The organism is Agathobaculum sp. TL06, from assembly GCF_054658635.1.
In genome coordinates this window covers 1-57671 of sequence record NZ_BAAGGY010000006.1, presented here as the reverse complement: position 1 = coordinate 57671, position 57671 = coordinate 1, and the positions used below count along the sequence as shown (strand labels likewise).

The 57671-nt window shown below is 59.8% G+C and carries 52 protein-coding genes and 1 rRNA gene (1 of these 53 running past the window's edge); 41 read left to right on the top strand and 12 right to left on the bottom strand.

Features of this window, described 5'->3' with window-relative positions; genetic code table 11:
• The 14 genes from ACYQ3S_RS04925 to rpoD all read left to right on the top strand — a co-directional run.
• Positions 1 to 637: the final stretch of a PD-(D/E)XK nuclease family protein gene (locus ACYQ3S_RS04925; RefSeq protein WP_459687600.1), read on the top strand. It extends 2729 nt beyond the left edge of the window; 637 of the gene's 3366 nt are visible here — the last part of the coding sequence; its start codon lies off the left edge, out of view; it ends in the stop codon at positions 635 to 637.
• A 1-nt stretch (position 638) separates the two neighbouring features.
• Positions 639 to 4205, top strand: coding sequence for a helicase-exonuclease AddAB subunit AddA (gene addA / locus ACYQ3S_RS04920; RefSeq protein ID WP_459687599.1), 3567 nt, complete (start codon positions 639 to 641; stop codon positions 4203 to 4205).
• 341 nt (positions 4206 to 4546) lie between these two features.
• On the top strand, positions 4547 to 6052 hold the full coding sequence (locus tag ACYQ3S_RS04915) for an IMP dehydrogenase (protein WP_459687598.1): 1506 nt from the start codon (positions 4547 to 4549) through the stop codon (positions 6050 to 6052).
• Positions 6053 to 6121: 69 nt separating this feature from the next.
• Positions 6122 to 6775, top strand: coding sequence for a nucleotidyltransferase domain-containing protein (locus ACYQ3S_RS04910; protein ID WP_459687597.1), 654 nt, complete (start codon positions 6122 to 6124; stop codon positions 6773 to 6775).
• Positions 6776 to 6806: 31 nt separating this feature from the next.
• On the top strand, positions 6807 to 8060 hold the full coding sequence (locus tag ACYQ3S_RS04905; RefSeq protein ID WP_459687596.1) for a chloride channel protein: 1254 nt from the start codon (positions 6807 to 6809) through the stop codon (positions 8058 to 8060).
• 41 nt (positions 8061 to 8101) lie between these two features.
• A complete protein-coding gene (locus tag ACYQ3S_RS04900; RefSeq protein WP_459687595.1) occupies positions 8102 to 8758 on the top strand; it encodes an HAD family hydrolase in 657 nt (218 codons plus the stop codon).
• 102 nt (positions 8759 to 8860) lie between these two features.
• Entirely contained in the window at positions 8861 to 10255 is a 1395-nt protein-coding gene (locus tag ACYQ3S_RS04895; RefSeq protein WP_459687594.1) for an MATE family efflux transporter, read from the top strand.
• Positions 10252 to 10710 carry an S-ribosylhomocysteine lyase gene (locus ACYQ3S_RS04890; RefSeq protein WP_459687593.1) on the top strand — a complete coding sequence of 153 codons (459 nt, stop codon included), beginning with the start codon at positions 10252 to 10254 and terminating at the stop codon, positions 10708 to 10710. The genes ACYQ3S_RS04895 and ACYQ3S_RS04890 overlap by 4 nt, the downstream gene beginning before the upstream one ends.
• An 88-nt stretch (positions 10711 to 10798) precedes the next feature.
• Positions 10799 to 11002 (top strand): 50S ribosomal protein L31, encoded by a 204-nt coding sequence (gene rpmE / locus ACYQ3S_RS04885; RefSeq protein ID WP_031475830.1) that lies wholly within the window; start codon positions 10799 to 10801, stop codon positions 11000 to 11002.
• A gap of 69 nt (positions 11003 to 11071) precedes the next feature.
• Positions 11072 to 12358 (top strand): GTPase HflX, encoded by a 1287-nt coding sequence (gene hflX, locus ACYQ3S_RS04880; RefSeq protein WP_459687592.1) that lies wholly within the window; start codon positions 11072 to 11074, stop codon positions 12356 to 12358.
• A 42-nt stretch (positions 12359 to 12400) separates the two neighbouring features.
• Positions 12401 to 13036, top strand: coding sequence for a YigZ family protein (locus ACYQ3S_RS04875; protein ID WP_459687591.1), 636 nt, complete (start codon positions 12401 to 12403; stop codon positions 13034 to 13036).
• Between the two features lie 110 nt (positions 13037 to 13146).
• The gene (locus tag ACYQ3S_RS04870) at positions 13147 to 14148 is read left to right on the top strand and encodes a deoxyguanosinetriphosphate triphosphohydrolase (RefSeq protein WP_459687590.1); all 1002 of its coding nucleotides are present in this window, start codon (positions 13147 to 13149) and stop codon (positions 14146 to 14148) included.
• 36 nt (positions 14149 to 14184) lie between these two features.
• Positions 14185 to 15951, top strand: coding sequence for a DNA primase (gene dnaG, locus ACYQ3S_RS04865; RefSeq protein ID WP_459687589.1), 1767 nt, complete (start codon positions 14185 to 14187; stop codon positions 15949 to 15951).
• On the top strand, positions 15948 to 17180 hold the full coding sequence (gene rpoD, locus ACYQ3S_RS04860; protein ID WP_054327588.1) for an RNA polymerase sigma factor RpoD: 1233 nt from the start codon (positions 15948 to 15950) through the stop codon (positions 17178 to 17180). Before dnaG ends, rpoD begins: the two co-directional genes overlap by 4 nt.
• A gap of 148 nt (positions 17181 to 17328) precedes the next feature.
• On the opposite strand, the gene ACYQ3S_RS04855 is transcribed toward rpoD, so the two are convergent.
• Positions 17329 to 17991: a gamma-glutamyl-gamma-aminobutyrate hydrolase family protein gene (locus ACYQ3S_RS04855; RefSeq protein ID WP_459687588.1), complete on the bottom strand. Its 663-nt coding sequence runs from the start codon at positions 17989 to 17991 to the stop codon at positions 17329 to 17331.
• A gap of 113 nt (positions 17992 to 18104) precedes the next feature.
• Between ACYQ3S_RS04855 and ACYQ3S_RS04850 the strand changes: the two genes are divergently transcribed.
• Positions 18105 to 19892 carry a Na/Pi cotransporter family protein gene (locus ACYQ3S_RS04850; RefSeq protein WP_459687587.1) on the top strand — a complete coding sequence of 596 codons (1788 nt, stop codon included), beginning with the start codon at positions 18105 to 18107 and terminating at the stop codon, positions 19890 to 19892.
• Between the two features lie 45 nt (positions 19893 to 19937).
• Here the strand turns inward: ACYQ3S_RS04850 and ACYQ3S_RS04845 are convergent, their stop codons facing one another.
• Together ACYQ3S_RS04845 and ACYQ3S_RS04840 are read right to left on the bottom strand one after the other, a co-directional pair.
• Positions 19938 to 22076, bottom strand: a complete 2139-nt coding sequence (locus tag ACYQ3S_RS04845) for a hypothetical protein (protein WP_459687586.1) — start codon at positions 22074 to 22076, stop codon at positions 19938 to 19940.
• On the bottom strand, positions 22063 to 24360 hold the full coding sequence (locus tag ACYQ3S_RS04840; RefSeq protein ID WP_459687585.1) for an efflux RND transporter permease subunit: 2298 nt from the start codon (positions 24358 to 24360) through the stop codon (positions 22063 to 22065). The genes ACYQ3S_RS04845 and ACYQ3S_RS04840 overlap by 14 nt, the downstream gene beginning before the upstream one ends.
• Positions 24361 to 24537: 177 nt before the next feature.
• Between ACYQ3S_RS04840 and ACYQ3S_RS04835 the strand changes: the two genes are divergently transcribed.
• On the top strand, positions 24538 to 25095 hold the full coding sequence (locus tag ACYQ3S_RS04835; RefSeq protein ID WP_459687584.1) for a TetR/AcrR family transcriptional regulator: 558 nt from the start codon (positions 24538 to 24540) through the stop codon (positions 25093 to 25095).
• Positions 25096 to 25110: 15 nt separating this feature from the next.
• On the opposite strand, the gene ACYQ3S_RS04830 is transcribed toward ACYQ3S_RS04835, so the two are convergent.
• Positions 25111 to 26259, bottom strand: coding sequence for an MGDG synthase family glycosyltransferase (locus tag ACYQ3S_RS04830; protein ID WP_459687583.1), 1149 nt, complete (start codon positions 26257 to 26259; stop codon positions 25111 to 25113).
• A 57-nt stretch (positions 26260 to 26316) separates the two neighbouring features.
• Entirely contained in the window at positions 26317 to 26577 is a 261-nt protein-coding gene (gene spoVG / locus ACYQ3S_RS04825) for a septation regulator SpoVG (protein ID WP_054327578.1), read from the bottom strand.
• Between the two features lie 180 nt (positions 26578 to 26757).
• On the opposite strand from spoVG, the gene murC reads away from it, so the two are divergent.
• Complete coding sequence (gene murC / locus ACYQ3S_RS04820) at positions 26758 to 28128, top strand: UDP-N-acetylmuramate--L-alanine ligase (protein WP_459687582.1); 1371 nt, start codon at positions 26758 to 26760, stop codon at positions 28126 to 28128.
• Positions 28129 to 28170: 42 nt separating this feature from the next.
• Here the strand turns inward: murC and ACYQ3S_RS04815 are convergent, their stop codons facing one another.
• The gene (locus ACYQ3S_RS04815; protein WP_459687581.1) at positions 28171 to 29022 is read right to left on the bottom strand and encodes a sugar phosphate isomerase/epimerase family protein; all 852 of its coding nucleotides are present in this window, start codon (positions 29020 to 29022) and stop codon (positions 28171 to 28173) included.
• A 210-nt stretch (positions 29023 to 29232) separates the two neighbouring features.
• Between ACYQ3S_RS04815 and ACYQ3S_RS04810 the strand changes: the two genes are divergently transcribed.
• Together ACYQ3S_RS04810 and ACYQ3S_RS04805 are read left to right on the top strand one after the other, a co-directional pair.
• Positions 29233 to 29844: a cytidylate kinase-like family protein gene (locus tag ACYQ3S_RS04810; protein ID WP_459687580.1), complete on the top strand. Its 612-nt coding sequence runs from the start codon at positions 29233 to 29235 to the stop codon at positions 29842 to 29844.
• Between the two features lie 131 nt (positions 29845 to 29975).
• Positions 29976 to 30590, top strand: a complete 615-nt coding sequence (locus ACYQ3S_RS04805) for a hypothetical protein (RefSeq protein ID WP_459687579.1) — start codon at positions 29976 to 29978, stop codon at positions 30588 to 30590.
• Between the two features lie 41 nt (positions 30591 to 30631).
• On the opposite strand, the gene ACYQ3S_RS04800 is transcribed toward ACYQ3S_RS04805, so the two are convergent.
• Positions 30632 to 31198, bottom strand: a complete 567-nt coding sequence (locus tag ACYQ3S_RS04800; protein ID WP_459687578.1) for a hypothetical protein — start codon at positions 31196 to 31198, stop codon at positions 30632 to 30634.
• 144 nt (positions 31199 to 31342) lie between these two features.
• Between ACYQ3S_RS04800 and ACYQ3S_RS04795 the strand changes: the two genes are divergently transcribed.
• On the top strand, positions 31343 to 31741 hold the full coding sequence (locus tag ACYQ3S_RS04795; protein WP_459687577.1) for a metallopeptidase family protein: 399 nt from the start codon (positions 31343 to 31345) through the stop codon (positions 31739 to 31741).
• A gap of 48 nt (positions 31742 to 31789) precedes the next feature.
• Here ACYQ3S_RS04795 and ACYQ3S_RS04790 read toward each other — a convergent pair whose 3' ends face one another.
• A complete protein-coding gene (locus ACYQ3S_RS04790) occupies positions 31790 to 32314 on the bottom strand; it encodes a 3H domain-containing protein (RefSeq protein WP_459687576.1) in 525 nt (174 codons plus the stop codon).
• 78 nt (positions 32315 to 32392) lie between these two features.
• The gene (locus ACYQ3S_RS04785; RefSeq protein ID WP_459687575.1) at positions 32393 to 33046 is read right to left on the bottom strand and encodes a 3D domain-containing protein; all 654 of its coding nucleotides are present in this window, start codon (positions 33044 to 33046) and stop codon (positions 32393 to 32395) included.
• Positions 33047 to 33764: 718 nt separating this feature from the next.
• Between ACYQ3S_RS04785 and ACYQ3S_RS04780 the strand changes: the two genes are divergently transcribed.
• From ACYQ3S_RS04780 to ACYQ3S_RS04770, 3 genes are all read left to right on the top strand, one after another.
• Positions 33765 to 35423, top strand: a complete 1659-nt coding sequence (locus ACYQ3S_RS04780; protein ID WP_459687574.1) for a ribonuclease J — start codon at positions 33765 to 33767, stop codon at positions 35421 to 35423.
• 197 nt (positions 35424 to 35620) lie between these two features.
• On the top strand, positions 35621 to 35968 hold the full coding sequence (locus ACYQ3S_RS04775; RefSeq protein ID WP_459687573.1) for a TIGR04076 family protein: 348 nt from the start codon (positions 35621 to 35623) through the stop codon (positions 35966 to 35968).
• A 45-nt stretch (positions 35969 to 36013) separates the two neighbouring features.
• On the top strand, positions 36014 to 36835 hold the full coding sequence (locus tag ACYQ3S_RS04770) for an EFR1 family ferrodoxin (protein ID WP_459687572.1): 822 nt from the start codon (positions 36014 to 36016) through the stop codon (positions 36833 to 36835).
• 33 nt (positions 36836 to 36868) lie between these two features.
• Here the strand turns inward: ACYQ3S_RS04770 and ACYQ3S_RS04765 are convergent, their stop codons facing one another.
• Positions 36869 to 37405 carry a hypothetical protein gene (locus tag ACYQ3S_RS04765; RefSeq protein WP_459687571.1) on the bottom strand — a complete coding sequence of 179 codons (537 nt, stop codon included), beginning with the start codon at positions 37403 to 37405 and terminating at the stop codon, positions 36869 to 36871.
• Positions 37406 to 37442: 37 nt separating this feature from the next.
• On the bottom strand, positions 37443 to 38426 hold the full coding sequence (locus ACYQ3S_RS04760) for a biotin--[acetyl-CoA-carboxylase] ligase (RefSeq protein WP_459687570.1): 984 nt from the start codon (positions 38424 to 38426) through the stop codon (positions 37443 to 37445).
• A gap of 137 nt (positions 38427 to 38563) precedes the next feature.
• Here ACYQ3S_RS04760 and ACYQ3S_RS04755 point away from each other — a divergent pair, with 137 nt between their 5' ends.
• Positions 38564 to 39361: a YlmH family RNA-binding protein gene (locus ACYQ3S_RS04755; RefSeq protein ID WP_459687569.1), complete on the top strand. Its 798-nt coding sequence runs from the start codon at positions 38564 to 38566 to the stop codon at positions 39359 to 39361.
• Between the two features lie 70 nt (positions 39362 to 39431).
• The gene (locus ACYQ3S_RS04750) at positions 39432 to 41516 is read left to right on the top strand and encodes an S-layer homology domain-containing protein (RefSeq protein ID WP_459687568.1); all 2085 of its coding nucleotides are present in this window, start codon (positions 39432 to 39434) and stop codon (positions 41514 to 41516) included.
• 53 nt (positions 41517 to 41569) lie between these two features.
• Here the strand turns inward: ACYQ3S_RS04750 and ACYQ3S_RS04745 are convergent, their stop codons facing one another.
• Positions 41570 to 42880 (bottom strand): alpha-amylase family glycosyl hydrolase, encoded by a 1311-nt coding sequence (locus ACYQ3S_RS04745; RefSeq protein WP_459687567.1) that lies wholly within the window; start codon positions 42878 to 42880, stop codon positions 41570 to 41572.
• A gap of 237 nt (positions 42881 to 43117) precedes the next feature.
• Between ACYQ3S_RS04745 and rplS the strand changes: the two genes are divergently transcribed.
• From rplS to ACYQ3S_RS04665, 16 genes are all read left to right on the top strand, one after another.
• A complete protein-coding gene (gene rplS / locus ACYQ3S_RS04740; RefSeq protein ID WP_054327561.1) occupies positions 43118 to 43459 on the top strand; it encodes a 50S ribosomal protein L19 in 342 nt (113 codons plus the stop codon).
• A gap of 186 nt (positions 43460 to 43645) precedes the next feature.
• Entirely contained in the window at positions 43646 to 44221 is a 576-nt protein-coding gene (lepB, locus tag ACYQ3S_RS04735) for a signal peptidase I (RefSeq protein WP_054327560.1), read from the top strand.
• A 4-nt stretch (positions 44222 to 44225) separates the two neighbouring features.
• Positions 44226 to 45077 carry a ribosome biogenesis GTPase YlqF gene (gene ylqF / locus ACYQ3S_RS04730; RefSeq protein WP_459687566.1) on the top strand — a complete coding sequence of 284 codons (852 nt, stop codon included), beginning with the start codon at positions 44226 to 44228 and terminating at the stop codon, positions 45075 to 45077.
• Positions 45078 to 45209: 132 nt separating this feature from the next.
• A complete protein-coding gene (locus tag ACYQ3S_RS04725; protein WP_459687565.1) occupies positions 45210 to 45902 on the top strand; it encodes a ribonuclease HII in 693 nt (230 codons plus the stop codon).
• Positions 45899 to 46249 carry a YraN family protein gene (locus ACYQ3S_RS04720; RefSeq protein WP_459687564.1) on the top strand — a complete coding sequence of 117 codons (351 nt, stop codon included), beginning with the start codon at positions 45899 to 45901 and terminating at the stop codon, positions 46247 to 46249. The genes ACYQ3S_RS04725 and ACYQ3S_RS04720 overlap by 4 nt, the downstream gene beginning before the upstream one ends.
• 2 nt (positions 46250 to 46251) lie before the next feature.
• Entirely contained in the window at positions 46252 to 47220 is a 969-nt protein-coding gene (locus ACYQ3S_RS04715; RefSeq protein WP_459687563.1) for a dipeptidase, read from the top strand.
• A 21-nt stretch (positions 47221 to 47241) separates the two neighbouring features.
• Positions 47242 to 48735 carry a threonine synthase gene (gene thrC, locus ACYQ3S_RS04710; RefSeq protein WP_459687562.1) on the top strand — a complete coding sequence of 498 codons (1494 nt, stop codon included), beginning with the start codon at positions 47242 to 47244 and terminating at the stop codon, positions 48733 to 48735.
• 2 nt (positions 48736 to 48737) lie between these two features.
• Positions 48738 to 49439, top strand: coding sequence for a metallophosphoesterase (locus tag ACYQ3S_RS04705; protein WP_459687561.1), 702 nt, complete (start codon positions 48738 to 48740; stop codon positions 49437 to 49439).
• Positions 49440 to 49519: 80 nt separating this feature from the next.
• Positions 49520 to 50860: a trigger factor gene (tig, locus tag ACYQ3S_RS04700; RefSeq protein ID WP_459687560.1), complete on the top strand. Its 1341-nt coding sequence runs from the start codon at positions 49520 to 49522 to the stop codon at positions 50858 to 50860.
• Positions 50861 to 51085: 225 nt separating this feature from the next.
• Positions 51086 to 51667 carry an ATP-dependent Clp endopeptidase proteolytic subunit ClpP gene (gene clpP / locus ACYQ3S_RS04695; protein WP_054327555.1) on the top strand — a complete coding sequence of 194 codons (582 nt, stop codon included), beginning with the start codon at positions 51086 to 51088 and terminating at the stop codon, positions 51665 to 51667.
• 39 nt (positions 51668 to 51706) lie between these two features.
• Entirely contained in the window at positions 51707 to 53023 is a 1317-nt protein-coding gene (gene clpX, locus ACYQ3S_RS04690) for an ATP-dependent Clp protease ATP-binding subunit ClpX (protein ID WP_459687559.1), read from the top strand.
• 133 nt (positions 53024 to 53156) lie between these two features.
• A complete protein-coding gene (lon, locus tag ACYQ3S_RS04685) occupies positions 53157 to 55574 on the top strand; it encodes an endopeptidase La (RefSeq protein ID WP_459687558.1) in 2418 nt (805 codons plus the stop codon).
• 15 nt (positions 55575 to 55589) lie between these two features.
• Positions 55590 to 56192 (top strand): ribosome biogenesis GTP-binding protein YihA/YsxC, encoded by a 603-nt coding sequence (gene yihA, locus ACYQ3S_RS04680; RefSeq protein ID WP_459687557.1) that lies wholly within the window; start codon positions 55590 to 55592, stop codon positions 56190 to 56192.
• On the top strand, positions 56189 to 56581 hold the full coding sequence (locus tag ACYQ3S_RS04675) for a hypothetical protein (RefSeq protein WP_459687556.1): 393 nt from the start codon (positions 56189 to 56191) through the stop codon (positions 56579 to 56581). Before yihA ends, ACYQ3S_RS04675 begins: the two co-directional genes overlap by 4 nt.
• Positions 56582 to 56679: 98 nt before the next feature.
• Entirely contained in the window at positions 56680 to 57000 is a 321-nt protein-coding gene (locus ACYQ3S_RS04670; RefSeq protein WP_054327552.1) for an SCP2 sterol-binding domain-containing protein, read from the top strand.
• A 607-nt stretch (positions 57001 to 57607) separates the two neighbouring features.
• Positions 57608 to 57671: ribosomal RNA gene (locus ACYQ3S_RS04665) — 16S ribosomal RNA — on the top strand; the annotation flags it as partial.

Sequence of the window (57671 nt, the reverse complement as noted above, 5' to 3'; positions counted from 1 at the left end):
GATGGACTACAAAAGCGGCAAAAAGTCGTTTTCCCTGTCGGATATCTGGTATGGGCTGAACATGCAGCTTGTTATCTACCTGTATGCGCTTCAGCAGGAGGGCTTGGAGCGCTACCGCAAGCGCCTGACCCAAACGCTCAACGAAATCGTACCCGCGGGCGTTTTATACGTCCCCGTGCGGGACGAGCTGCCCGATGCGGCGCGCGATATCGACGAGGACGCGCTCCGCGCCCTGCGCGACAAGGCGCTGCGCCGCAGCGGCCTGTTGAGCGACGACATGGAGCTGCTCGAGGCGATGGAGCACGGGCTGGAAGGCGACGGACGGTTTATTCCGGTCACGATCAAGGTGAAAAAGGGGGAGGACGCGCCCTCGCTCGCGGCGAAATCCGCAGTGGCCGACCTGGCGCGGTTTGGAAAGCTGGCCAGGTATACGCATGAAAAGCTGCTCGAAATGGGGCGCGAGCTGCGCGCGGGCAGCGTGGCCGCGGACCCGTGCAAAAAGGATAAAGCATCGAGCTTTTGCGACTGGTGCGACTTCCGCGCCGCCTGCCGCTTCGATGAAACGGCGGGGGACAGGGCGCGGTGGCTCCGGCACCTGTCGGACGAGGAGTTTTGGCAGCAGGTAGGGGGTGAATGACATGCCGCAATGGACCAAAGAGCAGGAAACCGCCATCCATGACAGGGGCGGCGCGCTGCTGGTGTCGGCGGCGGCAGGCTCGGGCAAGACCGCGGTGCTGGTTGAGCGCGTGCTCGCGCGGCTGACCGACCCGAACGATCCGGTGGATATCGACCGTCTGCTGCTCGTGACCTTTACTAACGCGGCGGCAGCCGAGATGCGCGAGCGCATCGGCGCCGCGCTGGGCGAGGCGGCGGCGAAAGCGCCGCACGATACGCGCCTGCGCCGCCAGATGTTTCTGGTACACCGCGCGAAGATCACGACCGTACACGCGCTGTGCCTGTCGCTCGCGCGCGAGCAGGCGGCGGCGCTCGGCATCGCGCCGGATTTTCGGCTGATGGATGAGAACGAGGGCAAGATCCTGCGCGCCGAGGTGCTTGAGGAGGTGCTCGACGCGGCATACGAGCGCGGGGACGCGGGCTTTTTCGCGCTCTGCGACCTGCTCGCCGCAGGGCGGGACGACAAGAAGCTGGGCGAGGTCATCCTTGGCACCTACGAAAAAATACAGGCGCATCCCGACCCGCGCGCCTTCCTGGAGGAGGTGCGGCGAGGGCTGTACGCGCGCGGGATGGATACCCCGCACGGGCGCGTCCTGCTTGCGCAGGCGCGCGCGGCGGCGGAGCACGGCGCGGCGTTTCTGCGCATGGCAGCGGCCGCGGTGACCGGTGTCGACGGCCTGGCCGACGCTTACCTGCCCGCGCTGACGAGCGACCTGAACCGCGCCGAGCGCCTGCTGGAAGCCCTGCGCGGCGGGGACTGGGACGACTGTGTGGAGGCCGCGCGGTCGATCACGTTCGACCGGCTGGGAGCCGCGCGTAAATTTGAGGACAAGGCGTTCCTTGAGGAAGTCAAGGCGATGCGCGAGGAGTGGAAGGACGCCGCCAAAGCCATCCGCGGCAAATGGCTGACCGTTACGGCGGCCGAGGCTGAATACGACCGCGCCCTGACCGCGCGCGCGCTGTTTGCGCTGATCGACATGGTAAATGCGTTCGACGACGCCTTTTCCGCGGCCAAGCGCGCGCGGAACGCGGCGGACTTTAACGATTTGGAGCATTTTGCGGTGCGCCTGCTGTACGAGGAGGGACGGCCCTCTGCGCTGGCCGCAGCGCTGTCCGAAGGCTATGCGGAGATCGCGGTGGATGAATACCAGGACACCAACGCCGTGCAGGACGCGATCTTCCGCGCGCTGTCCCGCGATGGGACCAACCTGTTCATGGTGGGCGACGTCAAGCAGAGCATCTACGGCTTCCGGCTGGCCGACCCCTCCATCTTCCTGTCCAAATACCGGACCTTTGCCGAGGCGGGGGAAGCGGGCGCGGGACAGCCGCGCCGCGTGGTGCTGGGGCGGAACTTCCGCTCGCGCGCGGCGGTGCTGGATGCGTGCAACTACCTGTTTGCCGCCGTGATGGGCGAAACGGTGGGCGGCCAGGCGTATACCGAACGGGAAGCGCTGCATCTGGGCGCAGACTATTATCCGGATGCGGACGACCCGCGCTACCGGACCGAGGTGCTGCTGGTGGACGCGGCAGGGCTTGGCGAGGACGACGACGCGCCCGACAAGACCGCGCTCGAGGCGCGGCTTGCTGCGCAGCGCATCCGCGCGCTGCTGGACGAGGGCTTTCCCGTGCTGGATAAGGAAACGGGCGCCCTGCGTCCGGTCACGCCGGGGGATATTGTGATCCTGCTGCGCTCGCCCAAAACCAAGGCGCGCACGTTCATCGCCGCGCTTGAGCAGACGGGCGTTTCCGCGAGCGCGGAGGAGCGCGGCGGCCTGCTGGAAACCGCCGAGGTGGGCGCGGTGGTTTCGCTCCTGAACGTGATCGATAACCCGAGGCAGGACGTGGACCTGATCGGCGCGCTGCGTTCGCCGCTGTTCGGCTTCACCGAGCAGGAACTGGCGGATATCCGTCTGACAGACCGCAAGGCAAGCTATTACGACGCGCTGGTGCAGTCGCGCGGCGATTTTCCGAAGGTTGAGGCGTTCCTGCAGCGGCTGGATTTCCTGCGCGGCTTCGCGTGCGACCAGCCGGTGTACCGCCTGCTGTGGGAGATCTATGACCAGACGGGCGCGCTCGGCCTGTACGGCGCGCTGCCGGGCGGCGCGCAGCGGCAGGCCAACCTGCTCGCCTTTTTCGAGCGGGCGCGGGCGTTCGAGGGGCAGGGCTTCCGCGGCCTGTTCGCGTTCGTGCGCCTGCTGCGCGGCATGCAGGAAACGGGCGAGGACTTCCAGACGGTCGGCGCGGAGGTATCGGGCGGCGCGGTGCGCATCATGAGCATCCACAAGTCCAAGGGGCTGGAATTTCCGGTGGTGCTGGTGGCGGACTGCGCGAAGCAGTTTAACGAAGCGGACCTGCGCGAGCCGGTGCTGGTGCATCAGTCCCTGGGGTTTGGCGGCAAGTGCCGCGACCGGAGCCGCGGCGTACAGTACGACACAGCCGAGCGCACAGCGGTCGCGGTGCTGCAGCGCCGCGAGATGGTAAGCGAGGAGCTGCGCGTACTGTATGTTGCGCTTACGCGCGCGAAAGAGAAGCTCATCCTCACCTGCGCAAGCGGAACGCTGCAGCGGTCGCTGGAAAAATGGGCGCGGCTGGCCGCGCTGGACGAGCTGCCGCAGTATGCGATGGGCGCGGTGCGCGCGCCGCTGGCCTGGATTCTCGCGCCGCTGCTGCGGCACCCCTGCGCGCGCGCGCTGAAGGAGCAGTATGGCCTGTCGGTGCCGGAGCACGGTACGGATAACGATGCGTTCCTCCTGCGCGTGTACCAGCCGGACGAGCTGGCGCCGCCGGAACAGGAGGTGCTGCGCTATGTGGAGACGGATACGGCGGGGTACGAGGTCAAGCCCTACCTGAGCTATCCGCGCGCGTATCTTTCCGAGCTGCCCAGCAAGCTGACCGCGACCGGCGTGGGCCGCGGCTACCGTGCGGACGAGGCCGCGGAGGAGACGGCGCCCCCGCGCCGCGAGCCGAAGCTGCGCGCGCCGCTGTTCGAGCAGGAGGCGCGGCGCCTCACGCCCGCTGAGATTGGCACGGCGCACCATCTGTTTATGCAGTTCTGCGATTTCGCGGCGGCCGCCGCGCCGGACGGCGTGGAGCGTGAGCGCGACCGGCTGGAGGAAAAGCGCATCCTGTCGCCGCAGCAGGCGGCGGCGATTGAGCCGGAAAAGATTCGGGCGTTTTTTACCTCGGCGCTGTACCACGGGCTGATGGCGGAGCATCCAGTGCGGCGGGAGTTCAAGTTTTCCGTGCTGGTGCCGGCCGCGCGGTATTTTCCGGTCGCGGCCGACGCGCCGGAGGAAAAGGTGCTGCTGCAGGGCGTGATCGACTGCCTGATCGACACGCCGGAGGGCTTTGTGATCGTGGATTTCAAAACAGACCGCGTATCAAAGGACGGGCTTGCCGCCCGCGCGGCGCGGTACCGCCCGCAGCTTGACGCGTATGCGGACGCGGTGGAGGCGGTTTTCGGCAGGCCGGTGAAACAGCGTGTTTTGTACTTTTTTGATACGGGAAATACCTGGGAAATGGGGAAATAGCGGTTAAGGTTGCGTTAAGAAAACGCCGATCGGGTTGACAAGGCCGCGGATAGATGGTAGCCTGTTATCAGCAAAAGAGAGCAACCCCGCCGGCGGAAAACGCCGCAAGTTTTTAAGTAGACCACAACATTCATTCCTCATTTCTAATAGAAAGAACCGCAGCAGATCTGCTGCGGTTCTTTCTATTGCCCGCATCGCTATTGCGCGCTTTGTATAAGCGGGCCGCGCCAAAAACCTGCAAAATCTGCTATATGCCCGCTTTACTTTACCTGGTAAAAAGGATATAATAAAAAGCAATATACAATCTGGAAAAACAGGAATGAAAAAGGAGAGGAAAACGCATGGCGTATTATTTCAGCGAGCCTTCGCACACGTTCAACGAATACCTGCTCGTACCCGGTTATTCGTCCGCGGAATGTATTCCGGCGAACGTCAGCCTCCGCACCCCGATCGTCAAGTTCAGAAAAGGACAGGAGTCCTCCCTGTATGCGAACATCCCGATGGTTTCGGCCATCATGCAGGCGGTTTCGGACGACCGCATGGCGATCGCGCTCGCGCAGGAGGGCGGCATTTCCTTTATTTACGGCTCGCAGACCATCGAGAGCGAGGCCGCGATGGTGTCCCGCGTCAAGAGCTACAAGGCCGGCTTCATCGTATCCGATTCCAACGTCAAGCCGGATCAGACGCTGGCGGATATCCTCGAGTTGAAGGCACGGACCGGTCACTCCACCGTTGCGGTCACGGACGACGGCACGGCTACCGGTAGACTGCTCGGCATCGTCACCAGCCGCGACTACCGCGTTTCCCGCATGGAGACCAACGTGAAGGTGTCCGAGTTCATGACCCCGTTTGAAAAGCTGATTACCGCGCCGGCGGACACCACGCTCAAGATCGCCAACGATATCATCTGGGATCATAAGCTCAATTCGCTCCCGCTGGTGGATGAGGAGCAGCATCTTGTTTATCTGGTGTTCCGCAAGGACTATGACAGCCACAAGGCAAATTCGCTTGAGCTGCTTGACGAGCATAAGCGCTATGTGGTGGGCGCGGGCATCAATACCCGCGATTATGCCGAGCGCGTACCCGCTCTGGTCGAGGCCGGCGCGGATGTGCTGTGCATCGATTCCTCCGAGGGCTTTTCCGAGTGGCAGAGCCGCACGCTCGCGTGGGTGCGCGAGAATTACGGCGACACAGTTAAGGTCGGCGCGGGCAACGTCGTCGATCGGGAAGGCTTCCGCTTCCTCGCGGACGCGGGCGCGGACTTTGTCAAGGTCGGCATCGGCGGCGGTTCGATCTGCATCACTCGCGAGCAGAAGGGCATCGGCCGCGGCCAGGCGACCGCGCTGATCGAGGTTGCCGCGGCGCGCGATGAATATTACCTGGAAACCGGCGTATATGTGCCGATCTGCTCGGACGGCGGCATCGTACACGATTACCACTGCACGCTGGCGCTGGCCATGGGCGCGGACTTCCTGATGCTGGGGCGCTACTTCTCCCGCTTTGACGAATCCCCGACCAACAAGGTCAACATCAACGGCAGCTACATGAAGGAATATTGGGGCGAAGGATCGGCCCGCGCGCGCAACTGGCAGCGCTACGATATGGGCGGCGACAAGAAGCTGTCTTTTGAGGAGGGCGTGGATTCCTATGTGCCGTACGCCGGCTCGCTCAAGGATAACCTGGGGCTGACGCTGAGCAAGGTGCGCTCGACCATGTGCAACTGCGGCGCGCTCTCCATTCCGGAATTCCAGAAGAAGGCGAAGATCACGCTCGTATCCGCCACCTCGATTGTCGAGGGCGGCGCGCATGACGTTGTGCTGAAAGAAACCTCGACAACGTCCAAGTAATACGGTTTTTGACCCGAAGATTGCCCCGTAGAAGACTGCGGGGCAATTCTTATCGGAAAGGAGGCAGGCATGGATACGGAAAAATGGATGGACGCGTTCACACAGGCAGTGCTGGAAGCGTTCGGTGAAAGGGTGTGCTGCGTTGGCCTGCAGGGCAGCCGAGCCCGCGGGGAAGCGGGGCCGGACAGCGACATCGATGTGGTCGTGATCCTGGACGCATGGCACATGGAGGACTGGCCGCGTTATGAGGCGGTGCTGGAAAGCCTGCCCGCACGGGACAAGGTGTGCGGCTTTGTATCCGGCAGGGAAGAGCTGCTGCACTGGGAGCCGTCCGAGCTGTTCGGGTTCTACTATGATACCAGGGTGTGGTACGGCAGCCTTGCGGCGCTGCGGGAGCGCTTCGGCCCGTCCGACGCCCGCCGCGCCGTGCGGATCGGCGCCTGCGGGCTCTACCACATGTGCGTACATAACCGCCTGCACGAAAAAAGCGGGCAGCTCCTGCGGGAACTGTATAAATCCGCCTTTTTCGTCCTGCGCGCAGCGCATTTCTGTCGGACGGGCGCGTTTGTCGCCCGCCGGTCGGAGCTTTTGCCGCTGTTGCAGGGAGAGGAGCGGCTGATCCTGGCGGCGGGCATGCCGCATCAGGAGGGGACGGAACCGTTTGAAATCCAATCCGAGCGGCTTTTGCAGTGGGCAGGCAGCCTGATCCGGTCTTACACTTGAGGGTTTTTGAGGAATGAAGGAGAGTGTGGGAATGGAATGGGAGTATTGGAAGAAGCAGGCGAAAAACGCGCTTATCTTTGCGAGATGGTGCGTGTTCGCGGTTGTGATCGGCGTTGTGGTCGGGGTGACCGGCACGGCGTTCCACCATGCGCTCGACTGGGCGGGGAGGATGCGGGAGCAGCATGGCTGGCTGCTGTATCTCCTGCCGCTCGCGGGCGTGTTCATCGCGTTCTGGTATAAGAAGAGCGAAATGCCGCTGGAACGCGGTACGAATTTTATTTTAACATCGGTGCGGGAGAACCATCCGGTCCGCCTGCGGCTGGCGCCGAGCATTTTCGTCACCTCGGTGCTGACCCACCTGTGCGGCGGCTCCGCGGGACGTGAGGGCGCGGCGCTTCAGCTCGGCGGTTCGATCTCGGGCAACATCGGACACTGGATGCGGCTGGACGACCGCGATTCGCGCACGATTACCATGTGCGGCATGGCGGCGGGCTTTGCGGCGCTGTTCGGCACGCCGCTGGCGGCGACCGTATTCGCGATGGAGGTCATCAGCGTGGGCGTGATGTATTATGCGGCGCTGTTCCCGTGCGTACTGGCGTCGCTGATTGCGCACGGCGTCGCGGTCGCGCTGGGGGGAGAAACCACGCGCTTCGCCCTCCATGCCGTGCCGGACCGGCTCGACGCGGCTTTGGTTGCGCGCCTGGTGCTGTTTGGCGTGGTATGCGCGGTGCTGAGCGCGGTGGTCTGCATCCTGTTCCACCAGATCGGGCGCTTTTTGAAAAGGCGGATCCCCAACCAGTATATCTGCATTGCCGCCGGCGGCGCGGCTGTCGCGGCGGTGTCGCTGCTGCTCGGCACGCGGGACTACAACGGCGCGGGCATGGCGGTGATCGAGCGGGCCATTGCGGGGGAGGCGCACTACACGGCGTTTTTTATCAAGCTTGTGCTGACCGCCATCACGATTGGCGTGGGGTATAAGGGCGGCGAGATCGTGCCGGTGCTGTTCATCGGGGCGACGTTCGGCGCTGCTTACGGCGGGCTTTTTGGTCTCGCCCCTTCCTTCGCCGCCGGACTTGGCATGACGGCGGTGTTCTGCGGCGTGACCAATTCCCCGCTGACCTCGATCCTGCTGGCCTATGAGCTGTTCGGCGGGCAGTCGCTCGGCCTGTTTGCGCTTGTGATTTCCATTGCCTATATGCTCAGCGGCTATTACGGCCTGTACAGCGAACAGAAGATCCTGTACTCCAAGATGCGGCCGCAATTTATCGACAGAAAAACCAAGTAAGGCGGCGCATCCGCCGGTGTTCCCTGGGAGGAAGAGAACCAATGCACGATTTCAAAGGCGCAATTTTCGATATGGATGGCACGCTGCTCGACTCCATGCCGGTGTGGAAACGGCTGACGCAGGGGTATCTGAGCCAGTTCGGCCTGCACATCACGGATCAGGACTACGCGGTGACCGAGGGCTTTTCCCAGCCGCAGGTGGCGCAGTATTTCATCGAGCGCTATCCGGAGCTGCCGATCGACGCGCAGGGCATGATGGACGGGATGGACCGCCTGATCACCGCGCGCTATGAAACGATAGCCAGACCGAAGGACGGGGTGTTCCCATTTTTGGAGGAGCTGCGCCGCCGCGGCGTAAAAATGGCGATCGCCACGCTGACCGCGCGGCGGCATGCGGAAAAGGCGCTGCGCGACCGCGGGATGCTGGATTATTTCGCATTCATGCTGACGATCGAGGATGTCGGCATCTCCAAGCACGAGCCGGATATCTATCTGCGCGCGGCGGAGCGGCTGGGGCTGCGCCCTGCGGACTGCATCGTGTTCGAGGACGCACCCTACGCGGGCGTGACCGCAAAGCGGGCGGGCTTTCGGGTGTGCGGCATGGCCGAGCCGGCCTATGCGGCGGGGGAGGCCGAGCTGCGGGCCGCCAGCGACTTTTTTGTGGAGGCCTCCTTTGACGAACTGGCAGGGAAACTGTAAAAAAAGCTTGCAATATCAACGATTATCCCGTAAACTATAATTGAGGATAAATTTGAGCTGCGCCGGACAAGCTTCGGGGCGGCTTCGTTGTCGTTAGGGGGAATGAAATTGGAACAGGAAAACAAAATGGGTTCGGCGCGCATGGGGCCGCTGATTTTTTCCATGGCGCTGCCCGCGATGATCTCCATGCTGATCAACGCGCTGTACAATATTGTTGACAGCATCTTTGTCGCGCAGTATTCGCAGAGCGCGCTGGCCGCGGTCTCGCTGGTTTTTCCCTTGCAGCAATTGGTGATTGCGATCGGTGTGGGAACGGGCGTGGGCGTCAACTCGCTGATCTCGCGCCGTTTGGGTGAAAAGCGGCAGCTGCACGCAGATTCCGCCGCGGAGCATGGCATCGCGCTGGCGGTTATCGGCGGCCTGGCGTTTGTTGTCGTCGGCTTTGTGCTGGCGCCGCCGTTCCTTGGCGCGTTCGGCTCCGCGCCCGATGTGTATGAGCAGGCGGTGCAGTATTCGCAGGTCGCGGTCGGGATGAGCTTTTTCGTCATGATCTCCATGATGTGCGAGAAAATACAGCAGTCCACCGGCAACATGATTATCCCGATGTGCCAGGGATTGACCGGCGCGATCATCAACATCATTCTTGACCCGCTGATGATCTTCGGCATCGGCCCGTTTCCGGAAATGGGCGTATATGGCGCGGCCGCCGCGACTGTGATCGGACAGGTGTTCGGCATGCTGATCGGGCTGTGGGGCGTCTTTATCCACCAAAAGGTGCTCAGGATAAAGATGCGGGAATTCAAGTGGCGCCTGCAGACCGTGAAGGATATTTACCGTGTCGGCCTGCCGGGCATCGTCATGCAGAGCGTGGTTTCGGTGATGACAGCCGGCATGAACGCTATCCTGATCAGCTTTTCGCAGACCGCGGTCAACGTTCTGGCGGTTTACTTCAAGCTGCAGACCTTTGTATTCATGCCGGTTTTCGGGCTGAACCAGGGCGCGCTGCCCGTTATGGGCTACAACTACGGCGCGCGGAATAAGGGACGCCTGTTCGGCGCCTATAAGATCGCGCTGACCGCGGCGGTGGTTATTATGGGCCTGGGGCTGGTGGTGTTCCAGGCGATTCCGGAAACCATGCTGATGATGTTCGTCGACCGCACGGACGCGGCCGCGGCGCGGGAGATGCTCGAGGTCGGCGTTCCGGCGCTCAGGATTATCAGCCTGTCGTTTATCGGCGCGGCGTTCGGCATCATTAACTCGACGCTGTTCCAGGCGACCGCGCGCGGCCTCAACAGCCTTGTCGTGTCGGTGTGCCGCCAGCTCGTTATCATCCTTCCCGCGGCCTGGCTGCTGGGCAGATGGTTCGGACTGGGCGCGATCTGGTATTCGTTCCCGATCGCGGAGATCGCGGCGTTCTTTATCTCCTACGCGCTGCTGTGGAAGGAATACCGCACCGAGCTGCGCTTTTTAGGGATGGAAAAGGAGGGCAAGGCTTGAAACGGATCGCAAGCTTCGAGGTGAACCATAATAAGCTCAAGCCGGGGATGTATACCTCGCGCATTGATGGCGACGTGACGACCTACGACATCCGCATGGTGTATCCCAATGCGGGAATCTATATCGAGCCTGCAGCCGGTCACACGTTCGAGCATCTCTTTGCAACGTTCGCCCGCAATTCGGATTTTTCAGAAAAAATTATTTACTGCGGTCCCATGGGCTGCCAAACCGGATTTTATTTTCTGGTGCGGGATATGGAAGCAGCCGACGCGATCGCGCTGGTGCAGCGGACGATGGCGTTCATCGCCGGCTATGAAGGCGGGATCCCGGGCGCGAGTCGCGTTGAGTGCGGCAACTACCGGCTGCACGATCTGGCGGGCGCAAAAAGGCTCGCCGCGTCCATGATTCCCGTGCTTGCGGGCTGGACCGAAGAAAAACTGGTATATGAAAAATAATGCTTGCATTTTGGCGCTTGCTGTGGTATCATAATTTTACGACTGTAAGAGGTTTAATGCGACTTACCGTGGAAAGAGGTGAAACAACATGAAACAGGGCATCCATCCCGAGTACAAGCAGACCACGATCCGCTGTGCCTGCGGCAATGTCATTGAGACCGGCTCCACCAAGGAGAACATCGTCGTTGACGTTTGCTCCAAGTGCCACCCCTTCTTCACGGGCAAGCAGAAGCTGGTAGACACCGGCGGACGTGTTGATCGCTTCAAGAAGCGTTTCAATCTGGATAAGTAAAACGGGAAACCATCGAAACCTTTGTGTTCGATGGTTTTTTGTTTCGTTATGCGGAGAGGAGGAAACCGTATGACCGAAAACCAAATCGAAAGCAGGGCGGAGCGCGCGGTGCTGGTCGGCCTGTCCTGCCCGGGCTTTACCGCTGAGCAGGACGCGGACGAACGCACGATGGCGGAGCTGAAGGCGCTGGCCGAAACCGCCGGAGCCGAGGCGGCAGCCATGACGCTGCAGCGCAGGCCGGCGCCGGACGCGCGCACGTTCATCGGGGAGGGCAAGGCCGAGGAGGTGCGCCAGCTTGCCGAAGTGAACGAGGCTTCGCTCATCCTGTTTGATAACGAGCTGTCGCCCTCCCAGATGCGGAACCTGGAGGAGCTGACCAAATGCACGGTGCTCGACCGCTCGGCGCTGATCCTGGACATCTTCGCGCAGCGCGCCCGCACGGGCGAGGGCAAGCTGCAGGTCGAACTGGCGCAGTACCAGTATATCCTGCCGCGGCTGGCCGGCATGTGGACGCATCTGGTGCGGCAGACGGCCGGCGGCGGCAAAAGCCCGATCGGTACGCGCGGCCCCGGTGAAACCCAGCTGGAAACCGACCGCCGCCATATCCGCCGCCGCATCGACAAGCTGAAAGAGGATTTGGAGCAGGTGCGTCAGGTGCGTGCCGTGCAGCGGCGCCAACGTAAAAAGACCGAGATGCCGCTGGTCGCGATCGTGGGTTATACAAACGCGGGGAAATCCACGCTGCTCAACGCCCTGACCGGAGCGGGCATTCCGGCAAACGACAGGCTGTTTGACACGCTTGACCCGACCACGCGCAAAAAGCGGATATCGGACACACAGGAGATCCTGTTGTCCGATACAGTCGGCTTTATCCGCAAGCTGCCGCACCATCTGGTTTCCGCATTCAAGGCGACGCTCGAGGAGCTGGCCTATGCCGACCTGCTGCTGCATGTGGTCGACGTTTCGGACGAGGACTGGGAACAGCAGGCGGAAACCGTGGAAAAGGTGGTCACCCAGCTCGGCGCGCAGGATATTCCGCGCGTGATGGTGTATAACAAGGCCGACAAATGCGCGCCGGATACGCTTCCGTTTTACCGGCCGGACGAGGGCGTCGCGATCTCCGCGAAAACCGGAGAGGGGCTGGATGCGCTGCTCGCGGCGATCGAGCGCGCGCTCGGCCGCGGCAAGCACAGGGTGTGCCTGCGCATCCCGTACAGCGATGGGGCGGTGCTGGATATGCTGCACCGCGAGGCGCAGGTCGAAGCGGTCGAATACGCAGCGGACGGCACGGTGGTCCGCGCGGTCGTGGATGACAAGACCTACGGCAGGGTAGCGGAATATCTGGCAGAGGAATGATGCGGGTGACGGGGATACCCAACCGCGCACGGGGATAAAAGCATGGGAAAAGACTACTTTGTGCCGTTTTCCGAATACGGCGAGGACAAGTTTGAAGAAAAGCATTCCAAATTCACCGGCCGTCTGTGGCGCGTGGAAAGCGCGGAACAGGCGGTGGCACGGGTCAAGCAGATGCGTGATACGTACTGGGATGCCACGCACAACTGCTGGGCCTATATCATACGGGAAGGCAACCTGATGCGCTACTCGGACGACGGGGAGCCGCAGGGTACGGCGGGGATGCCCATTTTGGACGTGCTGCGGCACGAAAAGCTGGAAAACGTCTGCTGTGTGGTCACGCGGTATTTCGGCGGGATACTGCTCGGCACCGGCGGGCTGGTGCGCGCCTACACCAAAGGGGCGCAGCTTGCGGTCGCGGCGGCGGGCGTCCAGCGGATGAGCCTGTACAGCGTGCTGCTGATTGCCTGCCCGTATCACCTGTATGAGATTGTGACGCACCTGCTGCCGGACTATGACTGTTCGATTGAGGAGACGGATTATGGCGCGGACGTCACGCTGACCTGCACGGTGCCGGCGGGCGGGGAGCAGGCGCTGAACGGGGCGCTGGCCGAGGCTACTGCCGGTTCGGTCTACGCCGAGGTGGTGGAAACCAAATTCATGGGCCGGCGGGTGCGATAGGACGCCGGCGGTTTGGATGTTCTGAAAAAATTTTTGAAAATAAAGAGGAAATCGCAGTTCCATCTGGTATTTCTATTATGCAGGCAATTCAGGCAGGGAGAGTGGCGCGTATGACTGTGCGGGAACAGCAGCAGGAAAGGGAACGGCTGACCTTGGCCGATTGGGCGACAAAGTCCTACGCCTCCAGGGGCCGGCAGCAGCCGATGGAGGAATGCCCGTACCGCACCTGCTTCCAGCGCGACAGGGACCGCATCATCCACTCCAAAGCGTTCCGGCGGCTGTCCAACAAGACGCAGGTATTCATTTCGCCGGAGGGCGACCACTATCGGGCGCGGCTGACGCATACGCTGGAGGTGGCGCAGATCGCGCGGACGGTCGCGCGGGCGCTGCGGCTGAACGAGGATCTGACGGAAGCGATCGCGCTGGGGCATGACCTGGGGCATACGCCGTTCGGGCATGCCGGCGAGCGCGCGCTGGACGAGGTCTGCCCGTTCGGGTTCCGGCATAATGAGCAGAGCCTGCGTATGATCGACCGGATCGAGGACCTGAACCTCACCTGGGAGGTGCGCGACGGTATCGTGTGCCATACGGGCGGCAGGAAGGCGGACACGCCGGAGGGCCGCATCATCCATTTCGCGGACCGGATCGCCTACATCAACCACGACATCGACGACGCGATCCGCGGGGGGCTGATCCGCGCGGCGGATATCCCGCGCCGTTTGCTCGACAGCCTGGGCGATACCCACGGGCGGCGCATTGACACGATGGTGACCGCCATGATCTCCTATGGGCAGCAGCATCAGGAGATCGGCATGGACGAAAAGACGCACCACGAAATGCTCGAGCTGCGCCAGTTTATGTTTGACTATGTATACCAGGGGACGGAGGCGCAGAGCGAGGAGCAGCGCGCGAAAAATATGCTGCGCAGCCTGTATGAATATTTTGTCGAGCATCCGGACGAGCTGCCGAGCGATTATTTTGTCCTGATGACGCAGGGCGATCCGCTCGAGCGCGTGGTATGCGATTATATCGCCTGCATGACCGACCGGTACTCGATTTCCACCTATAAAAAATTATTTATTCCGAAAAGCTGGAATAAGATTGAAGATTGACGAAAACGGTTAAGATAAAGGGAAGGAGGGGGCGCAATGCCGTTTGACCGCGTGTTTTTGGACGAGCTTTCCGCGCGGAATGACATCGTGGATATTGTTTCGCAGTATGTGCAGCTGAAAAAAAGCGGCGCGAATTATTTCGGTCTCTGCCCTTTCCACAATGAAAAGACCGCTTCGTTTTCCGTTTCTCCGGACAAGCAGATTTTCCACTGCTTTGGCTGCGGCGCGGGCGGGGGCGTGATCACGTTCGTGATGAAAGCCGAGGGGCTGGAATTCCCCGATGCAGTGCGCTTTCTGGCCGACCGCGCGGGCATGCAGGTACCCGAGCAGGGGGAGGCGGAACGGAAAGCGGCGCGCCACCGCGAGCGGCTGTATGCGCTCTGCAAGGACGCGGCGCGGTTCTACTACCAGACGTTGTGGCAGCCGGAGCATCGGGCGGCGCAGCAGTATTTCATCGGCCGCGGCCTGCACCGGCGCGTTATGAATCAGTTCGGGCTGGGCTATGCGCCCGACTCCTTCCACGCGCTGATCGACGCAATGACCGCCAAGGGCTATACGCGGGAAGAACTGATGGATGCCGGACTGGTCAGCCGCAGCGAAAAAGGGCGGATTTACGACCGCTTCCGGAACCGCGTCATGTTCCCGATCATTGATGTGCGCGGCAATGTGATCGCGTTCGGCGGGCGGGTGATGGATGATTCCAAGCCCAAATACCTCAATTCCCCCGAAACGCCGATTTTTCATAAAAGCCGCAACCTGTTTGCGCTGAACCTGGCCAAGACGACGAAGAACGGGTACTTTATCCTCGCGGAAGGGTATATGGATGTGATCGCGCTGCATCAGGCTGGCTTCGACTCCGCCGTGGCCTCGCTCGGCACATCGCTGACCGAGGAGCAGGCGCGTATTATCGCGCGCCACACGGACCAAATCGTGATTTCCTATGACGCGGACGGCGCGGGACAGGCCGCTGCACAGCGCGCGATCGATATTCTGAAAAAATGCGACCTGCAGGTCAAGGTGCTGAAAATACCGGGCGCCAAGGATCCGGATGAATTTATCAAAGCCAAGGGGGCGGACGCGTTCCGCGCGATCATCGAGCGGAGCGAAAACCACAACGCCTACCGGCTGGAGCAGATCGCGGCCAAATACGATCTGGAGGACGACGAGGCGCGCGTACTGTTCCTGCGGGATGCGGCGCGCATGCTCGCGGGCATTGAAAGCTCGATCGAGCGCGAGGTATACGCGGGACGCGCCGCCAAAATGGCGGGCGTAACGGCGGAGGCCATGAATATCGAGGTGCGGCAGGAGCTTGGCATCCGGCGTAAGCGGCGGCAGGCCGCGGAGCGCCGCGAGATCCGCTCGCCGGTCGGCATGGCGCAGCCAAAGGACCGGACGCTGGCCTATACGGACGTAAAATCCGCGAAAGCGGAGGAAAATGTGCTGCGGCTCCTGTTCTCCGATCAAAAGCTGATCGCGGGGCTGGAAAAGGAGCTGCCGCCGGCATGGTTTTCCGCGCCGGTGCTGCGTAAGATATATGAGCGCGTGCTGGCGCTCGATCAGGAAGGGCAGATTGTCGACGTACTGCCGTTCGAAGGCTGGCTGGAGCCGAATGAAATGAGCCTTTTATCTTCGATTCTGGAGCAGAGCCTGCCGGCTGGCGAGCAGAGGCAGGCGCTGCGCGAGTACATAGATACCATAAGAATGCAGCGTGTCAGGGATGGTACCATTCAGGAAGCGGGCGAGGACCCGCTGCTTACCTTTGGACGCATCAAAAAACAAAACGCGGGAGGACAAACGATATGACGACAATGGGCAATGGCAATGCGCCGGAGCAGGCGGTGGACCAGCAGCAGGTGGTGAAGGACCTGCTGGCGCTCGGCAAAAAGAACGGGCGGCTGACGCTCAAGGAGATCGCGGATGCGCTCGGCCAGCTGGATATGGAAAGCGACGACATCGATAAGCTGTATGAAACGCTGGAGTCGATGGGGATCGAGATCGAAACCGAGGGCGTGCTGGAAAAGGCGCTGGGCGACGACGATGACGAGGTGTTCGAGCCTGAGGACGTCGAGGAGGTGCCGGAGGAAGAGCTGGTCGATACCTCCGCGATGGCGGAGGCCTTTGCGATTGACGATCCGGTGCGCATGTACCTGAAGGAGATCGGCAAGGTGGACCTGCTCAGTCCGGAGGAGGAGATCACGCTCGCCGAACAGATGCAGAGGGGCAATGAGGCGATCGAGCGCGTCCGCAATGAGGGGGACGCGATCCCGCCGGAGGAGCGCGCCGGACTGGATAAGGACATCAAGGCCGGCGAACGGGCGAAAAAGCGCCTGGCCGAAGCGAACCTCCGTCTGGTCGTTTCGATCGCAAAGCGCTATGTCGGCCGCGGGATGCTGTTTTTGGATTTGATCCAGGAGGGTAACCTGGGCCTGATTAAGGCGGTGGAAAAGTTTGATTCGACCAAGGGCTTCAAATTTTCTACCTATGCGACCTGGTGGATTCGGCAGGCCATCACCCGCGCGATCGCAGACCAGGCGCGGACGATCCGCATTCCGGTACACATGGTAGAGACGATCAACAAGGTCATCCGTGTTTCCCGCCAACTCCTGCAGGAGCTGGGACACGACCCGAGTCCGGAGGAAATTGCCAAGGAAATGAATATGCCGGTCGACCGTGTGCGCGATATCCTCAAGATCGCGCAGGAGCCGGTTTCGCTGGAAACGCCGATCGGCGAGGAGGAGGATTCCCATCTGGGCGATTTCATTCCGGATGATGACGCGCCCGAACCGGCTGAGGCGGCTTCGTTCATGCTGCTCAAGGAGCAGCTGGTCGAGGTGCTCAAAACCCTGACGCCGCGCGAGGAAAAGGTGCTGCGGCTGCGGTTCGGCATCGAGGACGGCCATACCCGCACGCTCGAGGAGGTCGGCAAGGAGTTCAACGTCACCCGTGAGCGTATCCGCCAGATCGAGGCCAAGGCGCTGCGCAAGCTGCGCCATCCGTCGCGTTCCAAAAAGCTGAAAGATTTCCTGAACTGACGCGGGCTTTTGCCCGGCGTTCAGGGATAACGCGCACTGCGGTTACATCAAAAAAGCACCGGAAACGCTTGTTTCCGGTGCTTTTTGCCTGTCGGTGCAGAGAGGGAACGGGATGGGCGCGCGCGGAACGGCGGGAAGTCCCAAGTCGTCAGCAGCGCTCAATCAGCCAATGGAACAGGGAAAGGTGGTTCGCGCCCGCCACATCCTCGCAGAAGGGCGGCACCATTCGTTCGGGATGCCACTGCACGCCAAGGATAGGGGCGGTGGCGTGCATAAGCGCCTCGATGACGCCGTCGTCGGCGCGCGCGGCGGTTTGGAGGCCGGGCGCGGGCTGATCGACCGCCTGGTGATGATAGCTGTTGACCGTGGGGGCCGGCCCTACGAGTACGGAAAGCGCGCCGGTACAGCGGATGCCGTGGCAGCCGCCGCTGTGCGCGGGGATGTCCTGATGCAGCGTGCCGCCGAGAAAGACGTTGATTACCTGAACGCCGCGGCAGATGCCGAGGATGGGCTTGCGGCGGCGGTAAAAGTCATCGAAGAGCGCCCGCTCCTCCTTGTCGCGCACCGGATCAACCGAAAGCGCGGCGCTTTGGACGTTTTGCCCGAAACAGGAGGGATGGATGTCGCCGCCGCCGGCGAGCAGCAGCCCGTCGCAGCGGGCGGCAAGGCAGGCGGACGGCCCGCCCGTATACAATACGCCCGCCGCGCCGGCGCCGCCCAGACAGGCGCCGTACAGCTCGGATTGCTGTCGTGATATGGATAAATTGCCCATTACGCGGCCGCTGGAAATTAAAATCAGTGGATGTTGCACAGCTTTCTCCTCCTATGCCTTTTTTCGTTGACAGGGCAATATAGAATCATTATACTTAGATTGTATGGGAAAAATAAAAATGAAGTTAAGGGTATGTGAAACGGAGGAAGCGCATGGAGTTCAATGTGCTGTCGGTCGTACAGTTGGTAGGCGGCTTGGCGCTGTTTATCTACGGTATGACCACAATGGGAAAGGGTTTGGAGCGCGCGGCTGGCTCCAAACTTGAAAAAACGCTGGAAAAAATGACCGGCAATGTGTTTAAGGCGCTGTTGATGGGCTTGGTGGTCACCATGGTCATCCAGTCCTCTTCGGCAACGACGGTCATGGTGGTTGGCTTTGTAAACGCTGGCATAATGTCCTTGCGGCAGTCTGTCGGCGTTATTTTGGGCGCGAATATCGGCACCACGATCACCGCGCAGATCCTGCGGCTGGACAGCGGCGGCGAGATGGGCGGCAATCTGTTCATGGAGATGCTCAAGCCGAAAAACCTCGCCTTTCTGATTGTTCTGGCCGGTGTTATCATTATGATGCTCGCCAAAAAGCGCAGGACGCGCGATATCGCGGATATCTTTTCCGGATTCGGCATCCTGTTTATCGGTATGTCCACGATGGAAAGCGCGGTCGCGCCGCTGGCCGACCTGCCCCAGTTCGCGCAGTTGTTCGCGACGATTGCCAACCCCGTGCTCGGCGTTCTGGTCGGCGCGGGCGTAACGGCGGTCATCCAGTCCTCGTCCGCATCGGTCGGCATTCTGCAGGCGCTGTCCACAACGGGCGCGATCACCTATGCCGCCGCGATACCGATTATCCTGGGTCAGAACATCGGCACCTGCATCACGGCGTTCCTGTCGTCGATTGGCGGCTCCAAAAACGCCCGCCGAACCGCGATGGTGCATTTTTACTTCAACCTGATCGGCTCAATCGTGTTTTTGGTCGTCATTTATTCGATCCAGTACACGGCCGGCTTCTCGTTCTGGAATTCGGCGATCGATAAGGGCGGCATCGCCAATTTCCACACGCTGTTCAATGTCACCTGTACGATTCTGTTCCTGCCGTTTACCAAACTGCTGGTGCATCTGGCGGAATGGAGCGTTCCGTCGGGCGAGCAGCAGGAGGACCCGCTGGCGCGTTTGGAGCCCCGCTTCTTGACGACGCCGTCGCTGGCCCTGGAGCAGGCGCAGCGCTGCATCGCGGATATGGGCGATGCGGCCAAGCAGAACCTGCGGCTGGCCACCGAGCCGCTGTTTGACAAAAGCGCGCCGAACGAAAGCCTGTTCAGGGAGCATGAGAGCTTTTTGGACCGTGCCGAGGTAGAAGTCGCGCGGTATCTGACCAATATCCACAATATCCGTTCGGTCGACCAGCGGCGCCAGTCGGCGGAGATGATGCACTCGCTGTCCGACTTTGAAAAGATTGGGGACTACGCGCAGAATATCTTTGACCGCGCGGAGGAATTCCGGCAAAGCGATCTGTCGTTCTCAGAGACCGCGGCGCAGGAGCTGCATACCATGTGCCAGGCGGTCGGCGAGGCGCTTGACCTGACCGTTGAGGGGTATGTGACGCGGTCGGTTTCCATCGCGCGCACGGTCGAGCCGGTGGAAGAGGTCGTGGATACGCTCAAGGAGCGGCTGAAAAGCAACCATATTCAGCGCCTGGGGAATAATGAATGCACGATGCAGATCGGCATCCATTTCCTTGATATCGTGCATGATCTGGAAAAAATCAGCGACCACTGCTCGAATATCGCGATTTATACGATCCAGCTTGGCGAGGGTGCCGAGGAATTCGATACGCATGAATACGCCAAGGAAGGCTACCGGTCCACGCCGCAGTTCGCGGAAAAGCTGCGCTATTATCAGCAGAAATACCTGACGCAGATTCAGCCGGCACAGGAAAAGGCCTAAAGCAGTATATGAAAGCGCCGCGTTCGTTAGAACGCGGCGCTTTTGTCATTCCTCAGAGGCGAATACCCCGTATATGGCGGAAAAAAGCTTTCTGAAAATGTTCCCGATGCGGGCGAGCACACCCTCGTCGGCCTGCCCCTGATCCGCGGCGGCGGTTCCTTCATCATCGTCGATCGTTATCTCATGGGTGCGCAGGATGAACTGCAGGCTGGCCGGCGTCGGGTTCTGGCTGCTGGTCACGGACTGCAGCTCGGCCTGCGCGTCGATGTTGAGGACATTGGTATCCTCTTCCAGATCCTTTTCCGCGTCGTCTACCGCGCTGTGGATCGAATCGGTTGCTTTCTGCAGGCTGTTGGCGCTGTTGGAGCGCGCGGCCTTATCCAGAACGTCCAGCAGGCCGTCGATCGATGTCTGCAGGCTGGCGTCCGTCTGGTCGCGGACCGAGCGCAGGATGCCGTTGGTGGAGTCGAGCATGTCGCAGGAAGCGGACAGCGCTTTGGTGAGCGCAACCATCAGTTCCTCGCTTTTGTCTGCGGCGGAGACCGCCTCGGTCGTGATCTGCTGCAGGCAGGTGGACAGGGCGGGGATATCGGCCACAAGCTGATTGACACGCTCGAGCGAGGTATTCATCAGATCGGCGAGCTTTTTTCCCTCCGCGGTGAAATCCTGCGGCAACCCCTCGTAATCCTCCAGCACATCCGCGATATCCGCAAGGTTTTCCAGGATGCCGTCCGAGGTGGACAGCATGCTCTCCAAGCTGTCCGTGGCGTCCGACAGCGTGCTCAGCGTTTTCTTGGACGCTGCAATCGTTCCGGACAGGCCGGAGGGGAGGGCGGACAGCATATCGCCCAGCGCGGCCGCTTCTTCGGGGCTGATGATGCCGGCGTAAACCAGATGCTCCAAATCGAACTGGATCAGTGTGATGAGCGCGTCCTGGATATCCTCCAATGCGGAAAGGGAATTCCTGAGGGAACTCAGGTTGGAGGACAGACGGCCCATATCGTTTTTCAGGTCGTCCACATCGCCCCGCAGCTGGTCAATATAAAATCCGTCGATATCGGCGGCGTCGTCCAGATCGTTGAACATATCCTCCAGGTTATCCAGGGATATCTTGACCTTGCGGAGCAATTCCTGATATTCAATGACATCGGCGCCGGATTCCTCAAGCGTGCCGAGCATGCTGTTGACAGTGGCGTTGAGCGTGACCAGTATGGTTTTCATGGCGTTCAGCTCGGGAATCAGGGAGTCGGATTTGCCGGCAAGCTCTTCCAGCGCGTCGAGGGCCGCGTCGGTTTTGGGATCGAGGGTGCCGCGGTCCTCGACAAGCTGCTTGCGCACCTCGTTGATGCCGGATACGCCGTGTGACAGCGTGTTAAAGCCGCTCTGCATGCTTTGCAGCGTTTCCAGCATGCTGCTGAGGCCCTCATACAGGTTGTCGCCCGAGTCCCCGAGGCGGTCCTTGATATCCTTCATATCCGCGAGGATATCGAGCGAGGAAAGCGTGGCGGGCGCCAGGAAAAGCAGCAGCCCCATACTTTCAAAGCTGTTTGAGCCGATCCGCACGGTAAAGGTGCTTTCCTCGCCTGGCAGGCCCATGAAAAAGACGATCTTGTAGGTACCCATCGACTGTACCTGCGCGCCGGGCGCTTCGATCGAGAGCGCTTCGCTCATGTCGATGCCGGTGCCGCAAATGAGCGTTATATTGTTTTTGTAATACTCGCTTGCGGCTTCGTTCGGTACGGCGTGAATGGTCATTTCGATCAAACCGGACGCGCCCGCGCACGTTTCCGCTTCGACGGGTACGCCGTTAAGCTGATAGGACACATCGAAATTCCACGGAAGCTGTATAGGCTCCTCCCCGTTGGGGATGCATTCATAATAGAAGCGCTGCTGTCCGTCGTCTGCCAGCTCCCAGGTGACCGAACCGTCGCTGAGCGCAGGCTCGTCATAGGTGGACATGTTATATACAGCGCTGTAATCGCCATAGTCGGTAAACGAGGTATGGCCGTTCAGGTTCACGCCCTTGACGATACGGGTATCTTCGGGCATGCCGTAGTAATCCAGGTTGATATAAACCGCCTCGTCGGTCTCCACGACAGGCGCGGCGGCGACCGCCGCCTGGGGCAGCAGGAGCACTGCCAGGAGCGCGCAGGCGGTCAGGCGGCGCAGCTTATTTGCGAACATGGTTGTTTTCCTCCTCTTGGTCGGCCTTATCCGGCGTATCCGCCGGCTTTTGCGGATGGAGCAGGCGCATGAGCCGGTTCCGGATGGCCTTATGTCGGGCGCGGCGGTTTTCGCGGATCTGCTCCTGCAGGCGCAGACGCTGCTCGCGCAGCGCGCTGAGCGTGGGCAGCGCCAGCTTTTTGCCGCGGATGCGGTTCATTTTGGCGTGCTTTTTCTGCGCGTAATCCGGCTTTATGATCCAGCGGTCGAACAGCATCAGGCACATCGGCAGCAGGAACAGCGCAAGGATCATGGAGATCAGCGCGCCGCGGCCGATCAGCTGCCCCAGGCCGGACACCGCCTCGACCGAGGTGAGGAAGAACAGGCCATAGGCGACCGTCATGATAATCAGGCCGGAGGTCAGGATGGATTCCGCGCTGACCGTGACCGCGCGGATGGCAGCCTCCCGTTTATCGCCCTGCGAACGGGCGTCCAGATAGTTGCCGGTCAGCAGGATGGAATAATCGATTGTCGCGCCGAGCTGGATACAGCCGACGATAATAAAGCCAAGGTACATGGTGCGCTGTCCGTAGATGTAGGGCAGCGCGGTGTTGATGTAAATGGCGCATTCAATCGGGATCAGCACGACCAGCGGCAGCAGCAGCGCCTTATAGGTGATCGCCACCACCAGCGCGACGCCCAGCAGCGAGACGATGTTGACGCGGTTGTTATCCGGCACGATGATCTCCTTGATATCCTGTGTGGAGGGGGTTACGCCGACCAGATAGGTCTGCTCATCCGGATAATACCGGTCGATGATGGCGCGGATCTCATCCGCATACCGGAACGCCGCGTCGCTTTCGCCGGCGGAACGGACGTTGATGATTACGCGCGCCCAATGCTCGGAGTGCAGGATGCCGGTGATGCTCTCCGGCAAAAAATCCTCCGGTATGCCGGAGGGCAGGACCGAGGCCAGGCCGAGGGAGTATTTGACATAGGGCAGGCCGTCCAGTTCCTCGCTCATGGCCTTTTCTGTGACGTTGCTGTCCAGCGGGACCAGGGCGAGCATCATATTGCTCTGGCCGAATTCCGCGTTCATCCGCTGCTCGGCCTCATAGACCGGCGTGCCGGGGGAGTTGGCGACCGCCTCGTTGCCATAGGTGAAGTCGGCCATGCCCTGCGCGACATAGCAGGGGGCGATCAGCACCATCACCACGATCAGGACCGGCTTGCGGACTTTGTACACAAACTCCCCGAAGCCGCGCCACTGCTTGGGGACGAACGGCCGGTGCTGGGTCTTCGCCACGATATTCTGGCTGCGCAGGATCAGCGCGGGCATCAGCAGCAGCACGGTGACAAGGCTCAGCGCGATGCCTTTTGCCAGCACCAGCCCCATATCCGGACCGATGCCGAAATTCATCAGCACCATGGCGGCAAAGCCGACGATAGTGGTCGCGCCGGAGGCGCCGATCGAGGAAAAGGCCGCGCGCAGCGCGTTGGCCATGGCCTGCTCGGGTTCGGCGCCGTTGGCCCGTTCCTCGGTGAACGCGTGCAGCAGGAAAATGGAGTAGTCCATCGAACAGGCGAGCTGCAGGACCGCGCCCACCGCGTTGGACAGGAACGAGATCTCGCCGAATATGATGTTGGAGCCCATGTTGATGATAATGGCGATGCCAAGCACCGAAAGGAACAGCACAGGCTCGAACCAGGAGGTTGTGGTGAGCGTCAGAATCAGGTAGATGATGATGACCGCAAGCACCATCACGCGCGCGACCTCCGCGTTGATTGTGGGGCCGAGGTTGGTGTCCGACACCGCCGAACCGGCCACCAGGCCGCGGTCCCCGACGATCTGCTCGATCTCCCGAACCGCCCTGTGCGTTCGGCTGGACGAATCCTTCTCCAGAAAGATGACGTCCATATAGGCCTTTCCGTCCTTGTAATAATCCTCGATGTCCGTGTAGTCGATAAATGCGCTGGAACCGTAGATGTTGGTCTCCAGATCGCACCACATGACCATATCGACGCCCTCGACATCGGCGATGCGGTCCTTGATGTTCTTCGCCTCGTACAGCGTGACGTCCTCCAGCATGACGCGCCCCATGCCGGGATAGGTGAATTCGTCCTCCATGATATCAAGCGCCTGCGCGGACGGACTGGAATCCGGCAGGTATTTTGTCAGGTCGTAGTTAACGCCGACCATTGGAATACAGATCAAACTGAAAATGATAAGTACGGTAAACACTTTTTCGATCAGCCTGCGGCTGTGAATGATCAGGTCAACAGGACTATGTCCCTTTCGTTTCACAAAGAAAAACACCATCTTTCTTGAAAATAGACATTGCGTGCGATTTCTTTTCGTGTTATAGTATAGTACACAAGGATAACATACACAATAATCAAATCTATTCATAATGAACGATAATATACAAAATAAATTTTAATGCATGTTATCTTTGAATTAACGGACGGGGAGGGAGTCCCGATGGAGGAGCGGGAGGACAAACGCATCAGGCGCACGAAAAAGCTGCTGCGGCAGGCATTGACAAGGCTGATGCAGCAAAAGGATTTTCAGAGCATCACCGTGACCGATGTGGTGCGGGAAGCGGATATCAACCGCGGAACATTTTATGCGCATTATCGGGATGTTTACGATCTGCGCGAAAAAATAGAAAGCGAAATGATCGCGGACTTTCGCGGAATGATCGACGATATCCATTTGAACGGCGGCGGCTCCCTGCATCCGGTGCTCATGCGCGCGGTGGATTATCTGGAGGAGAATCGGGAGATTGTGACCACGCTGCTCCGCGTGAGCGGGGCGGAGGGGTTCAGCAAAAAGCTGATCCATGTGATTGAGGAATGCCGCATGGAGTCCGTGCCGTGCAGGGGCGTGGAGGATGTTTACGTCGCGCGCTTTATCGCGACCGGCGTGGTAGGCATGCTCGAGCGGTGGGTCGCGGAATCGCAGCCGCTGCCGAAAAATGAGCTGATCGCGCTGATGGAACATATCCTTTCCCCCATGCTGCAGCCGGTCAGGGGATAAAAAAACGCATGCTTTTCAGCATGCGTTTGATGGTTCGTTCCATTGTAATACAAAATCCGCGAGCCGCTCGGTTGCATCCGGATGGGCGACCGCCTGCATGGTCTGGCGCACGGTCGCCAGGCGGGCGGGGTTGCGGAACAGCTCGTACACGGCCTCGTCGATCGGGAAATGCTTGGTGATCTGCGCCGCCATCCCGTTGTTGACCAGGAACTCCACGTTGCGCTCCTCATGGCCGGGGATCGGGTCGACAAGCAGCATGGGCAGGTTTTTGGCAAGCGCCTCGGATACCGTCAGGCCGCCGGGCTTGGAAACGATGCAGTCCGCGGCGCTCATCATCACCTCTACGTTGTGGACAAAGCCGTATGGCTTGATTACGCAGTCGCCCTGATAGCGGGAGGCGAACTGTTCGACCTGCAGGAACTGCTTTTTGTTATTGCCGCAGACCACGAGAAGCTGCAGCGGGAAGCCGAGTGCGGTCAGCTTTTCCAGCGTTTTCACATGGTCGGCATAGCCCATGCTGCCGCCCATGAGCAGGAGCGTGCGCTGCTGCGGGTCAATGCCGAGCTGCGCCGCGGCGTCCGCCCGCGCCAGCTTTTGGTTGAATTTCGGATGCACCGGTATGCCGAACGGCAGGATGCGGCGCTCGGGTATGCCGCGCTTAACGCAGCGGAAGGTGAGCAGTTCGCTTGCCGTTACAATATACTGTACATGCGGCACATCTTCCCAGTAGGGATGCAGGGTGTAGTCGGTCACGATGCCGATGGTTTTGATATCGTCAAGCTTTTTCCGCTTTTTCAGTTCATCCACCATCTGCGCGGCGAAAACGTGCGTGCAGAGGATTACATCGGGCGCGTAGCCCGCGATCACCCTGGCGAACTTGGACGCCCCGAGGGCGTTGATGATGTTGATGATGCTGGGGCCGGCGGTGAAATAGCCCGCGCCGCCGTTTTCCGCAAGCTGATAGACCAGACGGTACAGCGTCTGCATGTGCTTGGAGGAAAACAGGTAGCCCTTGTCAATGGTTGCCTTAATCAGGTTGCTGATATAGGCGTAAACGTCCAGCGTATGCACCTCGGCGCCCTTGCTGGTCAGCATGTCGCCCACGGCCTTTGCGGTCGCATGGTGTCCAAAGCCTGCTGTGACAGATAAAATCAATACTCTCATACCGGTACCTCTCCTTGTATAAGAGTTATTGTACATCAAAACAGGAAAAAAAGCAAATTACTGTATAAACGCAGCCTTATAGGCGTCCAGCACCCTGTGCTCCAGCTCGTCGCGCAGCGCATTGCCGACCGGATGCGCGATATCGCGGAAGCGCCCGTCCGGCATCCGGCGGGACGGCATGGCGAGGAACAGCCGGTCATGGCCGTCGATGATCTTGATGTCATGCACGGCGAACATATCGTCGAAGGTGACGGATACCAGCGCCTTCAGGCGGCCGTATTCTTCCACATGGCGGAATTTGATGTCTGTGATTTCCATAGTGTACTCCTTTTTTCCGATTGGTCGTTTTAATTTTGTCTGTTTGCCTATTTATATTTTGACAGGTTTGTACTATAATATACCTTGTCTGGCAAGAATAGCAGTACAGGCAAAGCCCTCTCGGCTGGAACCGCGGTTTCGCCCGAAGACTGAAGATTATAGCAGGAGGCTTAGGGGAATATGGCCCTTTCAATCAAGCCCTATATTGAAAATAAGGAAACCATCCATCTGATCGGCATCGGCGGCGTATCCATGAATTCGCTGGCCGAGCTGCTGCTGTCCAAAGGGGTGCCGGTCACCGGCTCGGACCGGCTGGGGACCGACGTTACCGCGCGCCTGGAGGCGCGGGGCGCAAAAATCAGCTATGAGCATAAGGCGGAAAATGTGCAGGGCGCTTCGCTCGTCGTCCGCACGGCCGCGGTACATGACGATAATCCGGAGGTCGTCCGCGCGCATGAGCTGGGCATACCGGTGATGGAACGCGCGGAGGCATGGGGCCACCTGATGCGGGATTACGATAATGTGGTCTGCCTGGCCGGCACGCACGGCAAGACGACCTCGACCTCCATGATGACGCTGATCGCCATGGAGGCTGGCCTGGACCCGACGGTCATGGTCGGCAGCAACCTGCCCGCGATCGGCGGTACGCTGCGCATCGGCGGCAAGGGCTGCTTTGTGGCGGAAAGCTGCGAATACTGCAATTCCTTCCTCAAATTCGCGCCGACCGTCGCGGTGGTGCTCAATGTGGAGGAGGACCACCTTGACTTTTTCAAGGATATCAATGATATCATCCATTCGTTCCGCGCGTTTGTCGAGCTGACGCCGATGAACGGGCTGGTGGTCGTCAACGGGGACGATCCCAACGCCTTGCGGAGCGTCGCGGGTCTGGACCGGCGTATCCGCACATTCGGCATGGCGCCGGACGCGGATGTGCGCGCCGGAGACGTGCGGGATGTGAACGGATATTACCAGTTTACCGTCCTGATCGGCGGCAAGCCGTATGCACGGGTCAAGCTGTCCGTTCCCGGGCGGCACAATATGCTCAACGCCCTGGCGTGCTGCGCGGCGGCGGAGTTTTTGGGTGTATCGGGCGCGGCGGTGGAACGCGGCCTGAACCAGTTCACCGGCTCGTCCCGCCGGTTCCAGTTGATTGGCAAAATGCCGTGCGGCGCGACCGTGGTGGACGACTACGCCCATCACCCCAATGAGATGAAAGCGACCCTGACGACCGCCAGAGAGATGCGGTTCGACCGCATCCTGTGCGCGTTCCAGCCGCATACCTATACCCGTACCAAGGCGCTGTTCCCTGAATTCGTGGAGGCGCTGAAGCTGTGCGATCAGGCCGTGCTCGCGCCGATCTATGCGGCGCGGGAGCAGAATACGGTCGGGGTGTACGCGAGCGACCTGGCGGAAGAAGTGCCGGGGGCGGTAGCCTTTGACAGCTTTGCGGAGATCGCGGCTTATCTGCGCCGCGAGGCGGGACCGAACGATCTGGTGATTACCATGGGCGCGGGGAATATCAACGAGGTAGGCCCCATGCTGATCCGATAAAAACAGAAAAGCCGCAGGACGCGCTCCTGCGGCTTTTTTCTGTTACGGCTGCCCGCTGCGGGGAGGGTGCGCGGGGACGAGCTGCCTGAGGTATGCCACGCTCTGGTTCGCCCAATCCTCCTCCTGCGAAAGGGTCTGTTCCAGCGTGGGGCAGCACGCCATCCAGCTTTCCAGCACCGTGCTGAAATCGCGGGGCGCCTCCCGCTTCAGGTAGTCGAGTATTTTGGGGATGGGCTGACGCCCCTGTCCGGCGGGCATGCCCGTGATGGCCAGCCCGACGCCGGAATTGCTGCGCTGGATTGTGTAATCCTTGACATGGAAACAGACGCAGTACGGCGCCATATACTGCAATACCTCGTCGATCGGCTCCTCGGTGGAGAGCGAATTCGTGCTGTCCACGACCAGGCCGACGAGCGGATGGCCGATCTGCGCGATCATTTCGGCGTATTCGCGCGCGAGGAAACGGTCGTGGTTTTCAATGCCAAGCGTCAGGCCGTGCCGTTCGAGACGGGGCAGGACGCCGCGCACGACGCGGACGATCTCCTCCATCGGCGGCTCGTAGTCTGCGGCGTCCGTGATGCCGCGCAGCATGCTGACGCCCAGACGGGCGGATATATCGATATACCGTTCGAGCCGCGCGGGCGTCATGCCTTTCATGCCGGTTTCGAGCAGGATGCCGCGCTCCTGCGCATAGGCGCGGATCTCGTCCAGGGTGGCGTCGCTGAAATCGTCAAACGGCAGGTTGTGCGAATACTGCACGCAGCCCACGTCGAGCGCGACCGCCTTGTCGATCAGGCCGAGCGGCGTGAGCGGTTGCGCCGGCCGCTGCGCGGGATTGACGCCGGATAAAAACGGATAGGTAAAGGAACTGATGCCAAGCCAGGTCTGCGCCATAAAAAAGCCTCCTTTTTTATAAAAAAACAATAAAAGCCTCGGTTATCTCCTTACCCTTATTTTGCATGGGGAGAAAGTAATTGTCAACGATTTCTCGCAATTCAAAAAAACATCGGATTTTCACTTGACAAAAATCACGAAAGGGTGCATACTGAACATACAAAGAATTATGCAATTTGTATAATTTCGTAACAGTGAGGAGGGTGCGTTATGAACAACAACTTAATCATCACCATCGGCCGTGAATACGGCACCGGCGGCCGTGAAATCGGCCAGAAACTCGCGCTCCGCCTTGGCATTTCCTTTTATGACCGCGAGCTGATCACGCGGGCGGCCAAAAAGACCGGCTTTGATGAAAAGCTGTTTGAACAGTTGGATAAACGGGCGACAAACAGCTTCCTGTACTCGCTGACCATGTTCGGTTCGGTCGGGCTGAACGGCATGAGCCTAACCGACCAGCTTTATCTGGCGCAGGCGAATGTGATCCGTGAGATCGCGGAGGACGCGCCCTGCGTGGTCGTCGGCCGCTGCGCCGACCATGTGCTGCGGGACTTCCCGAACAAGTTCGATTTCTTTATCCACGGCTCGATCGAGGACCGCATCAAGCGGATTCAGAGCTGCGGGGACTATGAGATCGAGGGCAAGACGCCGCAGGCGGCGCTGGAAAAAATGGATAAGCAGCGCTCTACCTATTACAACTATTATACCGGAAAGGTATGGGGCAAGTGCGACCATTACGATATGTGCATTAACGCCGGCCGGCTGGGCGTGGAGTACTCTGTGGATATTATTCTGGAGTATGTCAACCGGCTGAAAAAATAAGCTCGTTTCTTCATGGGGATTAGAGGAAAAGAGAGGGAGGAAAGGCCGTATCCATTCGGATACGGCCTTTCCCATAGCGCGGAACAAAACCGCCGCGCGAACGTCAGAACAGGTAAAAGGAGGGAATGAAAATGAAGCGATTGCTTACAGGCGGGCTGACGGCCATGCTGGTGCTGCTGCTGTCGGGCTGCGGAGATCAGAAAGATGAAAAGCCGTTGATCTACCTCTATCCGGAGGAGGCCACCGAGGTGCTGGCCCAGTTGGATTACGACGGTGAATTGACCGTCACCTATCCGGCGTATGAGGATGGCTGGGCCGTAACCGCTTATCCGGACGGCACGCTGGTCGATGCGGAAGGAAAGGAATACTCGTACCTGTTCTGGGAGGGCTCCTCGGATACGGAATACGACTTTTCCGAGGGGTTCTGCGTAGCCGGAGAGGACACAGCGGCATTCCTGCAGGAGACGCTGGCGGAGATCGGCCTGACGCCGCGGGAGTACAATGAATTTATCGTGTACTGGCTGCCGAGGATGCAGGGGAATGCCTATAACCTGATCTCGTTCCAGTCCGACCGGTATACCGAGACGGCAAGGCTGACCATCGAACCGGAGCCGGACAGCGTGCTGCGCGTATTCATGGCCTGGAAGCCGCTGGAGGTGCCGCAGGAGATTACGCCGCAGACCTTTGCGCAATTTGAGCGGGATGGCTTCACGGTGGTCGAATGGGGCGGCTGCGAGCTGCCGTGAATGGTAAAAGCGCCGGTGCAATACGCACCGGCGCTTTTGCGTTATACCGTTTTGGCTTTACGCATCGTGCCGCTGACCGGTTTCCAGATCAGCAGCGAGATCGCGTAATCGATCATGGAATGCACAAACGAGCCCACGCCGACCAGCAGGACGATCAGCCGCAGCATCTCCTGCATCGGCATCGCCATAGCTGCATAAAACGGAATGACGATCAGCGCTTCACAGACGGCATGGACAACGCTTGTCCAGCAGCCGAGACTGAGCAGCCGGAGGCCGCGGTTAGACACCGTCTGCCGGAAATCCAGAAGCTCCGGATGCCGCTGGAGGTAAATGGCGCCAAGGGCGACAAATATGATATGGGACAGCGCGCGCAGGACAATGGGAAGCGAAAACCCGCCGAGGAAAAAGCCGAGCGTCGTACCCAGCGCGACGGCTGCGCCGACTGCCGGGGAGATGAACATGGCCAGAAAGACCGCGACATGGCTCGCCAGGGTAAAGCTCATGGGGTCGATGCGGATTTTAACGGGAGAAAACATGGGGATAATAATGCCGATCGCGCAGAGGACGCCGGCAAGCACCAGATGGTACAGGCTTTTGCTTTTTGTCATGGGGGTTCCATTCCTTTCCGATCTTTTGTCAACGGTCAAAAGTATACTGCAATATGGAATAAGTGTCAAGACATATGTAAAACAAAATGCGCGCTTGCCGAAACGGCGCCGGATATGGTATAGTAAAGGCGAAAGGAAGATAGCATGATTTCCATTGACCGATTTGAAGAAATACTGGAGGCGCTGGCGGAGGAGCTGCCGGAGCAGTTTTATGAGGAGCTGAACGGCGGTATCCTGGTGGATACCGGACACCCGCTGCACCCCGCGGACGAGCACGGCGACCTGTATATCATGGGGGAATACCGTGTCGATCCGGCGATGGGGAAATATATCGTGATGTTTTACGGCTCATTCAGGCGGGTGTTCCGCGGCCTGGATGAAGCCGCGCTGACCGAGGAGATGCGCAAGGTGCTGCGGCATGAGTTCCGTCACCATGTGGAGGGGCGCGCGGGCGTGCGCGACCTGGAGGTCTGGGACGAAGAGCAGATCGCGGCCTATCGCGCGCAGAGCAGGGAAGAGGACGAAAAAGGGCAGGGCGCGTGAGCGCCCTGCCCTTTGTGCGTTCAAAGCGGCGGCGGAAGCAGGCCGGTGCTACCGCTCCTCGGTGAGCAGAAAGCCCCCGTCCTTCAGCCCTTGCACGACGCGGCTGAGGGTTGCCTCGTCCGCGGCGCGCAGCGTATGCAGATGGATGCCTCCCGTCAGGTCGCAGAGCGGACGGGTGCCGGGGTTTTGTATTTTTTTGCAGAACGCGTCCGCGTCAAAGCGGGAGAAAATGTGCAGCGGCGCGCAGATCTGGCCATAAACCGGATGCTCGACGGTCACGTCGATCAGCGCGCCGCCCAGATCGACGACCGTGTACAGCTCGTCGCGCAGGCGGTCGTCCCCATGATGGCAGACGACGCGGCGTTCCGCGTAGACCGGCGCGGCGGGGTTTTCCAGGATGTAGCCGCGCGGCGTGGCGAGCACCGCCAAGCCGCCCGCGCGCAGCAGGGCCACGTCGCCCACGATGATCTGGCGGCTGACGCCGCACTGAGCGGCCAGCGCGGTTGCGGAAACCGGTCCGTCGGACTGCGCGAGCAGATGGGTAATTTTGATACGCCGTTCGGCAGCATTCATAGTCGTCACTTCCTTAACAACCCTATCATAGCAAAAGAAAAAGGACTATGCAAGCATAGCCCTTTTGAAAAAAATTACTTAGCCGAGAAGATAAACGTTCGCATACTGTACGCCAAGATCGTAAGCACGGTCATGGGAAGAAACAAATACGTCGATCTTGTTGTTTTTGATCGCACCGCCGGTATCCTCCGCGATAAACACGCCGTAGCCCTCAATATAAACGCGGCTGCCCAGCGGGATGACCGAGGAATCCACCGCGATCGTGCGGCCCTCGGCCGCGATCGTACCGGAAGCGGTCTTGCCGCTCGAGGTGCCGTTGCAAACCGCGCACGGGCAGTAGAACGTCAGCTTGTAATTGCCCAGCGAGGTGGCGTTGCTCTTGATCGCGTCGCTGGCGAGCAGGGAGGACGAGTAGGCTACCGTCTTGGTCGAAACCGGCGCGGTCAGCAGGCTGTTGTACTCGGATTTCTCCGCAGCGGCCTTGGCTGCCGCGGCTTCCGCCTTGGCTTTTGCCTCCGCTTCCGCTTTTGCCTTGGCCTTTGCTTCCGCAAGGGACTGCTCGGCGGTCTTGATTTCGTCCGCGGTCAGGACCTTGCCGACCGAGGAATTGAGGTTGGAAGAGAGTACCGCAACTGGCTGATCCAGAGCAGCAGCGCTGGCCGTTGCCATCGCGCTGACAGCGAGTGTCGCCGCGAGGAGTTTGGCCATATGCTTTCGCAGGGAAATAGACATTTGTGTTACACTCCTAAAAAATCGTCGTGAAAACCCGCGGGACCGCGGCTCGGTGTTACCGATTTGTTTTCAGGTTGTTACTGTTTTGTTTTCGATCTGTTTCCGATCTGTAACCTCATGATACTGCATTTTCGCGGATTTGTCAAAGCCTTTTTTTGAATTCTGTGCAAAATGACTAATACTTTGCGTATGGGGCGTGCAAGTCTGTGTAGTGTTCTAAAAAAATCAGCATATTTGACAAGAAAACCATAGGGATTGTGTACGCCCAAAGGGTTACAAACAAGATATGCGGTGCGGCCCTTCCCCCAAAATCCAAATGCAGGAAAGCGCGCCTTGCGGCGGGAAGCGCCTGCGCAAACCGGAACGGGCGGCAGGCCGCGGAAACGGCGGCGGGGGCGCACGGGGCTTGGTCAAATTTACGAAGCCCTGCGGTATAAGCGGCGCGGGGCTGTGGATACTATAGGATATGGTAAGACGATGCGGATAAAAATTGCTTTACAGGCGTGCCGCACTATGGTATTCTAATAATAAGTGTTTGCGCTCCGCGTGGGGATGCGCCGCTTTTTCCGCGGCGAAACCGGACCGCATCGTCACTGTTTTTTTGAAGTAAAGGCATCCAAAACGGGATTACAGGGACGCCTTTTGAAAAGAACGGGCAGGAACCCGTGTCAACACAAAAGAAAAAATCTGATGAAAAAAGGAAAGTGATATCGATATTATGAAAGAAAAACTGAAAATCATACCGCTGGGCGGCCTCAACGAGATCGGCAAGAACATGACCGTGATCGAATACGGGAACGATATCGTTGTGGTGGACTGCGGCGTCGCGTTTCCGGACGACGACATGCTGGGCGTGGATCTGGTCATACCGGATACGACCTACCTCAAGCGCAACCTGAACAAGCTGCGCGGCTATGTCATCACGCACGGCCATGAGGACCACATCGGCGCGATCCCGTATGTGCTGCGCGAATGCAACGCGCCGATCTATGCGACGCGGCTGACCTGCGGCATCATTGAGACCAAGCTCTCCGAGCATAAGATGCCGCAGAAGGTGAAGCTCAACCATGTGCGGGCGGGCGATTCGATCAAGCTCGGGTGCTTCAGGGTGGAATTCATCCATACTAACCACTCGATCGCGGATTCGGTCGCACTGGCCATCACCACGCCGCTGGGGACGATCCTGCACACAGGCGACTTCAAGATCGACCTGACGCCGGTTTCCGGCGAGATGATCGACCTGGTGCGCATCGGCGAGCTGGGGAAAAAGGGCATCCTGGCGCTGATGAGCGATTCGACCAACGTCGAACGGCCGGGCTATACGCCGAGTGAAAAGATCGTCGGCAAGTCGCTGGAGAAGTTCATCACGGAAAGCGACCAGCGTATCATCATCGCGACGTTCGCCTCCAATGTGTCCCGTTTGCAGCAGATACTTGACATTGCAGCCAAAGCAGGGCGTAAGGTCGCGGTCTGCGGGCGCAGCATGGAGAAGATATCCAAGGTTGCGACCGAGTTGGGGTATCTGAAGGACTCCGGCAAGGTGATGATCGATATTGCCGAGATCAAGCGCTATCCGCGCAGCCGGCTGATTATCGTTTCGACCGGCTCACAGGGCGAGACCATGTCCGCCCTGTACCGCATGGCATACGGCAGCCATAAGCAGGTCGAGGTCAACGCGGGCGACCGTATCCTGATCGCGGCTTCCGCCATCCCGGGCAATGAGAAGTCGATCAACAATATGGTCAATGAGCTGTATAAGCAGGGCGCGGAGGTCATTTATGACCGTTCAGCTGCGATCCATGTTTCCGGCCATGCGTGCCAGGAGGACCTCAAGCTGATGCTGGGCCTGTGCAAGCCGAAGTACTTCATCCCCGTACACGGCGAATACCGCATGCTGATGCAGCATGCAGGGCTGGCGCGCGAAATGGGCGTCAACCCGAAGAACATCCTCATCACCGAGATCGGCCGGCCGGTCGAAATCAGCGAGAATTCCGCGCGTCTGGGCAATCCCGTGCCTGCAGGACGTCTGCTGGTGGACGGCCTTGGCATCGGCGACGTCGGCACGGCGGTACTGCGCGACCGCAAGCATCTGTCCGAGGACGGCCTGCTGGTCGTCGTTGTGACGGTAGACGCAACAACGGGCGTGGTCATTGCGGGGCCGGATATCGTATCCCGCGGCTTTGTGTATGTAAAGGAAGCCGAGGATCTGATGGAGGAGCTGCGCAATATATCCCAGATGGCGCTCGACCGCTGCGCGGCGGAGAACCTGCGCGACTGGAACAGCCTCAAGTCCGCGATCAAGGGCGATGTGAGCGATTACCTGTTCAAAAAGACAAAGCGCAGCCCGATGGTGCTGCCGATCATTATGGAAATCTGACGCAGGAAAGCGGGGTGCGCTGGCAGCCCGTTTCCACGAAACGAAAAACGACCGCTCAAAGCGGTCGTTTTCCTTTTGCTTTCGATAGCCGCGCAGAGGAAAGCGCGGAAATGGCGGTTGTCCGCCGGCGGGCCGCTGTGGTATAATAGCCGTAAAGCGGGTAAACCGAAACGGCCGCGCACGGAGGAGAATCGGATATGAAGAAATGGTATGACGAGGAGTATGCGTTTGAGATCGAGGTAACCGGTTTCCTGCGCGGCGACCATACGGAGCGGTACTGCAGGAACGGCGAGGAGATCGGGGACAAATACACCTGCACCTATGGCTGCCCTGTAAACGGACAGGGGCAGGGAATCTGTTCCAAAACCATGATGATGCTGTTCCCGATCATGGAGGCGGTCAGGAGCGGAGGCGATTTGGAGAATATCGGCGGCAGCGGCAGATATACCAAGGATATTGTGTGTCCGGACGGCTGCGTACTGTTCCGGCTGACAGCGGAAAAGCTCGGAAATGAGAATTTCTTCAAGGGGAAGTTTTTTGACTGACCCGGGCGGTACGGCGCCCGCAAAAGGGACAAGGAGGGACAAAATATGAAAGCGGAACGGGTATGGAAGATGTATTGGAGCGCGACGGGGACGACAAAAACCGTCGTATCCGCGATAGCGGACCGGCTCGCGGCAGAGCTGGGGCTTCCTGTGGAGACATATGATTTTACGCTGCCGGCGGCGCGGCGGACCGCGCCGGAGTTCGCGGCGGGGGATGTGGTCGTTTTCGGTACGCCCACCTATGCGGGGCGCGTGCCGAACGTACTGCTCAAATACCTGGAAACGGTAAAGGGCAGCGGTGCGGCGGCGATTCCGGTCGTGACGTTCGGCAACCGCGCGTTTGACGACGCGCTGATCGAGCTGCGCGATATTTTGGCGGATAACGGTTTCCGCCCGTTTGCGGCGGCGGCGTTCGTTGGGGAGCATTCCTTTTCGAAAACGCTGGCGGCGGGACGTCCGGACGCGGACGACCTGCTGCTTGCGGCGCAGTTTGCCGAGCAGGCGGCCGCGCGGCTGGCCGGAGTGGATGCGCAGACGGCTCCGGTCGAGGTGCCGGGCCGCGCGCGGGAGGCGCGCACCTATTACCAGCCGCGCGACCGCGCGGGCAATCCGGTGGACATCCGCAAGGTAAAGCCGCTGACCGGCGAAGCCTGCGACCAGTGCGGCATTTGCGCCGCGGTATGCCCGATGGGGTCGATCAATCCGGAAAACGTGCGGGAATACACGGGCATCTGCATCAAATGCGGCGCCTGCGTTAAAAAATGCCCGCAGGGCGCGAAATATTATGACGACGCCGGTTACTTATACCATAAGACCGAGCTGGAGGAGGGCTACAAACGCCGCGCGGAGGTCAGCCTGTTTTTCTAAAGCCAATCAAATTAAAAAGGCTGACGCTATGCGTCAGCCTTTATACATGCCGATTTTTTGCAGCTCCCTTATCATGTCCGGAACCGTCTGGCCCGCGATTTCCAGGCGCGAGGCGGACCCCGGGTACTCGGCCGAGAACGTATCCCACGCGGTGACCAGGTGCGCGGTCGGAACAACGCCAAACCGTTCGAGCAGCGCTTCGAAGCGGCCGTTTTGCGGGCTGTAAAGAGACAGGACCTTGTATTTCTGCACGAAAAGCTCCTCCTCGGTTGCGAGCGAGCCGATGGCGAACGCGGAAAGCCCGTCCTGATAGAGCAGTTCCCCGTATCCGTCCAGGATCAGGGTGAGCTGCTTTTTGGTCATGCCGTCCAGATACCACACCTCGCCGGATTCCGCGTCCGGATGGATGGCGAGGAACAGCGGCTCCTCCAGCTCCGCATAAAAAGAGCGGACAAAATCAGGCAGCTTCTCAAAGCTGAGGTTGCAGGTCAGGGTGTCGCCATCCCGCTGGTATTGCTCGGACAGCTTTTCGGGGAAGGGGACGGTAACGCCCGCGGCGGTTTGAAACATGGCGGATACTCCTTTTTATCGATCAAATGGCAGAGGGTTACAGGCGGATGCTGATCTCGCCCGAGGACAGCGTGCGCACGGCGCCCTGCGCGTCGCGGACGAGCAGGTGGCCGTTTCCGTCAAGGCCGGTGCAGTCGGCCTGGTACTTGCCGGCGGGGGTGATAACAGTGACCGGCCTGCCGATGCAGCACAGGCGGTTTCGGTACCGGTCAAGCAGCTCGGCCTCGCGGCCGCTCTCCAGCAGGGCGTAGGCGCGCTCGAAGCGGGACAGCACCGCCGCCGCAAAGGCGGCGCGGCGCGGGACTGTGCCGAATTCGCTCAGGGCGCCCGCCACCTGCCGCACCTCCTCCGGCCAGGCCGGATTGGTGCGCAGGTTTACCCCGATGCCCACGACCAGCGAGCTGACCGTACCCGTTTCGCCTTCGATAGTGGCTTCGGTCAGGATGCCGCACAGCTTGCGCCCATGCATCAGGACATCGTTGACCCATTTGATCTGCGGACAGAAGCCGGCGGTGCGCTCGATCGCTTCGGCCACCGCGACCGCGGCCGCTATGGTGACGAACTGGATGTGCGACAGAGGGAGCGAGGGATGCAGCAGGATGGTCTGGTATACGCCGGTACCCGCGGGGGAGGAGAAAGAGCGTCCCAGCCGTCCGCGCCCGCCGGTCTGCGCCTCGGCAAGCAGGGTGAAGCCGTGCGGACGGTCGAGGTACCGCTCCTTGAGCACGGTGTTGGTAGAGGTGAGCGAGGGGACGACCAGCATGTCGCGCCCGACAAAATCCGTGTCCAGCAGCGCCTGGACGCCGGCTGCGGTCAGGCTGTCGTCATCCGGCGCAAGGCGGTAGCCTTCGCCGGGGACCCCGTCGATTGCAAGCCCTTCGCCGCGCAGCACGCCGATCGCCTTGTGTACCGCCGCGCGCGACACGCCCAGCCGCTCCGCGAGCATGCCGCCCGACAGACGTTCTCCCCGCGCCTGTTCCAGCGCCCGCAGCACCGCGTCCTTGACTGCCAACCGGATCATCCCCCTGTACCTGATGAGTCATGTTCTGTATTGTGCCGTCCGCTTTTTGTGCGGGACACACTTTCCTTACTATTGTAAACGAAAAGGGGAAAGAGTACAATAGAAAATAGCTTTGGAAAAGTAAGAGAGGGCATAACGTGAAAAACAAACAGGAGATACTGGCCGCGCTCGCGCGGTCGAACGAGGAGCGGCTGCTGCTCGCGGGACTGCTGGACAAGGAGCAGACCTGCGTGTCGCGCGGCTATCTGACGCATACCAAATTCCTTGACCTGAACGAGCGCGCGCTCTGCGCGGAGGCGGTGCGGCTGAGCGGCGCGGCGGGGCATGCGCTGTTTTGGGGCGGTTATGAGGACGCCGAGCGGGGCGTATACCTGTTTTATCCGGACTATCTGGATGGGGACGGCGCCAGACAGGCCGCGCCGCTCGCGCTGCTGCGCGCGCACAAGCGCAAAGAGGATGCGCTGACCCACCGCGACTATCTGGGCGCGCTCATGGGGCTGCAGATCGAGCGGGCGGTCATCGGCGACATTCTGGTGCATGACGAAGGGGCGGACATCCTGGTGCTGGAGGAAATGGCGGATTTCATTCTGCTGCATTTTTCCAAGGCTGGAAGAAAACAGATTTCGCTTACCAGGGAGGAAATCGGGAACCTCAAGGCGGCTTCCGCCGTCGAAAAAAGCGGAAGCGGGTCGGTTGCGTCGCCGCGGCTGGACAGCGTGGTGGCGCTGGTGTTCGGCCTGCCGCGGACAGAGGCGCAGGTGCGGATTGAAAAAGGGCTGGTGTTCCTGAACCACGCGCCCTGCCTCAAGCCGGAGCGTCAGGTGGACGAGGGCGACCGGCTGACCGTGCGCGGCCTGGGCCGCGCACGGATCGAGGCGTTCGGCGGCACCAGCCGCAAGGGAAGGCTGTTTATCAATTTTGTTAAAACAGTATGAAAAGAATGCCTGTTGTCAAAACCGCATTGGTATGGTACACTGATGACAACAGCAATAAGGGGTGTTAGATATGAAAAAACGATGGTTGTCTTTTCTGCTGAGCGCGGCCATGCTGGTCACGATGCTCCCAACGGCCCTCGCGGCGTCCGATATCGAGTCGCACTGGGCAAAAAGCTACATCGAATATCTTGACCGCGAGGGCGTGATCAACCCCAGCGCGACAACGGGCAATTATGAGCCCGACCGCGATATGACGCGCGCGGAGTTTATGCGGTATATCAACCGCGCGTTCCATTTCACGGAGACGACCTCCATTTCCTATACGGATGTCCCGTCGAACGCATGGTATTATGAAACCATCCAGATCGCGGCGCGGTACGGCTACATCAACGGCACGGGAAACAATAAAATGGAGCCGGAGGGCAAAGTGACCCGCGAGCAGGCCGCGGTCATCATCGGCCGTCTGTTCAAGGCCGACCCGGGAAATGTTTCCCCGTCCGATCTGACGTTCACGGACAAGAACCAGGTGTCCGACTGGGCCGCGGGTTACATCAAGGCCGCAGCGGACAAGGGCTTTATCGCGGGCTACAGCGACGGCACGTTTAAGCCGGGCAAGGTCGTGTCGCGCGGCGAGGTCGCGAAGATCCTGTATTATTATCTGGGGACGTCGCTTTCCACGGCCGGCAAGGCTTACACCGGCGCGGACCTGAAAACCGATACCACCAATGTGACGATATCGGAAAACTGCACGCTGTCCGATGCGGCGATTCAGGGAGACCTGTACATCACCGAGGGCCTCGGCTCGGATGCCGTGACGCTGACCAATGTTACGGTCAACGGTTCGATCATCGTGTCCGGCGGCACGGTTACAATGGTAAATACGACGAGCGACCATATGATTGTTTCGTCTCCGATGGGGCGCCTGATGCAGGTAACTGCAACAGGCGCTACGCACATCAAGCAGACCGAGGTGCAGACCGCGGCTACCCTGTATGAAAAAGGGCTGACAACCACGGGGTATGAGGGATATGCGGATATCGTTGTGAACGGCGGGGAGCGCGTCTCGCTGACGCTGGACGCGAACGTGACAAACCTGACGCTCGAGGACGAAGCCACGGTCAGCACGACCGCGGGTACGGCGGTTTATCACCTGACCGCGGATAAGGCCGCGTCCATCACGGGCTACGGCTCGGTCTATCAGGCGGATATCAACGCGGACGGGGTCAGCTTCGCAAGCAGCGTCACGGTTTCCGGCTATACGCTCGGCCGCGGGGTGACGGCCACGATCGGCGGGCAGTCGGTCAGCGTTTCAAGCACGGCGGGCGTGGAGCCGGCAAGCATCAGCGTCGATCTGAACGACCTGTCCGCGCTGGGCAGCGGGGTGAATATTTCGCTGCCTTCCGGAAAATCGGTATCCTCTGTGACGTGCGACGGCGTGACCCTGTCCCCGTCGGTCGCTTACAACACGACCGGCTCGGGGATCCGGCTGCTGACTTCCTATCTCGGCACACTGACGAGGGGCAGCCATACCCTGGTGCTTACGCTTTCGGACGGCAAGCGGTCGAGCATCGCGGTCAAAGTAACCAATTCCTCGGCCACCGCGGACGCGGAAGAGCTGGTATTCGACCGGTACTATAAGTCGTCCGGCTTCAAGGACCTGAGCGTCAAGCTGGACGGGGTCGGCGCGGAAAGCGATATCGTGCGCGTTGTGCTGGGGCTGTCAGGCATCGATTATGGGTTTAACAATTCCACGCGGGCGCTGGTGCTGCGGCGCGGCCTGCTGGCCCAGCTGCGCGCGGGTACATATACCGTGGCGGTGGACCTGGCGAACGGGGAGCAGCGGACGCTCAACCTGACGGTGGAGGATTCCACCCCCGAGGGCGTCAACACCTTTGTGGCGGAATACGACACCTATGCGCCGAGCGAGCCTGACTTCGCGCTGCCGCTCAGCCGGCTCACCGTGCGCAATGTCACCGCGGTCAAAAACGGTTCTGTGCAGACGTTGAAGGAGGGGACGGACTACCAGGTATCGGATAAAGCCCTGACCCTTACCAAAACCGCGCTCGAGAACTTCCGCCGTTCGAGCGGATATGTGGAATTTTCCGTGACGATGTCGGACAATTCGGTATATACGCTGGTCATCGATTACATTTAAGCAGTGGACAAAAAAGGCCGCCGGTTCCGCCGGCGGCCTTTGCCTGTTTGGAGTTATCGCTCGCACTGCCAGAAAAACGCCGAATAGGGGGGCAGCTCGCTGCCGCCGCCGAAATCGTGCGGCGCGCCGGTGATCAGATCGACCGCCCGGCCGCATTTCGCGTCAAAATGCGCGGTGTAGGGCTGGTCGTCAATGTTGACCGCTACAAGGACGCGCTCACCCTCGCAGGCGCGCTCCCAGATGCACTGCCTGTTGGTCAGGACGACCTGCCTGAAATCGCCGTAACACAGCGCCTTGCTGCCGCGGTGCGCCTTTGCCAGCGCGGTGATCCAGTCGGTCAGCTCGTTCCACTCCGGCGCGTCGAACGCGGGACGCAGCGCGTCGTCGCCCTCGCGTTTTTCGCCCCTGGCGCCCCATTCGCTGCCATAGTAGAGGCAGGGGATGCCCGGCATGCCGAACAGCAGCGCGTAAATCAGCGGCAGGTGCCTGGGATTCTGCAGGATGGACGCGGCGCGCGTGACATCGTGATTGTCCGCAAACCCCAGCAGATGCTTGCCGCGGTAGAGCGTCCAGTTTTCCGGACCGAACTGGCGCAGCAGGGAATGGGTGATCTCGAACAGGTTCATGCTGTTCAGGGAGGAATACAGGCCCTTGTAGCATTCATAATTGGTGCAGGAATGCAGCATGCCCTCTCCCACGAACTGATTATAGTCGCCGTGCAGCAGCTCGCCGACCAGGAAAAAGTCGGGCTTGAGCGTGTCGCAGAACGCGCGGAGCTGGCGGAGGAAATCCTTATCTAAGCAGTAGGCCACGTCAAGGCGCAGCCCGTCGATATCAAATTTGTCCACCCACAGCCGGATGCAGTCGAAGATATGCTGTACGACCGCGGGGTTTTTCAGGTTGAGCTTGACCAGCTCGTAGTGGCCCTCCCAGCCCTCGTACCAGAAACCATCGTTATAGCCCGAATTGCCATCAAAGGAAATATGGAACCAGTCCTTATAGGGGGAATCCCATTTTTTCTCCTGCACGTCGCGGAAAGCCCAGAAGCCGCGGCCGACATGGTTGAACACGCCGTCGAGCACGACACGGATGCCGTTCTGGTGCAGCGCGCTGCAGACTGCGGCAAAGTCCTCGTTCGTACCCAGGCGGCAGTCCAATTTGCGGAAGTCGCGGGTGTCGTAGCCGTGGCTGTCAGATTCAAAAAGCGGGGAAAAATATACGGCGCTGCAGCCAAGCCTGGCGATGTGCTCCGCCCAGCGGCCGGCTTTCCGGATGCGGGGTACGGTTTGGCCGTCGTTGACGCGCGGCGCGCCGCAGAAGCCGATCGGATAGATCTGATAGAATACGCTTTCATAAGCCCACATAGGGGTAAGCTCCTTTCTGTTCCCTCTGGGGATATAGTAATAGTATACACGATGGACGCGGCAAAACCAAGCAAAAGCGGAAACTTTACATCGGCGCGGCAGAGCCGTGCAAATAAAAATAAAAAATGCTTGCAAAGCGAGGCGCGATATGGTATTATTAATCGGTAACACGGGCATTCCTCTGCTTATTTTCAGAAAATAGGGCAAGAATGTCTAAGACGAAAGGATGACAGAAAAATGGATCTGGTCAAAGTACTGTCCGAGCAGCAGCTCAAGAGCGACCTGCCGGAGCTCAAGATCGGCGATACCGTTAAGGTACACGCGAAGATCAAGGAAGGCAACCGCGAGCGTATTCAGGTGTTTGAGGGCATCATTATTGCCAAGAAGCACGCTGGTGTGAACCAGACGGTTACCGTGCGCCGCATCTCTTACGGCGTAGGCGTTGAAAAGACGTTTCCGGTACACTCCCCGAACGTAGCGAAGTTCGAGGTTGTGCGCAGCGGTAAGGTCCGCCGCGCCAAGCTGTACTACCTGCGCGGCCGCGTGGGCAAGGCTGCCAAGGTTGCCGAGAAGGTTTGAGAACAACCAAATACAAAAACGGGGAGCGTTATGCTCCCCGTTTTTGTATCAGCGGCGGGCGGGCTTTTGTCTGCGGGGCCGGCTGCGAAGCCCTTGAAAGCGCGGGCGCGGAGGATTTGGGCTTGCATAGCAGGCGATATATAGCTATAATAAAATCGTATGCTTATCTTTTTGGAGGAATTATTCATGCAGGAAACGCAGACCGAAGAGAAAAAGAAGGCAGAGGGGCGTTTCTCCAGCGAGCTGTTCAGCTGGGGAGAATCCCTGATGACCGTGCTGATATTTTTTGTCGTCGTATTCACCTTTTTTGTGCGCCTGATCGGTGTGGACGGGACATCGATGTACCCGACGCTGGAGGATCACAGCATCATGCTGGTCAGCAACCTGAATTACACGCCGGAAAAGGGCGACATTGTCGTGCTGCGCAAGGAGGGCTTTTATGGGGACCAGCCGATCGTCAAGCGCATCATCGCGACCGGCGGAGATACGGTGGATATCGATCCGGTCACGGGAGACGTGCTGGTAAACGGCGAAGCGCTCGACGAGCCGTATATCGCAGAAAAGATCAACACGCTGGAGAAGATGGGCGATATGACCTATCCGCAGACCGTGCCGGAGGGCTGCATCTATGTGCTGGGCGACAACCGCAATTACTCGACCGACAGCCGGTGGTCCAGCCTGGGCATGGTGGATGAGCGATATATCCTGGGGCATGTGCTGAGCGTGGTATACCCGTTCAGCGCGTTTGGATCGGTGGCGTAACGCGATGAATATACAATGGTATCCCGGACACATGACAAAAACCCGCCGGCAGATGGCGGAATATATCAAGCAGGTGGATGCGGTGTGCGAGGTTGTCGACGCGCGCATCCCCCAGGTTTCGCGCAATCCCGATATGGACCAAATCGCGGCGGGAAAGCCGAGGCTGATGGTGCTCAACCGAATCGATCTGGCCGATCCGGCGATGACTGCCGCGTGGGCGAAGCACTTCCGCGCGCAGGGCATGGCGGTCATTGAAACCGACAGCCGCGCGGGAACGGGGACGCAGGCGTTCGCAGGCGCGGTGCGCGCGCTGCTCGCGGACAAGATCGCGGCGTGGAATGAGAAAGGGCTGGTCGGGAAGGCGGTCCGTGTGATGGTGGTCGGCATCCCGAACGTGGGCAAATCCACGTTCATCAACCGCATCCTCGGGCGGAGGTCCGCCAAGGCGGCGGACAAGCCGGGCGTGACGCGCGGCAGCCAGTGGTTCCGTGTGGAAAACGGCATCGACCTGCTGGACACGCCGGGCATCCTGTGGCCGAAGTTTGATGATGAGCGGGTCGGTATTCTGCTGGCATGTACCGGAGCGATCAAGGACGACATCCTGGATGTGGAAACGCTCGGCTGCAGGCTGATGGAGCTGCTCGCGGTGCAGGCGCCGCAGGCAATTGCCGGCCGGTACGGCGTCGTGATGCCGGAGGAAAGCGATTTTCTGGGCTACGACCTGCTGCAGCAGGCGGGCCGGCGGCGCGGTTTTCTGCTGCGCGGCGGTGAGATCGATACCGAGCGCATGGCCCGCATCCTGCTCGACGAGTTTCGGGGCGGGGTGCTGGGAAGGATCACGCTTGAGAGCGTATAGGGGACTTCCAAAGTCCCCTATATACGAAAACCGGTTCCGGAGAAACCGGCTTTCGATACCCGAAGGACGCCGCCCAGGGCGGCTGGGTCGGGGTATCCAGACCCACGCGCATTTCGCGGGTCTGGATGAAAATTGCGTGGCAATTTTCTGTTCCATGCGCGCTGCGGCGCGGGGACTTTGATTATCCATTCCAAAGAGGTCGTTGCGATGACGTGGGAATTTGAGCAAAAGGCATGGGCGGCGGGCTATTCCGCAGTCTGCGGCGTGGATGAAGCGGGCCGCGGCCCGATCGCGGGGCCGGTGTGCGCGGCGGCGGTTATCCTGCCGGGCGGCATCCAGATCGAAGGGCTGAACGACTCGAAAAAGCTCAGCGAGAAAAAGCGGGAAGCGCTGTTCGAGGTGATTACGGAGAACGCGCTCGCCTGGTCGGTTTCGCTGGTGGATGAAAAGACGATCGACGAGATCAACATACTGCAGGCCACCTACTGCGCGATGCGGCAGGCGGTCGAGGGCCTGACCCGTCCGGCCGACTTCGCCTATGTGGATGGCAATCGCTCCGAGGGACTCGGCCTGCCGCATGAATGCGTGGTGGCAGGCGACGCGAAAATCCCATCGGTCGCGGCGGCCTCCATTCTCGCCAAGGTGACAAGAGACCGGCTGATGCGCCGGTTCGCGGAGCGGTATCCGGCATATGGCTTTGAAAAGCATAAGGGGTATGAGACACGGGCGCACGATCAGGCGCTGCTTGCCAACGGGCCGTGTCCGATCCACCGGAGGACCTTCCTGAGAAAGTTTTATGAAAAGCATCCGGAGGCGCCGCGATGAAAGGCGCGTGGGGGGAGCGCGCGGCGCGCGCCTTTTTGGAGCAGCGCGGCTACCGCACGGAGGCGACCAATTTCCGCACCCGCTTCGGGGAAATCGACATGATTGCGCGGGATGGAAAATATATTGTATTTGTCGAGGTCAAGACGCGGAAAAACGACCGCTTCGCCGCGGCGCGCGAGCATGTGACCGCGGCCAAGCAGGCGCGCGTCATCGCGGCGGCGGAGGCCTGGCTGCAGGCGCATCCGTCCGGCCTTCAGCCGCGGTTTGACGTGATAGAAGTGTACGGCGAGGAGGGCGCGCCTGTCCCGCCGCGCATCAACCATCTGGAAAACGCCTTTGGAGGGTGAGTATGAAGCTGTTCGACCTGCACTGCGACACCCTGTACGAGTGCTGCGAAACCGGCAGGCGCCTGCGGGAAAACGACCTGCATGTGAACCGCGCCGCCGCACAAAAATACCGCCACTACGCGCAGTTTTTCGCCCTGTTCTGCGGGGCGCGGGCGCCCTCCGAGACGCTGGCGCGGGAACGGGACTGTCTGCTTGACACGCCGGCGGACCGCCGCCTGGAGCGCATGCTGGAAACCGCGCGGCGCGAGTTCGCGGATAATGCGGATTGGCTGTCGTTCTGCCGCTCGGCGGACGATTTGGCGGAGGCGGCGCGGGACGGCAAGGCCGCGGCCTTTTTGTCCATCGAGGGCGCGGAACTGCTGCCGGACCGTCCGGACGCGCTGGAGGCCGCCTACGAGGCGGGCGTCCGGCTGCTTACCGTGACGTGGAATTACCGCAGCCGTTTCGGCTGCCCCGCGACGCTCGATCAGGAGGAGGGCCTGACGGACGCGGGGCGGGAGCTGGTGCGCGGCTGCGCGGACAGGGGGATCATCGTTGACGTGTCGCATTTGTCCGAGCAGGGCTTCTGGGACGTGTGCGAGACGATCGACGGGCCGTTCGTAGCGTCGCACAGCGATTCGCGCGCGCTGTGCCGGCATCCGCGCAACCTGACCGACCGGCAGTTTGCCGAGATCGCGCGGCGCGGCGGGCTGGTCGGCATCAACCTGTACACGCCGTTTCTGGTACGGCAGAGCGATTCGGCCATCGAGGATGCGATCGACCATATCGAGCGTTTTCTGGGGCTGTATGGGGAGCGGACGGTTGCGCTGGGCTGCGATTTCGACGGATGCGACGAATTGCCGGCCGGCATAGACGGGCTGGGCGACCTGTACCGCCTTGCGGACCGGATGCTCGCGCTGGGGTACCGGCAGAGCACGGTGGACGGCCTGTTTTATGATAACGCATTTGCATTTGTACAAAAAATGTTGTAAAAACTGCGGAGGTTTAACAATATGGATTATGTAAGCACAAGAAACAAAGCGGCCAGGGTGACCGCAGCCTATGCGATCGCCAACGGCATCGCGCCGGATGGCGGCCTGTACTGCCCGACCGGCTTTCCGGCACTTGCCGCGGAGGACTGGGAAGCGCTGGCGGGCATGGACTATAAGGGGCGCGCGGCATGCATCCTCGGCAAATTCCTGACGGATTTTTCGGCAGAGGAGCTGGCGGACTACGCGGCCAAGGCCTATGCGGATGAAAAGTTCGGCGGCGCGGATACCGCGCCGGTCGTGGCGCTCGGCGGGGGCAGGCATATGCTCGAGCTGTGGCACGGGCCGACCTGCGCGTTCAAGGATATGGCGCTGCAGATGCTGCCGCATCTGCTGACCGCCTCGCTGCGCAAAACGGGCGAAACGCGTACAGCCTGCATCCTGGTGGCGACATCGGGCGACACGGGAAAGGCTGCGCTCGACGGGTTCCACGATGTGGCGGGAACCAAAATCATGGTTTATTATCCGGTGGATGGCGTGTCCCCCATGCAGAAGCTGCAGATGGTCACGCAGGAGGGCGGAAACGTCGAGGTGGTTGCCATCCGCGGCAATTTCGACGACGCGCAGAGCGCGGTCAAGCGCATCTTCACGGATGAAAAAACGCGCGGGGAGCTTGATCGGGACGGGATGATGCTGTCATCGGCCAATTCGATCAATTGGGGCCGCTTAGCGCCGCAGATCGCTTACTATGTTTCGGCTTACTGCGATATGGTCAAAAGCGGCGCGGTGAAAATGGGCGAAAAGATCAATATCTGCGTCCCGACCGGAAATTTCGGCAACATCCTGGCAGCGTATATTGCAAAGAAGATGGGGCTGCCGGTGAACAAGCTGATCTGCGCCTCCAACCGCAACAATGTGCTGACCGACTTTTTCAAAAAAGGCGGCGCGTATGACCGGAATCGGGATTTTTACACCACAACCTCCCCGTCAATGGATATCCTGATCTCCTCCAACCTGGAACGGCTGCTGTTCTTTGCCTCGGATTACGACGACAAGCTGGTCGCGGAGCTGATGGACAAGCTCGCGCGCGGCGGCAGCTACCAGGTCGCAAAGGATGTGTTTGCGAAAATCGACGCGGACTTCGACGCGGGCTGCTGCGACGACCGCGCCGCCGCGGAAACCATCCGGACGCTGTGGGAGACCGAGCATTACCTGTGCGATACGCATACGGCGGTTGCGGTGCGGGTATACGAGGATTACCGCGCCCGCACAGGGGATGAGACGCCGGTTGTGATCGCGTCCACGGCGTCGCCGTTCAAGTTCTGCCGTTCGGTCATCGAGGCGCTCGGCGGGACGCTGGAAAAGGACGACGTGACCCAGCTTGACGTATTGACCGCGCTGACGGGCGTGCCGGCGCCCGCACCGCTCGCCGCGCTGGCGGGCAGGCACCCGCGCTTTGAGCGCGTGGTGGACAAGGCTGATATCCTTTCGACCGTCAGCCTGCTGCGGGACCTGTAAGCATGGCGCTGTATACGCTGGCCGACCTGCATCTGGCCACGGGCGTGGAAAAGCCGATGGATATTTTCGGCGGCCGCTGGCAGGGGCATACGGATAAGATCGTAACGCATTGGCGCGCGCTCGTCGCGCCGGAGGATACCGTTGTGCTGGGCGGGGATATTTCCTGGGGCATCAGCCTTGCGGAAGCAAGGGGGGACTTCGCCCTGATCGACGGGCTGCCGGGCAGAAAGCTGATACTCAAGGGAAACCACGACCTCTGGTGGGAGACCGCGGCAAAAATGCACCGTTTTTTAGAGGAAAACGGCTTTTCCACGATCGATTTCCTGCATAACAACTGTTTTTTCTACGGCGGAACCGCGTTGTGCGGTACGCGCGGCTGGCCGTTTGAGGAGGATTTCTCCGACCCGCATAACGAAAAAATATTCCGGCGCGAGCTGCTCCGGCTGGAGGCCTCGCTCAAGCTGGGCGCGGCGGCGGAGCCGGAGGAGATCATCTGCTTCCTGCATTACCCGCCGCTGTATGCGGGCTTCCGCTGCGGGCCGATGATCGAGCTGATGCAGCGGTACGGCGTCAGGCGCTGCATTTACGGCCACCTCCACTCGGAAAGCCTGCGCTACGCGGTCGAGGGCGTGCATGAGGGGATAGAATGGCGGCTGGTTTCGGGAGATCATGTGGATTTCACCCCGATTTTTCTGAAAAAGTAGAAAAAAGTATGGAAATCCTTATAATAATCTGGTAAAATAACTTAGATACAACAAAGTATTCAAGTAAGGAGTTTGGCAACATGGAACTGAAAAATACGGAAAAGCAGGAGCACAGCGTTGTCGCGCTGACGATCGAGGTAACCAAGGCGGAGTTTGAGGCCGCTAAGGACAAGGCGTTCAAGAAAACCGGCAAAAATATCACGGTGCCGGGCTTCCGTAAGGGAAAGGCGCCGCGCAAGATGATCGAAAAGCTGTACGGCGAGGGCGTGTTCTTTGAAGAGGCTTTTAATATTGTATATCCGGAAGCGATGGATATGGCTGTGGAGCAGTCCGGCATCAAGCCGGTGGGCCGCGCGGACGTCGATCTGGGCGACCCTGCGGAAGAGGGCGGCCTGACCATCATCGCCAAGGTGCCGGTTGAGCCGGAGGTCGAGCTGGGCGAATATAAGGGCATTGAAGTGGAAAAGGAAACGGTCAAGGTCCTCGCCGCGGACGTCAAGGCTGAGCTGAACCGTCTGGCGCAGCGCAACGCGCGCACGGAAACGGTCGACCGCAAGGCGAAGAAGAACGACACGGTCGATCTGGACTTTGAGGGCTTTGTCGACGGCCAGCCGTTTGACGGCGGCAAGGCGGAGCATCACGCGCTGACGCTCGGCTCGGGTTCGTTCATCCCGGGCTTTGAGGACCAGCTGATCGGCTGCAAGGCGGGCGACGAGAAGGACGTTGTCGTAACCTTCCCTGAGGAGTACCATGCCAAGGAGCTGGCCGGCAAGGAGGCCGTGTTCAAGTGCAAGGTGCATAAGGTTGAGGAAACCATCCTGCCGGAAATGGACGACGAGTTCGCCAAAGACGTGTCCGACACCTGCGAAACGCTCGACGACCTGAAAAAGGAGATCAGCGACCGCCTGAAGGCGCAGCGCCAGGAAGCGGTCGAGCACGATTTTGAGGATAAGCTGATCGACGGCCTGATTGCGGTTATGAAAGCGGACATCCCGCAGGCCATGATCGAGAACCAGATCGATTCCGCCGTACAGGATTTCGGCTACCGCATGCAGATGCAGGGCATGGGGATGGAGCAGTACCTCAAGATGACCGGCACGGATATGAACACGTTCCGCGGCATGTTCCGCGAGCAGGCGGAGCGCCAGGTCAAGACCCGTCTCGCGCTGCAGAAGCTCGCCGCGCTGGAGAATATCGCAGTTTCCGACACGGAAGTGGATGAGGAATATGGTAAAATGGCGGAGCAGTACGGCATGGAGGTCGATAAGATCAAGGCTGCCGTTAATGCGGACGCGCTGCGCGAGGATCTGAAGATCTCGAACGCGCTGGAGTTCCTCAAGAAAAATGCCAAGGTGAAAAAGCCGGCGGCCAAGAAAAAGTCCGCTGATGAAGCCGAGGCTGCGGAGGATGCGGCGGAGTAATCCGCTTTCCGCGCAAAAAAGCATAAGAAGTACGGGGCGGACGTACAGCCGCCCCCAGTAAAAAAGCCGCGGCACCGCGCGGCTCTTTTACACTGGAACCCGCAGGGAGGAACCGGCGGCCGCCGTCTCCCAGCATGCGGGACGGGGGGAGCGGGCGTTCCCGCGCCCCGTATCCCGCCGGATGGAAGCGTGCCGCTTCCGCCCCTCTTGGAAAGGAGTCTTAACGTGAGTTTAGTCCCAATGGTTATCGAGCAGACCGGACGCGGCGAGCGTTCGTTTGACATTTACTCCCGCCTGCTCAACGACCGCATCGTCATGCTCTGCGAGGAGGTCAATGACACGACCGCGTCGCTGGTCGTTGCCCAGCTGCTGTATCTGGAGGCGCAGGATCCGGATAAGGATATCTCGCTGTATATCAACAGCCCCGGCGGTTCGGTCACAGCGGGCATGGCGATCTACGACACCATGAATTATATCAAATGCGATGTTTCGACCATTTGCATCGGCATGGCCGCCTCGATGGGCGCGTTCCTGCTGTCTTCGGGCGCGAAGGGCAAGCGCTATGCGCTTCCCAACGCGGAAATCATGATCCATCAGCCCTCTGCGGGTACGCAGGGCCAGATCACGGATATGGCGATCCATCTCAAGCGGTTGGAGATCATCAAAAAACGCATGAACAAGATCCTGTCGGAAAATACCGGCAAGCCGATCGAGGTCGTGACCGCGGACTGCGAGCGCGATAATTTCATGTCCGCGGAGGAAGCGGTAGAATACGGCTTGATCGATAAGGTGTTCGACAAGCATTGAGGAAACACAAAAGGGCAATTAGCCGGATAGAGGTGCCATATGCCGAATTATGATGATGAAAAAACGCTGAAATGCTCCTTCTGCGGCAAGCCGCAGAATCGGGTGCGCAAGCTGATCGCCGGTCCGGGCGTGTATATTTGCGACGAGTGCATCGGCGTATGCACCAGCATTTTGGACGATGAGCTGGATTTTTCCGCGGACGAACGCGAAGAAACCGCGATGATCCAGCCCGAGCGCCTGCCGACCCCGCAGGAGCTCAAGGCCGTGCTCGATGAGTATGTCATCGGGCAGGACCGCGCGAAGGTCGCGCTGTCCGTTGCGGTATACAACCACTATAAGCGCATTTATCATCCGGATACCGAGGTGGAGCTGCAAAAATCCAATATCCTGATGCTGGGGCCGTCCGGTTCCGGCAAGACGCTGCTCGCACAGACGCTGGCCAAGACCTTGCAGGTCCCGTTCGCCATTGCGGACGCGACCACGCTGACCGAGGCTGGCTATGTGGGCGAGGATGTGGAAAACATCCTGCTCCGCCTGATACAGGCAGCGGATTTTGACGTGGAGCTGGCGGAGCACGGCATTATCTATGTCGATGAGATCGACAAGATCGCCCGTAAGAGCGAAAACCCCTCGATCACGCGCGACGTGTCGGGCGAGGGCGTGCAGCAGGCGCTTCTCAAGATGCTGGAGGGTACGACGGCAAACGTCCCGCCGCAGGGCGGCCGCAAACATCCGCATCAGGAGTTTATCCAGATTGATACAACCAATATCCTGTTCATCTGCGGCGGCGCATTCGATGGGATCGAGGGTATCATCCAGAGGCGCATCGGCAAGCAGGGGATGGGCTTTGGGTCTGAGGTGAAGGGCAAGCAGGAGGATCAGACCGACCGCCTGCTGGCGCAGATCGAGCCGCATGACCTGATGAAATACGGCCTGATTCCCGAGCTGATCGGCCGTCTGCCGGCGATCGTGTCGCTGGATACGCTGGACGAAGCGGCGCTCGTGCGCATCCTGCAGGAGCCGAAAAACGCGCTTGTCAAGCAGTATGAGACGCTGTTTGCGATGGATGGCGTCGCGCTTTCGTTTGAGCCGGAGGCGCTCGTCAAGGTGGCGGAGATCGCGCTGCAGCGCAAGACCGGCGCGCGCGGGCTGCGCGGCGTGCTGGAAAGCGTGATGACCGATATCATGTTCCGCATCCCGTCCGATGAGACGGTCAACCGCGTCACGATCACGCGCGATGTGGTAGAGGGCAAAAGCGAGCCGGTCCTGGGATACGGCGCGCGGCTTGCGCTGCCGTCCGCAGGGAAAAAGGACGCCGAGGTCGAAAAGCTGGCCATGCCGAATATAAGCGCATAAAACGATGAAAAATGTGGGCGGGACGTTCGTTTCGCCCGCTTTTTTGCTTTTTTGACAGTATGCGGCGCTTTACAAGCGACAAAAAATATACTATACTGACTTTATCCAACTATTTTCCGCAAGGAGAGGAACTATGATAGAAACAATCGGGACAACGCTGACGCGGCTGCCGGTGCTGCCGCTGCGCGGCCTGACAGCGTTTCCTCAAATGATTATTCATTTTGACGTGGGCAGAATGATGTCGATCCGCGCGCTGGAGGCGGGGATGAAGAACGGGCAGATGATTTTCCTGACCGCCCAGCGCGAACTGAAAACCGATACCCCGTCGCCGGGCGACCTGTACCAGATGGGGACGGTGTGCATGATCAAGCAGATCCTGCGTCTGCCGGGCGACAATATCCGCGTTCTGGTCGAAGGGCGCAGCCGCGCGCTGGCGCATCAGTTCGTCAATCCGACGCGCGACGACGGCTGCATTTACGCTGAAGTGGAGGAACTGGAGGATTATTTCGAGGGCGTCACCGAACGGCGCGCCCAGGCGCTCGTCCGCACGGCGCAGGAGCGCTTCGCCGAGTATGCGCAGCATGCGGCGCGCATTTCGCCCGATGTGGAGATGACGGTCGCCGCGGGCGGCGCGCCGGGCTGGCTGGCGGATTATATCGCGCAGAACCTCGCGGTCGATGTGTCCGCCAAGCAGGAGATCCTGGAGGAGCTGAACGTGACGCGGCGCCTGGCCATGGTGATCCGCCTGCTGGGCGAGGAAACCGAAATCCTCAAGATCGAAAACGAGATACAGGACGAACTGAAAACGCAGATCGACAAGAATCAGCGGGAATACTATCTGCGGGAGCAGATCAAGGTCATCCAGGGGGAGCTGGGCGAACAGGACGCCGCTGCGGAAGCGGAGGACTACCGCAAGCGTGTGCTTGCCCTGCACCTGCCGCAGGAATGCGAGGAAAAGCTGCTGAAGGAGGTCGACCGCTTTGCCAAGCTGAGCGGCTCAAACGCGGAGCAGGGTGTGGTTCGCACCTATCTGGATACCGTGCTGGAGCTGCCGTGGAACCGCAAAAGCGAGGAACGGCACGACCTGCAGGCTGCGCAGGATATCCTTGAGCGGGACCACTATGGTTTGAAAAAGGTCAAGGAGCGTATCATGGAGTTCCTGGCGGTCAAAGTGCTTGCGCCTGAGCTGAAGGGGCAGGTGCTGTGCCTGGTCGGACCGCCGGGCGTGGGCAAGACCTCAATCGCCAAATCGGTCGCAGAGGCGATGGGCCGCAATTACGCGCGCATGAGCCTGGGCGGCGTGCGGGACGAGGCGGATATCCGCGGCCACCGCAAGACCTACATCGGCGCGATGCCCGGCCGCATTATCGACGCGCTGCGCCGCGCGGGGACCGCAAACCCGCTCATCCTGCTCGACGAGATTGACAAGATGGGCAGCGACTTTCGGGGCGATCCGGCGTCGGCCATGCTGGAGGTGCTGGACACCGAGCAGAACGTTGCGTTCCGCGACCATTACATCGAGCTGCCGTTCGACCTGTCCGACGTGCTGTTCCTGACAACGGCGAACGATCTGTCGACCGTGCCGCGCCCGCTGCTTGACCGCATGGAGGTTATCGAGCTGTCTTCCTATACGGAGGAGGAAAAGCGTCAGATCGCGCTGCATCACCTGCTGCCCAAGCAGATGAAAAAGCATGGCCTGCAGAAGTCCCAGCTTACGCTGAGCGAAAAGATGCTGGGAACGGTGATCGCCGGATATACGCGGGAAGCCGGCGTGCGGCGGCTGGAGCAGCTGCTCGCCAAGCTGTGCCGGAAAGCGGCAAAGCATGTCGCGGATGGCGGGAAGCGGCTGATCGTATCGAATAAAAATATGGAAAGCCTGCTCGGTGTGCCGCCCTACAAGGACGACGTGGTGAGCAAAAAGGACGAAGTCGGCATTGTCAACGGGCTGGCGTGGACAAGCGTCGGCGGCGAGATGCTCGAGGTGGAAGTGGCGGTCGTGCCGGGTACGGGCAAGATCGAGGTCACGGGCAACCTGGGTACGGTCATGCAGGAGAGCGCGAAAGCGGCGGTCACATTCGTCCGTTCGCGCGCGCAGACGCTGGATATCGACCCGATGTTCTACAAGGATAACGACCTGCATATCCATTTTCCGGAGGCCGCCGTCCCGAAGGACGGGCCTTCCGCGGGCGTGACGATCACGACCGCGTTGGTTTCCGCGCTGACCGAAGCACCGGTGCGGCATGACGTCGCCATGACGGGCGAGGTAACGCTGCGCGGCCGCGTGCTGCCGATCGGCGGCCTGCGGGAAAAAACCATGGCGGCGTACCGCGCGGGCATCAAGACGGTAGTCATCCCCAAGGAGAACGAGCCCGACCTGCAGGATATTGAGCCGGTGGTGCGCGAGACGCTGCGGTTCGTTCCCGCCGCGCATATGGACACCGTGATGGAAACGGCGATCGATTTTTCGAAGCGGCCGGAAAAAAGGAAGAAATCGGCGCGCAGGCCGGTCGCAAGGCATACGGATGCGCCGGCGGCGCCGGTTGTACAGTAACGGAGGCGGGGAAGCATGCTCAATCTGCACAATGCGGAATTTCTCCGCTCTGCGGTGAAAGAGAGCGATTTCCCATCGGACGGACTGCCGCAGGTGGTGTTTGCCGGCAAGTCCAACGTGGGAAAAAGCTCGGTTATCAACAAACTGCTGGGCCGCAAAAACTTTGCGCGCGTCAGCGCGCAGCCGGGCAAAACCGTGCATATCAACTATTTCATGATCGACAGGAAGATGTATCTGGTCGATCTGCCCGGATACGGCTACGCGCGGGTATCCAAAGCGGAGCAGCAGCGGTGGGGGGCGCTGATGGAAACCTATTTTGCGTTAGGGCTGCTCACGGTCGGAATACAGATCGTCGATATCCGGCACAAGCCGACGCGGGATGATGTGACCATGGCGGACTGGTTCCGCGCCTCGGATAAGCCGTGGATCGTCGTGGCCAATAAGCTGGACAAGATTAAGAAAAGCCAGTTGGAGGGAAATATGGCCGAAATCAGGCAGACGCTCCTGCTTCCGGTGGAGGTGCCGGTCATTCCGTTTTCAGCGGAGAAAGGGATAGGAAGAGACGAGGTCCTTGCACATATTTATGGATATATTGGAAAGGAAGGCTCGGAACAATGAATTTCTTCCGCCGTTTTATGGCTGGACGCTATGGAAGCGACCAGCTTAACAATGCGCTGCTTTTGCTGGGCGTGGCGCTGATTCTGATTGAATGGATCACAGGCTGGAACTGGATGGGTGTGTTCATCCTCGCGCTGCTGATCCTGTGCTATTTCCGTATCTTTTCGCGCAACATCCAGGCGCGGTATGCGGAGAATCAAAAGTTTTTGCGGTGGTGGGGACCCGTTTCGGTCAAGCTCCGCAATGCGCGCATGCGCTTCGCGGACAGAAAAACGCACCGCTATTACAAATGCCCCCAGTGCAAGCAAAGGCTCCGCGTTCCGCGCGGAAAAGGGAAGATTAACATCACCTGCCCGCACTGCCATACACAGTTTGTCCGCAAAACGTAAGCCGCTGGAATTATCTGTGATAAAGAGGCAAAATGGACTTGCATTTTTCCTGAAAAAACGTATAATAGGATTATAAATACGACCAGGGGGCGATTCCAATGACCGTTGATCAGTTGATTGGCAAAATCTACAACAAACTCAGCAAGGCGGATATTGCTGGGACGCAGGGCAAGGTAGCCGTGCAGTTTAATCTTACCGGCAAGGTCACCGGTGTCTTCTACATCGAGATCCTCAATGGCGTGCTTTCGGTAATGCCGTATGAGTATATCGATCGTGATGCCAGCGTATCTGGAACGCTGACCAATCTGGAGAAAATCCTTAACGGGAAGTTGATTCCGCAGGTTGCCATTGCGGAAGGCAAAATCAAGGTAGAGGGAAATGTCGATAAGGTAATGCTGCTGGCCGAATTGATGAAATAAGCTTTCGTTTATAAAAAACCGCCTGTTTGTCCTGCAAACAGGCGGTTTTTTGCATAAAATAAGAAAATGGGGAAAGGCTTTTGATGTGGCCATAACGCAGAAAACCGAAGCAAAAGAGAAAGGAAGGGTTGACAAAGGAGCAGGGGATATAGTATAGTAAACGAGCCGCGCGAGGGCGGGGCGGAAAAAGCTGAAAAAAGAAGAAAAAAGTTCTTGACAAACAGCTTAGGGTTTGATATACTGAATAAGCTGCTTCGGAAGGGGCGGCGGCCGGAAAAGTTCGGAAAAGAGAAAGAACGGCTCGAAAATCTGAAAAAAAGATTGAAAAAAGTTCTTGACAAAGCGAACTGCTTCTGGTATACTAAATAAGCTGTCACCGAGAAAAAGAAAGAATCTGGAAAGATTCCGTAAGGTTCCGGTGAAAGCGGATTGTACCTTGTAAATTAAACAACGAGAAAGCTTAACACTTGAAAGAGTGTGTAGTGCGAACCTGAAATTCTGAGAGTAATACTCTTGGTAAATCGCTGGAAGTCGGAACTCCAGTAAAAAGAAACCGACACGTCAGACTCTAAAGTCGATTAAAAGAACGAAAGTTCTCTTAATACAATTTTTAGAGAGTTTGATCCTGGCTCAGGATGAACGCTGGCGGCGTGCCTAACACATGCAAGTCG

Bases quoted from the DNA above. Each gene is read 5' to 3' on its own strand.
- addA (WP_459687599.1), top strand. From the start codon at position 639: ATGCCGCAATGGACCAAAGAGCAGGAAACCGCCATCCATGACAGGGGC.
- ACYQ3S_RS04915 (WP_459687598.1), top strand. From the start codon at position 4,547: ATGGCGTATTATTTCAGCGAGCCTTCGCACACGTTCAACGAATACCTG.
- ACYQ3S_RS04910 (WP_459687597.1), top strand. From the start codon at position 6,122: ATGGATACGGAAAAATGGATGGACGCGTTCACACAGGCAGTGCTGGAA.
- ACYQ3S_RS04905 (WP_459687596.1), top strand. From the start codon at position 6,807: ATGGAATGGGAGTATTGGAAGAAGCAGGCGAAAAACGCGCTTATCTTT.
- ACYQ3S_RS04900 (WP_459687595.1), top strand. From the start codon at position 8,102: ATGCACGATTTCAAAGGCGCAATTTTCGATATGGATGGCACGCTGCTC.
- ACYQ3S_RS04895 (WP_459687594.1), top strand. From the start codon at position 8,861: ATGAAATTGGAACAGGAAAACAAAATGGGTTCGGCGCGCATGGGGCCG.
- rpmE (WP_031475830.1), top strand. From the start codon at position 10,799: ATGAAACAGGGCATCCATCCCGAGTACAAGCAGACCACGATCCGCTGT.
- hflX (WP_459687592.1), top strand. From the start codon at position 11,072: ATGACCGAAAACCAAATCGAAAGCAGGGCGGAGCGCGCGGTGCTGGTC.
- ACYQ3S_RS04875 (WP_459687591.1), top strand. From the start codon at position 12,401: ATGGGAAAAGACTACTTTGTGCCGTTTTCCGAATACGGCGAGGACAAG.
- ACYQ3S_RS04870 (WP_459687590.1), top strand. From the start codon at position 13,147: ATGACTGTGCGGGAACAGCAGCAGGAAAGGGAACGGCTGACCTTGGCC.
- dnaG (WP_459687589.1), top strand. From the start codon at position 14,185: ATGCCGTTTGACCGCGTGTTTTTGGACGAGCTTTCCGCGCGGAATGAC.
- rpoD (WP_054327588.1), top strand. From the start codon at position 15,948: ATGACGACAATGGGCAATGGCAATGCGCCGGAGCAGGCGGTGGACCAG.
- ACYQ3S_RS04850 (WP_459687587.1), top strand. From the start codon at position 18,105: ATGGAGTTCAATGTGCTGTCGGTCGTACAGTTGGTAGGCGGCTTGGCG.
- ACYQ3S_RS04845 (WP_459687586.1), bottom strand. From the start codon at position 22,076: ATGTTCGCAAATAAGCTGCGCCGCCTGACCGCCTGCGCGCTCCTGGCA.
- ACYQ3S_RS04835 (WP_459687584.1), top strand. From the start codon at position 24,538: ATGGAGGAGCGGGAGGACAAACGCATCAGGCGCACGAAAAAGCTGCTG.
- ACYQ3S_RS04830 (WP_459687583.1), bottom strand. From the start codon at position 26,259: ATGAGAGTATTGATTTTATCTGTCACAGCAGGCTTTGGACACCATGCG.
- spoVG (WP_054327578.1), bottom strand. From the start codon at position 26,577: ATGGAAATCACAGACATCAAATTCCGCCATGTGGAAGAATACGGCCGC.
- murC (WP_459687582.1), top strand. From the start codon at position 26,758: ATGGCCCTTTCAATCAAGCCCTATATTGAAAATAAGGAAACCATCCAT.
- ACYQ3S_RS04815 (WP_459687581.1), bottom strand. From the start codon at position 29,022: ATGGCGCAGACCTGGCTTGGCATCAGTTCCTTTACCTATCCGTTTTTA.
- ACYQ3S_RS04810 (WP_459687580.1), top strand. From the start codon at position 29,233: ATGAACAACAACTTAATCATCACCATCGGCCGTGAATACGGCACCGGC.
- ACYQ3S_RS04805 (WP_459687579.1), top strand. From the start codon at position 29,976: ATGAAGCGATTGCTTACAGGCGGGCTGACGGCCATGCTGGTGCTGCTG.
- ACYQ3S_RS04800 (WP_459687578.1), bottom strand. From the start codon at position 31,198: ATGACAAAAAGCAAAAGCCTGTACCATCTGGTGCTTGCCGGCGTCCTC.
- ACYQ3S_RS04795 (WP_459687577.1), top strand. From the start codon at position 31,343: ATGATTTCCATTGACCGATTTGAAGAAATACTGGAGGCGCTGGCGGAG.
- ACYQ3S_RS04790 (WP_459687576.1), bottom strand. From the start codon at position 32,314: ATGAATGCTGCCGAACGGCGTATCAAAATTACCCATCTGCTCGCGCAG.
- ACYQ3S_RS04785 (WP_459687575.1), bottom strand. From the start codon at position 33,046: ATGTCTATTTCCCTGCGAAAGCATATGGCCAAACTCCTCGCGGCGACA.
- ACYQ3S_RS04780 (WP_459687574.1), top strand. From the start codon at position 33,765: ATGAAAGAAAAACTGAAAATCATACCGCTGGGCGGCCTCAACGAGATC.
- ACYQ3S_RS04775 (WP_459687573.1), top strand. From the start codon at position 35,621: ATGAAGAAATGGTATGACGAGGAGTATGCGTTTGAGATCGAGGTAACC.
- ACYQ3S_RS04770 (WP_459687572.1), top strand. From the start codon at position 36,014: ATGAAAGCGGAACGGGTATGGAAGATGTATTGGAGCGCGACGGGGACG.
- ACYQ3S_RS04765 (WP_459687571.1), bottom strand. From the start codon at position 37,405: ATGTTTCAAACCGCCGCGGGCGTTACCGTCCCCTTCCCCGAAAAGCTG.
- ACYQ3S_RS04760 (WP_459687570.1), bottom strand. From the start codon at position 38,426: ATGATCCGGTTGGCAGTCAAGGACGCGGTGCTGCGGGCGCTGGAACAG.
- ACYQ3S_RS04750 (WP_459687568.1), top strand. From the start codon at position 39,432: ATGAAAAAACGATGGTTGTCTTTTCTGCTGAGCGCGGCCATGCTGGTC.
- ACYQ3S_RS04745 (WP_459687567.1), bottom strand. From the start codon at position 42,880: ATGTGGGCTTATGAAAGCGTATTCTATCAGATCTATCCGATCGGCTTC.
- rplS (WP_054327561.1), top strand. From the start codon at position 43,118: ATGGATCTGGTCAAAGTACTGTCCGAGCAGCAGCTCAAGAGCGACCTG.
- lepB (WP_054327560.1), top strand. From the start codon at position 43,646: ATGCAGGAAACGCAGACCGAAGAGAAAAAGAAGGCAGAGGGGCGTTTC.
- ylqF (WP_459687566.1), top strand. From the start codon at position 44,226: ATGAATATACAATGGTATCCCGGACACATGACAAAAACCCGCCGGCAG.
- ACYQ3S_RS04720 (WP_459687564.1), top strand. From the start codon at position 45,899: ATGAAAGGCGCGTGGGGGGAGCGCGCGGCGCGCGCCTTTTTGGAGCAG.
- ACYQ3S_RS04715 (WP_459687563.1), top strand. From the start codon at position 46,252: ATGAAGCTGTTCGACCTGCACTGCGACACCCTGTACGAGTGCTGCGAA.
- thrC (WP_459687562.1), top strand. From the start codon at position 47,242: ATGGATTATGTAAGCACAAGAAACAAAGCGGCCAGGGTGACCGCAGCC.
- ACYQ3S_RS04705 (WP_459687561.1), top strand. From the start codon at position 48,738: ATGGCGCTGTATACGCTGGCCGACCTGCATCTGGCCACGGGCGTGGAA.
- tig (WP_459687560.1), top strand. From the start codon at position 49,520: ATGGAACTGAAAAATACGGAAAAGCAGGAGCACAGCGTTGTCGCGCTG.
- clpX (WP_459687559.1), top strand. From the start codon at position 51,707: ATGCCGAATTATGATGATGAAAAAACGCTGAAATGCTCCTTCTGCGGC.
- lon (WP_459687558.1), top strand. From the start codon at position 53,157: ATGATAGAAACAATCGGGACAACGCTGACGCGGCTGCCGGTGCTGCCG.
- yihA (WP_459687557.1), top strand. From the start codon at position 55,590: ATGCTCAATCTGCACAATGCGGAATTTCTCCGCTCTGCGGTGAAAGAG.
- ACYQ3S_RS04675 (WP_459687556.1), top strand. From the start codon at position 56,189: ATGAATTTCTTCCGCCGTTTTATGGCTGGACGCTATGGAAGCGACCAG.
- ACYQ3S_RS04670 (WP_054327552.1), top strand. From the start codon at position 56,680: ATGACCGTTGATCAGTTGATTGGCAAAATCTACAACAAACTCAGCAAG.